Consider the following 57671-nt stretch of genomic DNA (forward strand, 5'->3'; position numbering starts at 1 on the left):
TTTAAGTACCGAAGGTCATGATTTCACACTGCCAAGAAAAGCTTCTAGCCAGGCGAAGGTGCCCGTACCGCAAACCGACACAGGTGGGTGAGAAGAGAATTCTAAGGCGCGCGGAAGAACTCTCGTTAAGGAACTCGGCAAAATGACCCCGTAACTTCGGGAGAAGGGGTGCCTCGGTAGGGTGAATAGCCCGAGGGGGCCGCAGTGAAAAGGCCCAAGCGACTGTTTAGCAAAAACACAGGTCTGTGCGAAGCCGCAAGGCGAAGTATACGGGCTGACGCCTGCCCGGTGCTGGAAGGTTAAGAGGAGTGGTTAGGGGGTAACCCCGAAGCTATGAATTGAAGCCCCAGTAAACGGCGGCCGTAACTATAACGGTCCTAAGGTAGCGAAATTCCTTGTCAGGTAAATTCTGACCCGCACGAATGGCGTAACGACTTGGGCGCTGTCTCAACGAGAGATCCGGTGAAATTTTAATACCTGTGAAGATGCAGGTTACCCGCGACAAGACGGAAAGACCCCATGGAGCTTTACTGCAGCTTGATATTGGACTTTGGTACGATCTGTACAGGATAGGTGGGAGCCTTTGAAGCCTGAGCGCCAGCTTGGGTGGAGGCGCCGTTGGGATACCACCCTGATCGTATCGGAGTTCTAACCTGGTACCGTGATCCGGTATGGGGACAGTGTCAGGTGGGCAGTTTGACTGGGGCGGTCGCCTCCTAAAATGTAACGGAGGCGTTTAAAGGTTCCCTCAGAATGGTTGGAAATCATTCGCAGAGTGCAAAGGCATAAGGGAGCTTGACTGCGAGACCTACAAGTCGAGCAGGGACGAAAGTCGGACTTAGTGATCCGGTGGTACCGAATGGAAGGGCCATCGCTCAACGGATAAAAGCTACCCTGGGGATAACAGGCTTATCTCCCCCAAGAGTCCACATCGACGGGGAGGTTTGGCACCTCGATGTCGGCTCATCGCATCCTGGGGCTGAAGTAGGTCCCAAGGGTTGGGCTGTTCGCCCATTAAAGCGGTACGCGAGCTGGGTTCAGAACGTCGTGAGACAGTTCGGTCCCTATCTGTCGCGGGCGTAGGAAATTTGAGAGGAGCTGTCCTTAGTACGAGAGGACCGGGATGGACGTACCGCTGGTGTACCAGTTGTCTCGCCAGAGGCACCGCTGGGTAGCTATGTACGGAGGGGATAAGCGCTGAAAGCATCTAAGCGCGAAGCCCCCCTCAAGATGAGATTTCCCAGTATGTAAGACCCCTTGTAGACGACGAGGTTGATAGGTTCGAGGTGGAAGTGCGGCAACGTATGCAGCTGACGAATACTAATCGGTCGAGGGCTTAACCAATAAACCTAAGAATCAAACCTTTACGCAAGTTTCGTATCTAGTTTTCAAGGCGCAAACACGCTTTGACTGTTTGGTGATGATGGCGGAGGGGATCCACGCGTTCCCATCTCGAACACGACCGTTAAGCCCTCCAGCGTCGATGGTACTTGAACCGCAGGGTTCTGGGAGAGTAGAACGTTGCCAAGCAGTATTCCCTGATAGCTCAGTTGGTAGAGCACTCGACTGTTAATCGAGTTGTCACAGGTTCGAGTCCTGTTCGGGGAGCCATTGCTTCCATAGCTCAGTCGGTAGAGTGCATCCATGGTAAGGATGAGGTCACCGGTTCGATTCCGGTTGGAAGCTCCAGTAGTTTTTTGTAAGGCCCGTTGGTCAAGTGGTTAAGACACCTCCCTTTCACGGAGGTAACAGGGGTTCGAGTCCCCTACGGGTCACCATTACGTATTTCCCATGGAGGCTTAGCTCAGCTGGGAGAGCATCTGCCTTACAAGCAGAGGGTCGGCGGTTCGATCCCGTCAGCCTCCACCATTAACTGTATATGCCGTTGTAGCTCAACTGGTAGAGCAACTGACTTGTAATCAGTAGGTTGGGGGTTCAAGTCCTCTCGACGGCATGTTATTATTGGGGATTAGCCAAGCGGTAAGGCAACGGACTTTGACTCCGTCATGCCAAGGTTCAAATCCTTGATCCCCAGTTTCTTTTATGAGTCATTAGCTCAGTTGGTAGAGCACCTGACTTTTAATCAGGGTGTCGTAGGTTCGAATCCTACATGACTCACCATTTGCCTTATTTAGAACATGCGCGTATGGCGGAATTGGCAGACGCACTAGACTTAGGATCTAGCGGGCGACCGTGGGGGTTCAAGTCCCTCTACGCGCATTAAATCCTCAGCAGTATTTATACTCCTGAGGTACCCTGCGGAAGTGGCTCAGCGGTAGAGCATCGCCTTGCCAAGGCGAGGGTCGCGGGTTCGATCCCCGTCTTCCGCTCCATATTTTAAGCGCCCTTAGCTCAGCTGGATAGAGTATTTGACTACGAATCAAAAGGTCGGGAGTTCGAATCTCTCAGGGCGCGCCATTTTTTATTAGTTATACCGTATCGGGATGTAGCTCAGCTTGGTAGAGCACCTGCTTTGGGAGCAGGGGGTCGCATGTTCAAATCGTGTCATCCCGATATACGCGCGGGTGTAGTTCAATGGTAGAACTTCAGCCTTCCAAGCTGGTAGCGTGGGTTCGATTCCCATCACCCGCTTCACAAAAAGAGAAAGCCACCTTCGGGTGGCTTTTTTTTTTGCGCCTGGTAAGGAGAAGTATGATTGATGAGGATTTAATGCAGTTAGGAGAGGAGAAAGGGAACTGGAGTCCGCTATTTCAAGCAAATCAGCGTAATTCCCAATTAGGGGGAACTATAGGGCTTTATTTGCCCCAAGAGCAAGTATATTAACTGAAATTGACGAAATAGCGTTCCATAGTTCCCTACGAGGGACGGATGTAAGGTTCTCTAGCTAAATAGAGGCCTGTAGTTCCGTTAACAAATGCATAGCTTAGGTTCTTCTGAGAAAGCATGTTTATAGAGAGCGAGAGATATAAGAAAGGGTCGCCTAGGGCGGCTTCTTTTTATTTCCAAGAAGGGAAAAGACATGTAAAGTACTTCGCACATACATTAATTACCACAGCCTAATTAGGTCTTTTTTTATTTTACTACTATGTGCAAAGAGCGGATTGTGGTAAAATATTCTGAAATGAGTTTTTATAACGTTTAGCTTTTATAGAGAGAAGCATTAATGCAACATAGTGAATAGATGAGGTGGAGAGTTATGTTAGAGAATGTAATCGGCCTACAAAAGCAAGGAACGAATAATCTGCTTCGCAGGGACGTACGCTTCTTGGGGCACATACTAGGTGAAGTTCTGGTACATCAGGGCGGCAATGATCTCCTCGATGTTGTCGAGAAAATTCGTGAGATGAGTAAGTCTTTAAGAGCACACTATGTCATTGAAATCTATGATGAGTTCAAAGAAACGATTTCTTCGCTTGATCCGGAAATTCGCCATCAAGTGATCCGAGCATTTGCTATTTACTTCCAACTAGTTAACATTGCTGAGCAGAATCATCGGATTCGCCGTAAAAGAGACTACGAGCGTTCCTCGGGTGAGTCCGTGCAGCCTGGTTCCATAGAGAGCATTGTTCAGGAACTAAGAAACAATCATATCCCTTTTGAAGAAGTACAAGAAATTCTTAAATCTATCTCTTTAGAACTTGTCATGACTGCTCATCCTACGGAAGCAATGCGTAGAGCCGTACTTGATATTAATCTGCGTATTTCGGAAGATATGATGAAGCTGGATAATCCGATGCTAACTTCCCGTGAGCGTGAACAACTGCGTGAGAAGCTGCTTGGAGAAGTTCTGAATCTATGGCAAACGGACGAGCTGCGTGATCGTAAACCGACGGTCATCGATGAGGTTCGCAATGGGTTGTACTATTTTGACGAAACTTTGTTCGATGTGCTGCCGGAGGTTTATCATGAGCTTGAACGCTGCTTAAATAAATATTACCCGCAGGATACATGGCACGTGCCATCTTTCTTGAAATTCGGTTCATGGATTGGTGGCGACCGTGATGGTAATCCATCTGTGAGAGCGAATGTAACATGGGAAACGCTAGGATTGCACCGTCAACTGGCTTTGCAAAAGTATGAAGAGGTTCTTAAGGAAACTCTAGAGCACATGAGCTTCAGCAAAAATATTGTGACGGTTAGCGATGCCTTATTGGAGTCCATTCAATGCGACCGCGTAGCACTTGGTAATGTGCAGGATGTATGGCGCAATGAGAAAGAGCCTTACCGTATCAAAACAACATATATGATCGAAAAGGTGCATAACACGGGCAACTCTAATGTGCCGACAAGCCAGAAATATAACAGCCCTGACGAATTTATTAGTGATCTGCAAATTATTGATGCTAGCTTGAGATCGCATTTTGCGGATTACGTAGCTGACAAATATATTAAAAAGCTGATCCGCCAAGTTGAACTGTTCGGCTTCCACTTAGCTGCTCTAGATATCAGACAGCACAGTAAAGAGCATGAATCGGCGATGACAGAGATTTTAGCGAAAATGGGCATTACGAGTGACTACAGTAAGCTCTCTGAAGAAGAGAAAATCTCGCTTCTGACAGATGTATTGAATGATCCAAGACCAATCACTTCAACTTACCTGGATTACTCCGAAGGTACGAAGGAGTGTTTAGATGTTTACCGTACGGTAGGCGAAGCGCAGAAGGAGTTTGGACGCAATTGTATCAATAGCTACCTAATTAGTATGACACAGGGTGCTAGTGATCTTTTGGAAGTTGTAGTGTTTGCGAAAGAAGCAGGCCTATATCGCAAAGAGAACGATGGCAGAGTAACAAGTACGCTTCAATCGGTACCTTTATTTGAGACGATTGACGACTTGCATGCGGCACCAGGCATTATGAGCACACTGTTAGCAATTCCTGCTTACCGAGACAGCCTTGATCCGGATACTCAGCTTCACGAAATCATGCTTGGGTACTCCGACAGCAATAAAGACGGCGGAGTAATTACAGCAAACTGGGAGCTTCGTATGGCGCTTCAGGATATCACTGAAGCAGCGAAAAAATTTGGCGTGAAGCTGAAGTTCTTCCATGGCCGTGGGGGCGCACTGGGGCGCGGCGGAATGCCGCTTAACCGCAGTATTCTTGCACAGCCGGTAGAAACGCTTGGCGGCGGTATCAAGATCACAGAGCAAGGGGAAGTATTATCTTCTCGCTATTCCTTGCAAGGGATTGCTTATCGCAGCTTAGAGCAGGCGACTTTTGCTTTAATTACAGCGTCCAAACTATCGCTTTCCCCACAAAGACTTCCACAAGAAGACAAGTGGGAGACGATTATGCGAGGTATTTCGGAGCAAGCACAGACGAAATATCAGGATCTCATTTTCCGGGACGAAGACTTCTTAACGTTCTTCAAAGAATCCACACCGCTGCCTGAGATTGGCGAGCTGAATATCGGTTCACGTCCATCCAAGCGTAAAAATAGCGACAGATTCGAAGATTTGCGTGCGATTCCGTGGGTATTCTCATGGACGCAAACTCGTTATTTGCTTCCTGCATGGTATGCGGCAGGCACAGGTCTGCAAAGCTTTTATCAAGGAAATGCAGCGAATCTAGAGACTTTAAAAGAAATGTATGAAGATTGGTCTTTCTTCCGTACAATGATTGATAATCTGCAAATGGCGCTTGCCAAAGCGGATCTGCAAATTGCGAAAGAATACGGGAATTTAGTGAAGGAATCGGCGATTGCAGAGCGTATTTTCAACCTCATTAGGGAAGAATATGAATTAACTTCTTCGATCATTTTGCAGATTACAGGGCAGCAAGAAATTTTGGATAATGTACCTGTTATTCAAGAGTCAATTCGCCTTCGTAACCCTTACGTTGATCCACTGAGCTATATGCAGGTTGAACTGCTTACAGAGCTTCGTGCCCTGCGTGAAAATAATGAAGACGATGCAATTCTGCTGCGTGAAGTGCTGCTTACAATTAACGGCATTGCAGCTGGGCTGAGAAACACTGGCTGATACTATAGAGTGCATAAGTGTATAAACAGGATGATAAAGTCGGGGGCCTCGTATATCGAGCGCAGCTCGACTTTTCTTGTTCTATACAAGATCTGTTTTCCGCGAATCGGCAGCACACATGTGGGGATGTTAGGTTCGGTTGAGCTTCCTGTGGCGATTATCGCTGCGTTTTTCATTATTGTGGAGCCGGCAAATGGGTTATAATGGATAGGGATGGGTTTAATTTTGGTTGGAATCTTAATTTCTGAAAACAAGACGTAATTTTTGCGTATGTATTAGAAAAGAGTCGAATTGCCTAAGAAGCCGGAGGAAAACGAATTGAATTTTGTTGAAGCACGTCTGGCTAAACTGGCCAGAAATGGGGATCGAAATGCTTTTGCGGAGCTTGTAGAGCTCTATAAGGATAAGATCTTTCACTTGGCTTACCGTATGCTGAATAACAAACAAGAGGCCGAGGATGCGGTGCAGGAAACGTTCTTGCGCGTATATACGAATTTGCACCGATATGATGAGAATCAGAAGTTTTCAACTTGGATTTTTCGAATTGGGACGAATCTGTGTATCGATAAACTGCGTAGAAGAAAGAATACGTATTCATTAGACGCGGAAATGCCGGACGGAGAAGGCAATGATTATTATACGATGCTGCCAAGTCTTGAAGACACGCCTGAGAAACAAATAATCGTGTCCGAGACGCAGGAGCAGATTCGTAGAGCGATTGATACCTTACCGGAAAAATATAAATCAATCGTCATTTTGCGCTATTTGCAGGATATGTCTCTTCAGGAGATCTCTGAGGTACTTGATATGCCCGTAACAACGATCAAAACACGAGTACACCGTGGCCGAGAGTATTTACGCAAACGGTTAGAACAGGAGGAACAAGATGCCAATACAAATCCTGTTCCAAGGTGAAACATATTTAAATTCGAAACGTATGGTATATCACAACATGCAAAAGTCTAAGAAAGGGGTGGCTGCCCGGTGAACTGCAAAGAAGCCCTCCCGCTCATACATGAATATCTAGACGGTGATTTGCAAGGATCGGATTCTCGGCTATTAAAAGAACATCTGATTGCTTGTCAGGCCTGTCATGCGTTATTCAAACAATTAGAGAAAACAGATGCGCTAGTTAGAATGCTGCCACCACTAAGAGCTTCTGATACGCTGACAGATCAGATTATGAGCGGACTGCCTCCAATGAAGCAAAGAAACGGCTGGATGGACTTCATTCGCAGGCATCCTGCTGGATCTGTGGCTGTCGTTTTCGGCGCCGTTATGTTCGGTAGCTTCATGTCCATGTGGAATGATGATACGAATTTGATGGTCAAAGGAAGCAACCTGCAGGATGTAGTTATCCAAGGGGATACGGTCATTGTACCGCAGGGTCATACTGTGCAAGGAGATCTCGTTGTGCAGCGGGGAACCTTGAAGGTGGAAGGCGATGTAACAGGTAATTTAACTGTTATCGATGGCACACTGAATTTGGCGTCAACCGCGCATATATCGGGTCAGGTTACACAGGTGAATGAAGCAATTGGTTGGGTTTGGTATAAATTAGGCGAGTTCGTAGGGATGCTCTCGAATTAGCTTGAAACGTCTGCCGTTGGCTTTGAGCCGAAGGGGGCGTTTTTTTTTTAGGTACATTGAACCAAATCAACTGGGAAACACTCAGATAAAGAGAGAAAAATAGAAGTATACTTAGGATTATGTTATGATTCTAGGTATAGAGAGATCACTGTGTTCAGTCGCCTGGGGGAGAATAATAAATGGACTTACTCACGAGCATCTCGGCTAAGGATATCGTTGATATTCTGATCGTTAGCTATGTGATTTATAAATTAATCCTGTTAGTTCGTGGGACAAGGGCCATTCAGCTCATGAAGGGTATTCTTGTTGTCGTCATTACATGGGTATTTAGTATTTGGTTTAAACTCAGTACGCTGCAGTGGATGATGAATCAAACCTTTACGTTTGGGGTATTGGGCGTTATTATTATTTTTCAACCCGAGCTTAGACGAGCCTTGGAACAATTAGGCCGCGGGAAGCTGTTTAGTCGCTCCTCAAGCGAAGAGGATCAGGACGTAAACAAACGGATTAGTGAAGTCATACGGGCTGCGAATTATTTGGCCAAAAGAAAGATAGGGGCCTTGATTGTGTTCGAGAAAGAAACCGGTTTGACGGATTACGTGGAGTCCGGTATTGCCATAGAGAGTAAAATCAGCGCAGAGCTGTTGATCAATATTTTTATTCCGAATACGCCGTTACATGACGGAGCGGTTATTATACGTCAAGGGCAATTAATGGCCGCGGGCTGCTACTTGCCGTTGTCTGAAAATCCATTCATCTCCAAGGAGCTTGGCACGCGTCATCGGGCCGCTATTGGGATGAGTGAGGTCTCAGATGCGATGTGTATCATTGTATCGGAGGAGACCGGCCAGATCTCATTGACGATGAACGGTCACATTGTACGGGATATTAAAGAGGAATCCCTGATCGCGAAACTGTTCGAAGAGCTTAAGCCGAAGGCAAAAACAAATGAGAAGAACCCTTTCTTGAAATGGAGGGGGCGTTCGAATGGATAAATGGTTGCGTAATACGAATGTGGTGCGCATCGTTGCGCTTGTAATTAGTATTTTGCTATGGGTTGTCGTGCATATGGAGGAGACGAATATATCGGGAAGTTCACCTCTCCGGCAACGGGAAGAAACGATTAATAATGTGGCCATCACAACGAAATATGATGAAACTCATTATCATATCTCGTCGATGTCGCCGGCGAATGTGCAGATCATCCTTAGCGGGAAAGAGTCTGCCGTGAAGAAAGTAACAGCTAGCAATACGTATCAAATTGAGCTTGATCTAACTCAAGTAGGCAAAGGGGATCATCAGCTTGCGCTGAAGCCAGTAGGGTTTCCAACGGATGTCGAAGTGCAAATCATTCCTAGAACGGTCCACGTGATCATTGAAGAGCTGCAAATGAAAGAAGTGCCTGTTGTGATTAACGTCAAGGGCACACCATCAGCAGGGCTGAAAGCCGGCCAACCGATTGTGAAGCCTAACAAAGTGTACATTACTGCGCAAACAAGCAAGCTTGAGCAGATCGAGAATGTGCGCGGCGAGGTTTCCGTGGATAAGGCGCAGTCTGCCGTAACAAAGCAAGTGAAGCTGCAGGCTTTTGATAAGGAAGGCAAAGAAGTCACTGTGAATATGAATCCGCCTGTCGTGGATGTTGAGGTGCCGATAACAAGTCCGTTCCAGACGATACCTCTGCAATTGAAGATAAGCGGAGAGCCGCCGAAAGGATTTGCTATTTCGATGGTGACGCAAAGTCCAGACAAAGTTACGGTATATGGCACTCAGGATGTTGTGGATCGGATGGAATTTTATCAGGGTCCGCAGCTGAATATTCAAGATCAGAAGGAAACAAAAGAATATTCACTGGACATTCCTTTGAGGAATAAAGTAACACAACTGGATCCCGCCAAAGTTACTGTGAAAGTAGAGATTGTTCCTTCTATTACCAGAGCTTTGGAGAATGTCCCGATTACTATCATCGGTGCAAATGAAAACTATGTAACGAAGGTGACGACGCCGGAATCGGCGCAGCTGAACATAACGGTTGAAGGAGCTCCTACCATCATTGATCAATTAAAGGTGCAGGACGTTCAAGCTATTCTGGATGTAAGTAATTTGCCGCCTGGGAAGCACGAACTGAAGGTTACTCTGAACCTTCCAACGTATGTCAAGCTTGGATCACCGCAAGATGTGAAAGCAACTGTAGAAATCAGCGAGAAAGCAGCAGCAAATACAACAGCAAATGGAGCACCTAGTGCATCACCAAGTGCTTCACCAAAAGCAGCAAATCCATAATGGGATGAGACAAGAGGAGAAAAGAGACATGGGGAAATATTTTGGTACAGATGGTGTGCGTGGCGTCGCCAATGGCGAGTTGACACCAGAATTAGCTTATAAGGTAGGCCGCTGTGGCGGGTATGTATTAACAAGACAGGCCAAGCATCCGAAAGTCGTGATCGGGAGAGATACACGGATTTCGGGTCCGATGTTGGAAGCATCCCTCGTAGCAGGGTTGCTATCTATTGGTGTTGAGGTTATTCGCATTGGTGTTGTAAGCACACCAGCGGTGGCTTATTTAACGAAAAAGCTCGGAGCGGATGCAGGCGTTATGATCTCCGCTTCCCATAATCCGGTTGAGGATAATGGGATCAAGTTTTTTGGGGGCGACGGCTTCAAACTTCTGGACGAGACGGAGCTTGAGATTGAACAGCTGCTTGACGCAGCTGTAGACGAGTTACCTCGCCCGGTTGGCGGCGAGATCGGGACGGTTTCAGACGACCCGGATGCGAAGCTAGCCTATCTGGCGTTCTTGAAAGAGACGGTATCCGAGTCTTTCACCGGATACAAAGTTGTTCTTGACTGCGCGAACGGCTCAGCCTTCGAGCTGGCTCCTGCGATCTTCCGCGAGCTCGGAGCGGAAGTCATCACCATCGGCGCTGAGCCGAACGGCCGCAATATCAACGATCATTGCGGCTCCACGCATCCTGAGAAGCTTCGCGAAGAAGTGGTGAAACATGGCGCAGCCATTGGTCTTGCTTTTGACGGGGACGCGGATCGCTTGATCGCGATTGATGAGAAAGGCGAGGAAGTCGACGGAGACTTCATCTTAAGCATTCTAGGAGATGCGCTGAACCGCGCAGGCAAGCTCAACCACGGCACAATTGTGACGACGGTGATGGCGAATATCGGCTTTTTTAAAGGGATTGAAAAAGCGGGTCTTAAAGCATTGCAAACGGCGGTAGGCGACCGCTACGTGATGGAAGAGATGCGTAAAGGCGGCTATAACTTAGGCGGAGAGCAGTCCGGACATGTTATTTTCCTTGATTACATCTCGACGGGAGATGGCATTTTAACAGCCTTACAGTTGGTGAACACGATCGTTGCGTCAGGGCATAAACTGAGTGAGCTAAAAGGAATTATGCGTAAATTCCCGCAGCTGCTCGTTAATGTTCGTGTAGCGGATAAGAGCAAGCTCAAGAATAATACGGTCGTCGAAGAAGCTATTCGCAAGGTGGAGGCAGAGCTTGGGGATAACGGACGGGTTCTTGTACGCCCTTCGGGAACAGAGTCTTTAATCCGTGTTATGGCGGAAGGACCGGATAAAGAGCAAGTTGAGGCTTATGTACATGATATTGCGAAGGTTATCCAAGAGCAATTGGTATAACGATTCGGTAAGATGAAGTTTATTGAGGTTCCCCTTTCGCGCTTTTTAGCATTTATGTGTGCTTTTCTGGGCGAATAGGGGGATTTTGATAGAAAAAATAAGTTGCACGATGACTGAAAAATGAATATGATGTATTTACTCAAGAAGGAAAGGCAGGGTAGAGGTTAATCATTTACAAATAGCGCCAGAACTCGCAGGCGGAACGGGAATGTAGTCTAAACTACTACTACGCAGGTGAGTTGACGAGGTGAAGGTGTTCGAAACATTCGGCGGGGACCTTCCGGCATTAGGAATGCCGTTAAGTTGGAGAGCAAAAACGCTTGGGCGACCGGGCTGACAAGTATCCAACGTCCGTTTCTTTTTCATGCGAACTTATAGGTAATCGTTAAATATATGGATTTGGATCTTTGAAAAATAGCCTTGTTGAATAGGCTCATAAAACTATGGAGGTACTATACTATGTGCGGAATCGTTGGTTATATTGGAAAGCGTAATTCTCAGGAAATTTTGCTGGAAGGGCTGAAAAAGCTTGAATATCGGGGCTATGACTCTGCAGGTGTAGCCGTGTATACAGCAAATGGTCTGGAAATTAAGAAGGCAAAAGGCCGCATCGCGAATCTTGAATCCAAGCTTGAGGAAACCCCTCTGAACGGAAGCGTTGGGATCGGACATACGCGTTGGGCGACGCACGGTAAGCCGTCAGATGTGAATTCACATCCTCATACGGATAATTCGATGAAGTTCTCCGTCGTGCATAACGGGATCATCGAAAATTACATTGCTCTGAAAGAGGAGCTAACCGCGAAAGGCCACCAGTTCGTCTCCGAAACAGACACAGAAGTGATCTCACACCTCATTGCTGATCTATACGAAGGAGATATCCTTAAAGCTGTTCAAAAAGCCGTAAAACAAATGACAGGCGCATTTGCATTGGGCGTCTTAACAGAGTATGAACCGGATCGTCTAGTTGCCGTACGTCAAGCAAGTCCTTTGATTATCGGTATCGGTGAAGGAGAGAACTTCATTGGCTCCGATATCCCGGCTATCCTCGAATATACGCGTAATGTGTTTATTCTAAATGATGGCGAAATGGCGCTGTTGACGCGAGATGGTGTCGAATTAATGACCTTGGAAGGGAATTTTATTTCCAGGGAAATGTTTCATGTCGATTGGGATATTGTTACGGCGGAAAAAGCCGGATTCGATCACTTTATGTTGAAAGAAATCTACGATCAGCCTAAAGCTTATCGCGACACAATGGGAAGCCGTATTGCAACGGATGGGCGTACAGTAACGTTAAATGAGCTGTCGATCACAGCGGAAGCAATACGCAACATCAGTAGAGTGCATATTGTGGCCTGTGGAACGGCGTATCATGCAGGGATGGTTGGGAAATATGTAATTGAGAAAATGGCACGAATTCCGGTTGAAACGGATGTTGCGTCCGAATACCGTTATCGTTCCCCAATTATCACGAAGGATACGCTTGTGATTGTTGTTAGCCAATCCGGTGAAACAGCGGATACGCTCGCAGCACTTCGTGAAGCAAAGCGTTGTGGTGCGCACGTAATGGCGATTACCAACGTAGTCGGCAGTTCGGTTGCTCGTGAAGCGGATGATATTATCACAACTTGGGCGGGACCAGAGATTGCCGTAGCATCGACAAAAGCTTACACATCCCAGTTGATTGCTTTCTATCTGCTTGGTATTCATTTGGCACAAACAATTGGTACACAAACGGAGTCGGAAATTGCTGAGATGATATCAGCTTTGAAACAGTTGCCGGAACAAGTTGAAGAAATTCTTGCACAAGCGGAAGATCTGAAAGCTGTAGCAGAAGAGATGGCGAAACATGATAACCTCTTCTTCATTGGTAGAGGTTTGGATTATGCAGTAGCGTTAGAAGGTTCTCTGAAGCTGAAAGAGATCTCTTATATTCACTCTGAAGCTTATGCGGCAGGTGAATTGAAACACGGTACGCTAGCGCTGATTGAGGATGGCGTTCCTGTCATCGCGCTAGGTACTCAGCTTGAACTGCTGGAGAAAACGGTTAGCAATATTAAAGAAGTAAAAGCGCGCGGTGCGAATGTGCTTGGGATCGCTGTTGAAGGCGAGCATGAGCTGCTGAAGTCAGTAGACAGCACGTTTGTGATTCCGAAAACGCTGGATGTTCTTTCTCCGGCATTGTCGGTTATTCCGCTGCAATTACTTTCGTACTATGCGTCCTTGGCGCGTGGGAATGATGTTGATAAGCCGCGGAATTTGGCGAAGAGTGTGACAGTGGAGTAAATCTTCTATGTTTATATCAAAAAAAAGAAACCATTACCTATGAAAAGGTGATGGTTTCTTTTTGTTTTCAGGTATAATCGATAGCTTAATTGACAAATTAAAATAGAGTCCAACAACGCCCCTTTCTCAGAGTCTATCGAACAACACAGAATGAATAGTTCCTCAGTCATGATTATCAATCATCTAGAGCTCGATGAGCAGAAAGCAGGGATCCATGTCAGCTCCTACGCAAGAAAAACCAACGACGGCCGGAGGGAACGACTTCTCGCTAAAAGCCATTCTGCCGCCGCTCATGGCGATTATTGTCGGTATGATCATGGTTATTCTAGACAGTACAGTGGTCAATAATGCAATTCCAAAACTTGTTGAATACTTTAACACCGATCTGAAGACGATTCAGTGGACCGTCACCGGCTATACGCTGGCCTTATCTGCTGTTATCCCTCTTGCAGGCTGGATGACCGATAAATTCGGCTCCAAGCAAATTTTTATGGTTACTATTGCCTTGTTCACGATCGGATCTGTGCTGTGCGGCATCGCGCAAACGCCGGAACAACTAATCATATACCGTGTCATTCAAGGCTTAGGAGGCGGCATGGTATCCCCAATCGGGATGGCGATGGTGTTCAAGCTGGCGCCTCCAGAGCGCCGCGGATCCATCATGGGTGTGCTCGGTATTCCCATGCTGATGGCTCCGGCTTTTGGCCCGGTGTTATCCGGTTGGTTGGTCGATTCCGTCAGTTGGCATTGGATATTTATCATCAATCTGCCGATCGGTATTATCGCCTTCATTCTCGGATATAAATATTTGCCGAAGTCCGTCCGTCATAAGGCGCCACATCTCGACGTTCTTGGTATGTGCCTCGCTCCGATTGCCTTCTCCATGTTGGCATACGGCGTAAGCGAAGGAGGCACTAGCTGGACCTCAGCTTCAACGATTACGGGCTTGGCGGTCGGAGGTATAGCGCTGATTATCTTTATCTTCGTAGAACTGTCACAGAAGGAGCCGCTGCTAGAGTTGAAAGTATTCAGGTCGTCCGACTTTACACGGAGTATTATCTTGACATGGATCGTACAGCTCGCGTTGTTTGGCGCAATGTTGATTGTGCCTCTTTATTTGCAAAGCGTCATGCACTACACGGCTCTTGAGACGGGTTGGATTCTGATGCCTCAGGCGATATTCGCAGGAATCGGAATGCCAATCAGCGGCCGGCTGTTCGATAAAATCGGTGCGCGTCCCCTGGCCTTCGGCGGTCTTGCTGCCGTATCTGTTGCTCTATTCATATTGTCGGGCATCTCAGTGAATACCTCACTGTGGGTTATCATCCTCTGCATCTGCATCATGGGTCTGGGCATGGGTTTCTCCATGATGCCGTTAAATACTCATGTCCTGAACTCTGCGCCTCGAAACCTAGTGAGCCGTGTCACACCGCTGACAACAGCCGCTCAGCAGGTCGTGGTCTCGTTTGCGGTCGCAGGCTTGACCGGTTACCTGACATCGCAGATCACATCGTACGCGGCAAGTGCTGGAGCGGGAGCGAACCCGCTGAACGCGGTTGTGCAGGGTTACGGCGACACGTTCTTCTTGTCTGCGTGCATTGCGACTGCGGGTGTGGTGCTGACGCTCATTTTACGAAAACCGAAAAAACTCAAAGAAGAAGGAACCGCTGGCGGAGAAAATCCCGATCCCGCGATGATGATGGGGCACTAACCGTGAGTCAACTTTTTCGATTCACTTCTATGGAAATAGCCTTGGCCGGTAGTTGGCTAAGGCTTTTTTAAAGATCGGAAGAGGATTAAACTGCGGAGAGATTTGAGTAGGTAAACATGATCATTCAGACGACTGTACATAATACCCATTGACATGGTACAGATCTGTCTGTATTATTTGTTATTGAATATGGTACAGACCTGTCTCTATCATATATGAGATTTTGGAGATGTGGGTGGATAATAATACGATATTCAACTATTACTAGTCATGGAGAGGAGAAAGACGAAATATGAAAAAAATGCTCTGGATCATTCTTATGATGTCATGCGGAGCTACCTTTATATCATCCTTGTTCCCTGTATATGGGAAGTATTATCACTTGAGCAGTCTGGAAATCACCATTTTGTTCGCGGTATATGCCGTTATTTTGCTGCCTACCTTGCTTATTGTGGGAGCCAAAGCGAACTCATGGGGATTGAAAAGGGTACTTCGCATAAGTATATGGATATCTATTATATCGACGCTGCTCTTTATAGTAAGCCAGAACGTCTGGATGCTCTATACGGCAAGGATTCTCGAAGGGATCGCGTATGGGGCTTTTACAGGTACCGCCACTGCTTTTCTATTAAAACAGACCTCTTCCAAGAAAATAAGTACAGCAATCAAGTTCTCGGGCGTAATTGTTAATCTGGGCTTTGGTATGGGGCCGGCTATTTCAGGTTTAGTTGTGCAATATATACACATTCAGCCGCTGCGTATGCCATTTTGGTTTTTACTTGTCATGTTAGTAATTTCTTTAGTACTCCTAGAACTGTTACCGAAAGCTGAAGATTCCGAGAAGCCGGCAAAAACGAAGATTTCACTGGGTATTCCCAACAATATTCGTTCGCACTTCTATTCAATAATCGGACTTCCTGCCTTTATTTTTTTCATGTTAGGTGGAATTGTACTATCTCTCATTCCTTCTTTCGTCAAAAGCGTAATCCATACTTCTAACCTTTCTATAGCGGGATTGTTAATGCTCATGCTTCTTGGTGTGGGCGGCTTGATGCAATTCTTCCCATGGTTGCAAAATCCGGTTACACGGATGCGTATTGGTATCGTCTTCCTAGCCGTCGGACCTTGGATAACTGTTTTTTCCGGGCAGAAAGAAAATTTATTTTTACTAGGGACTGGCATGCTCATTCAAGGGATTGGCGCTGGATGGTCGTTTCAAGCCGCTTTAAGGTTTGCCGGCCAACTGCCTAAGCCAGAAGAACGGCCACGAGTCATTTCAGCCTTTTATTTGTGCGCCTATGCGGGGTTCATCATTCCTCCTATAGGAGTTGGTGTGCTGACTCAATTTTTCAGTTTGAACTTCTCATTGGTTGTTCTAAATTCGGTCGCCGCTCTACTCGTTGTGTATGTATTGATTTACTCCGTCAAATTTAAACGGTATTATTCAACAATTACATCCCATTAAACATTAATGGTGAAAACTATTTCTGTCTCAACTCATATTTATACGCATTTGATAGCACACTACGGTTAAGAGATTTATTCTATGAGGAGGTAATCACGTTGGAAAAATTATTATTAAGGATGCTGTTTCTGTCTTGTGTGGCAGCTGTACCCTTTGTTTTGAAGCGTAAAAACTTGCTTATGCTCTTAATCGTGTTCTTTGCCAAAGGTGTGCTCGCGGTTACATTAGATTCCTACTTTATTAAAAAGAAGAGCATTGCTTATCCAGCACGTCCGTTCCCCAAAATTTTTGATACAAATATTCTTTACGACTTTTTATTCTACCCGCTATTAAGCGTAATTTGGGTAAGAGTGACTTATAACAGCAAACCGGCGGAGCTAATGCTCAGAAGCCTGTTCTTTAGTGTCCCTATGTCTCTGTTGCAGTGGGCTTTAGAAAAGAAAACGAAATTATTCAAATGGAATTCATGGACAGTCTTGCATACTTTTGCATCGCTCAATTTCACTTTATTTACGATACGAGGATTTGTAGGGTTAGTTAGAAGATTACTGCCGAGGGATGGATTATTACAAGTAGAAGAAAGCAAATATGACAGTGCGGAACTAACCGCTAAGGCAGCAGGTTGACCCATAAAACATCCTGATGAAGAAGCCATTCGTCGGGATGTTTTTTTCATTGACAATATTGAAACCTGTAGTGTAAGATACAGATTATATTTTGAGAATGGACATTCTCAATAATCAGAAGGGGTGAAAGAGATGTTGAAGGAAAATAAACTCTCCAAGTTTTATTATGGCTGGGTTGTTATAGGTATTGTGTTTCTATCATTGCTCGTCTCGGCAGGCATAAGTTCCTTTCCGAGTGTATTAATTCAGTCGCTTGAAACAGAATTTGGCTGGACGCGAGCATCTATATCAGGCGTTATCTCCATTCGTATTTTATTATATGGGCTAATTGGTCCGTTCTCGGCCGCTATGCTGGCTAAATTCGGAGTTCGTCGAACCATGGTTTTCGCCATTATATTGATGCTGATTTCATTAGGGCTTACACCATTCATCACGGCAGTTTGGCAGCTTATCCTGTTGTGGGGGGTACTCGGCGGTATTAGTACGGGAGCTTTGGCTAATGTCTTGGGAATAACAGTTGCAAATCGTTGGTTTGTGAAGCACAAAGGGTTGGTAATCGGCATGCTTACAGCGAGTGCCGCAACCGGTCAATTGCTTTTCCTTCCTTTGTTAGCCAAGATTACGAGTGACAGTGGTTGGCGTAATGCTGTTTATGTCATAATGGCGGCTCTTCTTATCCTGCTGCCAGTCGTTGCGATCTGGATGAGAAACCATCCTTATGATAAAGGCTTAGCTCCATTTGGTACTACGGAAATAGTGAAGCCAGCGCCTTTCCAAGGGAACTTGCTGCTTACCCCGATCCGCACACTATTCTCCGTGATGAAGAATCTGACATTCTGGATGCTGGCGGGGACCTTCTTCTTTTGCGGATTCTCAACAAATGGACTGATTGGTACACACCTAATCGCAGCCTGCGGAGACAGTAATATTCCCATTGTCACAGCTGCAAGCTTACTCGCGTTGATGGGAATATTTGATCTTGTAGGTACTACGTTTTCCGGTTGGTTATCTGACCGTTTCGATAGCAGATGGCTGCTATTCTGGTATTATGGACTGCGCGGCTTATCACTAATCTTCCTGCCTTATGCACTTGGTACAGGTTATACGCAGCTTACGGTATTCGCAGTGTTCTACGGACTGGACTGGATCGCAACGGTTCCACCGACAGTGAAATTGACCTCTGATGCATTTGGTAAAGAGAAGGCAGGCATGGTTTTTGGCTGGATTCTGGTTGCTCACCAAGCGGGCGCTTCTACGGCAGCTTATGGCGCAGGTTTCCTGCGTGAACTTCTCGGCAGCTACACGGTGCCGTTTGTTGCCGCTGGTTTCGTCTGTCTGCTTGCAGCGATTGTAGCGCTGAGAATTCGCAGCAGAAAAGCGGCGGCTGTAGCAGCAGCTTAACAAATAATTAAGCTAAACGAAGGAAAAGGTAACAGTGACGATCGTGATGAAACACGACAGATGGAGGGATCCCATGAGTATTGGCCAAAAGCAATCCATTCAACCGTTATTTCAACCTTTCACACTTAACCAACTTACCTTAACTAATCGTATTGTTATGGCTCCTATGACAAGAAGCTTTTCTCCGAATGGCGTACCAGGGGCCGATGTGGCTGCTTATTACCGTAGACGCGCAGAGAACGGAGTCGGTCTAATAGTGACAGAGGGAGCTGTCATCGACCATCCTGCTGCGACAGGCGACCCGAACATCCCGCACATGCATGGGGAAGATGCGCTAAACGGCTGGACTCATGTTGTGAAAGAAGTGCATGCAGCAGGCGGGAAAATTATTTCCCAACTTTGGCATGTGGGGATTACCAGGAGGACTCGCTCAGAGCCGAATCTGGAGGCTGCTTCCATCTCCCCCTCAGGCATTGACTTAATGGGGGAAAAAGCAGGTGAGCCCATGACGGAATCAGAGATTGCCGACGTCATTAAGGCTTATGCGAATGGCGCTGCCAATGCCAAGCGGATTGGTTTTGATGGTATTGAGCTGCACGGGGGCCACGGCTATTTGATTGATCAGTTTTTCTGGGAAAAAACGAATCAAAGAACGGATCGCTATGGCGGCAGTCTCGTGGCACGGACGCGTTTTGCAGTTGAGATTATCGAAGCATGCCGACAGGCGGTCGGACCTGACTTTCTCATCATTCTGCGGATCTCGCAGTGGAAAATAGGTTCATATGGCGCCAAACTGGCAAAATCACCGGAGGAGTTGGCTCAGTTTCTGGCACCGCTCGTGGAAGCGGGTGTGGACGTATTCGACTGCTCGAGCCGGCATTTCTGGGAGCCGGAGTTCCCTGGCTCAGATCTGAATTTTGCAGGCTGGACCAAGAAATTGACCGGCAAGCCGACCATCACCGTCGGTTCGGTGGGGCTTGAATCCGAGCCGTTTGACCACAAAGATGAGCACGAAATGATCGACGAGTTGGTGGAGCGGCTTGACCGTAAGGAATTTGATCTGGCTGCAATCGGCCGCGCCATGTTGGCAGACCCGGCCTGGGCGGCAAAGATTCGCGAAGGTCGCGACAATGAGCTGATTCCGTACACAGCGGATCGTCTGAAAGACCTGATGTAGGTGTCAGCCGGATCAAAATGCTATACTAATCTCTGTATGAAGGAGGTAGCGTATGGCTAGGAGCAGAGAGTTTGAAGTGAATACCGTACTGGGCAAAGCGATGGGCGTTTTCTGGGAAAAAGGATATGAAAAAACATCCATGCAGGATCTGGTTACGGAAATGGGCGTCCATCGTAGAAGCATCTATGATACCTTTGGAGACAAGCATGATCTCTTTATGAAAGTGATTGACCGTTACGAAGAAGTGGTCGGTACTCGTATCTACCATGCTGATGGGCATACATCACCGAAAAAGGCGATTAGAGAAATTTTTGAACGAGTGATTGGTAAAAAAGAAGATAACCCCCGCGGATGTTTAATGGTCAACACCGCTGTGGAGCTCGCTATACATGATGAGGAAGCTGCGGCTAAGGTCAATGAGAGCTTTTCCAAGACGGAGGCACGCTTGCAAGAACTTGTTGAACTCGGTATACAATCGGGAGAAATAGCCGCGGGGCAGGATGCTCGAAAGCTTGCGCAGTTTTTAAATAATACGTTGCTTGGGCTGCGGGTTCTGGTCAAAACGACGGAAGATGCAGAGAAACTGCAAGGCATTGTAGATACAACGTTATCTATGCTTGATTGACGGATTCATTGAGACAAATGACAGAAAACCATAGTTGATACTTTAAGTTTGTTTATTCCTTGTGCTATGATGAGAATCATACTTAGGGAGAAGACCGATATGGCGAATGATCAACCCTTAACAAAGGAAGCAATTCTAGAAGCCGCGGAACAGGTTCTGCGACGCTATGGCCCAGAGAAAACATCTGTCGTAGATGTTGCCAAAGCACTGCAAGTCAGTCACGGGACCTTGTATCGACACTTCCCGAGCAAAGCTGCTTTGCGCGAAGCCGTGACTGAGCGTTGGCTGCACAGGATTGCGGAACCTCTGCAGGAGATTGCGGATCGATTGGATGGCAGTGCTGCAGAGCGGCTGCGGACATGGCTTCAGGCGCTGATCCAAAGTAAACGGAAGCATGTTGTCGAGGATCCGGAGATGTTCGGCATGTACTCGGCGGTGACTTTGGATGCCGTTGAAATGATTGCGGAGCATGTCCAACATCTAATCGGTCAGATGACGGCTATTATCGCAGATGGAGTGAATGCGAAGGAGTTTCGTTCTGGCGAACCTGAGGCTATGGCAAGAGCTATTTTTTTCGCAACAACGAGATTTCATCATCCCGCTCATGCCTATGAGTGGTCCACTTCAACGATTGAGCAAGAGTTTGATCTGGTGTGGGAATTAATCCTTTCGGGGATTCGCAAGTGATAGAAAGACCTGGCGGAGTAATTATCCGCTGGGTCTTTTTTTCATACAGCGGCGGATAAGCCGTCGAAAGTATAATGACAGATATATAATTTTGTCAGTTGTAATTTGTTATCGTTATACATATAATAGACTCATAAGCCAAACAATGAAGGTAACGAGGAGGAATCATCGCATGTCTAACTTATCCGGGAAAGTAGCCATCATAACAGGAGCATCCAGAGGGATCGGAAGAGAGATAGCCGAGCTTCTCGCCAAGCATGGCGCGAAGGTCGTCATTAATTTCGCCAGCAATCCTACTAAAGCCGAAGAAGTGGTTGCGAGCATTAAGCAAAACGGCGGAGAAGCTTTGCCTGTCCAGGCGGATATTAGCCGAGTATCCGATATCGAGCAGCTTTTTCAGACAACATTAGCCGCGTACGGTCAAATCGATATTCTTGTCAATAACGCAGGCATTATGATCACAAAGCCGCTGGCTGTCATGACGGAAGAAGACTTCGACAAGCAGTATGCCATCAATGTAAAAGGCACTTATTTTGCGATCCAGCAGGCGCTTAAGTATATGAATAAAGGCGGCCGCATTATTAATTTCTCAACATCCGTTGCCGGGATGATGTTTCCTACCTATAGCGCTTATGCAGGCACGAAGGGAGCCGTTGAGCAGATTACGCGCCAGCTCACCAAAGAGTTAGGACCGGCGGGGATCACGATTAACGCGGTAGCACCAGGCCCTGTAAATACCGAACTATTCACCATCGGTAAGTCAGAGCAGCAGATTCAAGGGATCGCGAATTTAAACGCCTTTGGCCGTTTGGGAGAACCGGAAGATATCGCAGGCGCCGTGCTTTTCTTGGCCGGCGAAGAGTCGCGTTGGATCACCGGCCAAACCATCCGAATTAACGGCGGCATGGTGTAAAAGCGGCAAGTTAGAGTTGCAATCTACAACTTTGTGGTATATACTAGGTCCGATTAGTGATTGACCAATCACTAATCGGACTTTTTAATAGATGAGGAGGTCGCGGCCAATGGTGAAAGGTGTAACGTCTACCGATCGACGCAATGATATTATTCATTCCGCTGTCGAAGTATTTGCCGAATTCGGTTATTATCGTGCGACTACTGCGCAAGTTGCAGAACGCGCTGCTATTTCGCAGCCTTATGTGTATCGATTCTTTACCAAGGAGTCGCTCCTGGAAGCTGCACTGGAACTCTCATGGCAACGCATCCTTCAAGCTTTCCAGCGCGTGAAGGAAACTACATCGCCAGAGCAGCTGGAACTTGGCTTCATCCGCGCTTACGAAGAGATTACGGAATCGCACAGAAATGAGATTTTGCTGCAGATGCAGGCACAGACGATCCAGGAAGCACCCATCCGTGCTGTCATGAAGAGGGGGATGAATGAGGTGAAGCAGTTCGTGATGCAGGCTTTTGAGGAGGCAGGACTCCAAGAAGCTGAAGAGCGGACGACGATGTTTTTGGCGCGGGGGATGCTTTGCAACGTTTCCCTGGCACTGGATATGCCCGATTTGATGATAAAGAGATAAAATAAATTTTTTTCACTATTAGTAATTGATTGAACAATCACAACATAGGAGGGCCAGCGCATTCAGCGGCCTTCTTCTTTGTCGTTTATCGGAAAAGTCCAACATGTTTTCTCCTTTAGGCAAATATCAGGGCAAATGGATTTGTTACAATGCATATGAAAGCTTGTAAAGCTTGTAATGGCGCTTACTTCTCTATTATGGAAAGTGAAAGGACAGGTTGCGGAATGATCATTACCAATGTGGAGACATTCATCGTCGGGAACTCATGGAAAAATTGGCTTTTCGTCAAACTGCATACGAAGGAAGGCATTTATGGCATCGGTGAGGGAACCCTCAATGGGTTCGCCAAAACGGTGGAAGCGGCTATTCATGAGCTGAAGCATCTGTATATCGGGATGGACGTTCATGATGTAGAAACCATCGCACTCAAAATGACACGCGACGTTTATTCGGATGGCGGTCAAATCCAGGGCTCGGCCTTGGCTGCAATTGAAACCGCTTGCTGGGATATTATCGGCAAAGAGGCTGGACTCCCGCTGTATAAGCTATTGGGCGGCAAATGCCACGAAAAGCTGCGCTGCTACGCGAACGGGTGGTACCGGGGACCGCGTGATCCGCAAAGCTTTCATGAGAAGGCAAAGGACGTTGTCGCAAGAGGCTATACGGCGCTAAAATTTGATCCTTTTGGTAACGCTTGGCGTACCGTGGATAGGAAGGATTTTCGCATTGGACTAGACATTATCGCGGCGGTTCGTGAGGCGGTAGGTCCAGATGTTGACCTTCTCATTGAAGGCCATAACCGCTTCAGTGTACATACAGCGCTTCAATTTGCAGAAGCAATGCTGCCGTATGAGCCTACCTGGTTCGAAGCGCCGGTGCCTCCGCAGCGGATCTCCTCCATGGTCGAGGTAGCGAAGCGCAGTCCCGTGCCGATTGCCTGCGGCGAGGACTATTACAATCGCGAACAGTTCGCCGAGCTGCTGCAGCATGATGCGGTCCATATCGTGCAACTGGAGCCGCAATATCTCGGCATCTCCGCTTCCAAGCAAATATGCGGCATGGTTCATGCGCATGGCGGTGTTACAGCTCCGCATAGCGCTCAGGGGCCGATCTGCTCGGTAGTTTGCGCGCATTTGAATATGGCGACGCCGAATTTCTTCATCCATGAAATTTTTGACGAATTTAATGAGCCGTGGGAAGAACACCTGCTTACACCTCCGCTGAAGGTTGACCGCGGCTATCTGCTGCCACCTGAGGGTCCTGGTCTAGGCATTGACCTTAACCTGGAAGAGATTGCGAAACATCCGTATGATCCCGGTCACTGGCTCCCCCTGTTCAAGCAAGGGTGGGAAAAACGCGAGAAGCATTGACTAAGCGAGGCGAAGCATGTTGCCAAAAAGGAGGATAGTGCATGAAAGCTTTGGTGTATGAAGGGCCTAGTACCATGAACATAAGGGAAGTGGCAAAGCCGATCCCTGGGCCGAATGAGGTGCTGATTCGCGTGGAGCGGGTGGGCATTTGCGGCTCGGAATTGAGCGGCTTCTTGGGTCATAATTCGCTGCGCAAGCCGCCGCTCGTTATGGGTCACGAGTTCTCCGGTATCGTGGAACAGGTTGGAAGTGGTGAAGGGGAGGCTAGATTCCGCCAAGGGGATCGCGTGACGGCCAACCCGCTCGTATCCTGCGGTCGCTGCCGTGCCTGCACGACAGGGGCAGCCCAGCTGTGCCCGGAGCGCCAATTAATTGGCGCGCACCGCCCTGGAGCATTCGCTGAATATGTCGCGATTGCGGAGAAGAACGTGTACCGGCTGGACGACCACGTTTCTTTTGATGAAGGCGCTTTCGCGGAGCCGTTTGCCTGTGCCGTGCATATTTGCAAGCTGCTCAGACCGCTGCCAACCGACCGCCTTTTGATTATGGGAGCGGGGCCAATCGGTCTTCTGGCGCTACAGGCAGCCAAGGTGTATGGCTTGCAGCAGGTCGTAGTCGTTGATATCAATGAACAGCGACTCGAAATTGCCAAGGAACTTGGAGCCGTAACCGTAACTCGCGTAAGCAGCCTTGTGGAGGGGCATACCTTCGATGCGGCCATTGATGCCGTCGGTATGGAGCTGACCCGCCAAACTTGCGTGGAGTCGGTGCGCCCGGGGGGCCGGGTCATTTTCACCGGTCTGCACGAGGACACAAGCCGCCTGCCGATTAATCAAATAATCCGCAGCGAGATTCAGATGACGGGGGCTTTCGCGTACCATTCGGACGATTTCGAGACAGCGCTTCAGTGGATTAGCGAGGGGCGTGTCAGCTTGTCGCCGTGGACAAAACTGGCTCCGCTTGAAAGTGGAAGTGCTTGTTTTGACATGCTCATCAAGAATCCGGGGAAGATCGCGAAGATACTTTTGACACTGGATGAGAAAGGGGAATCTGTCCAATGAGTTTGGAACTCTTCAAATTAGATGGCCGTGTTGCTTTAATTACAGGCGGGACGCGGGGGCTTGGCTATGTCATGGCTCAGGCTTTGGCAGAAGCTGGGGCTGATGTGATCGTGACAAGCCGCGAGAAGGAGAAGGCGGAAGCGGCTGCACGCGAGATTGCCGAGTCAACCGACAGACGGGCGCTTGGGTTAGCGGTGGATGTTACGATAGCCGAGCAGGTTGAGGCGATGGTTGCGGATTCCGTCCAGGCGTTCGGACGGATTGATATTTTGATCAACAATGCAGGGATTAATGTGCGGAAGCCGATCGAAGATTTTGATGAAGCGAGCTGGGATCTCGTTCAGAATACGAACTTAAAAGCGCCGTATCTATGTGCCCGCGCAGTCGCCAAAACGATGAAAAGCCAGCGTTACGGCAGAGTTATCAACCTGTCCTCTATGCTGGGGAGCATCGCACTGCCGGAAAGAGGAGCCTATTGTTCCAGTAAAGGCGGCCTTATTCAGCTAACGAAGGTGCTGGCCTTGGAATGGGCGCCTTATAACATTACGGTGAATGCGCTTTGCCCGGGGCCGATTGCGACGGAGCTGAATACGGTTGTGATGAATAATCCGGAAGCCAATCGCTTTTTTATCGAAAATATTGCTTTGGGACGTTGGGGCAGGCCTGAGGAGATCATAGGGGCTATTATTTATATGGCATCGGAAGCGTCCAGCTTTATGACAGGGGCTTCCATGGTTGTTGATGGCGGTTGGACGGCGAGATAGAAGGGAAAGGTGAATTCGGATGAAACTCGGACTTGCTGTATATGGCACTACCTTTATGATGGGCATCCATCCTCGCTCGACGCGTCCGCGTATCACGGCGTCTCAATTGCTTGAGCAGGCGACCGGGTATGGGCTCCAAGGCATTGAGCTTCCGTTGTCGCTGCTTGAGGGCGAAGACGCAGCCGCGTTAACTCGTCAAGCTAAAGCTAGAGGGCAGTATCTCGTAGTAGCCTCAGGTGGCTACGATCCGAAACCGCTTAAGGAAGCTATAGAAGCGGCTGCGAGACTAGGCGCGCCAACCGTCCGCACGGTCGTGGGCGGTGCGGATTTTGGCGGTGACCGGCGTAGAATGGCCGGGCGGTGGCCGTCATTTTTACAGGAAGTGTTATCCGGGTTGGGAGAGGCGGCAAGAGCGGCGGAGCAGGCAGGTGTCGTACTGGCGGTGGAGAATCATCAAGATCTGGCTTCCGAGGAACTGTTATGGCTCTGTCAGGAGATCGGTTCACCTTACTTCGGTATTACGCTGGATACCGGCAATCCGCTGGCGACGGCAGAGGAGCCGGTCGATTTTGCAAGGAGGCTCGGGCCGCACCTTAAGCATGTGCACATGAAGGATTATTGGATCTACATGAGCGATGACGGCTATCGCCTCGTACGTTCTCCGTTAGGCCAAGGCGTCGTGGATTTCGCTGCGCTGCTTCAGGTGTTTGATGAATATTGTCCGAAGGTCAATATGTCGATGGAGCTGGGAGCGCTTGAAGCGCGTCATACAAGAGTGCTTTGTGAGGATTACTGGCAGGACTACCCGCAGCGGTCAGCAGCGCAGCTTGCCAACCTGTTGCGTTTCGCACAGGCCAATGCCAGACCGACTGGAGATTGGCGAACCCCTTTTGAGAAGAGTGCACCGGAAGAAGACATTATCGCCTATGAACAAAGGCAGTTCCTAACGAGCTTATCTTATTTGCAAAATTTGATGCAAACGCACAACACCGCTTCGCAGACGATGTAAAGGGAAGGGGAGGACGCAGGATGCATATTGACCTATCTGGAAAAGTGGCAATCGTTACCGGCGCCGGCCGGGGGATCGGGAAAGTGATTGCTCTAGCGCTTGCCAAGGAAGGCGTGACGACCGTTGTCACCGATATTAATGAGTCGAATTTGGGGGACATTCAGAAAGAATTAGACCAAAGTGGTTGCAAAGGCAGTACGTTCTTGTGTGATGTGCGCAACTATACGCAGATTCAAGAAGTCGTTCAACATGTCGTGGATCAGTATGGTGGTATTGATATTTTAGTGAATAATGCCGGGGTCGCCGGAGGAGCACCTGTGGATATCCTTTCCGAAAAGGTTTGGGACTTGAACCTTGATATTAATTTGAAAGGGACTTTTCTCATGTGTAAGGCTGTTGCGCCGGTAATGAAAAAGCAAAGATCGGGCCGGATCATGAACGCCGCCTCGTTCGCCGCCATCGTGCCGAGCTATGGCAGTGCAGCCTATGCGTCCTCCAAAGCCGGTGTGGAGCAATTCACCCGTGTGCTGGCCGGGGAGCTGGGTCCGTGGAACATTACGGTGAACTGTTACGCCCCCGGGATGATTCCGACGGACATGAACCATTTCGCGGAGCTTCAGGAGCCTCAGCAGCAGCGCTTGCTTGACACCTTGACGCTGCGCCGCTGGGGAGAGAAGACAGATGTTGCTAACCTGATTTGCTTCCTCGCTTCTGACTATGCCGGCTATATCACCGGCACGATGATTGATATCAGCGGCGGGAAGCTGGCCACACAAATCCCGCGGATGGCTTATGAGAAAGCGGCAGCCGAGGGTACTTACGAATTTTAGAGCGTGTTCAGGTTCTAGCGACGAAGGAGGAGTACGATGAAAGATACAGCTGGCTTTCAATATGATGGCAAAACCGTGCTCGTCACCGGAGCAGCCAAAGGGATCGGCGCTGCCATTGCCGAGCAGTTCCTGCTGTCCGGAGCGAACGTTGTGATCGCTGACGTAGATGAGCATGGGGAAGACGTCGCTGCTGCATGGCGGAAGGAAGGCCGCTCAGCGCAATTTTTCCGGTGCGATGTATCCAAGGGCGCAGAGGTGGAGCGGATGGTGTCCTTCGCAGAGACATCGTTCGGGGGCTTGGACATCGTGGTGAACAATGCCGGCATCTTCCCCAGAGCTGACTTATTTCAGACGGATGAAGCGTTCTGGGATCTTGTCATGGGGGTTAACCTCAAGGGAGCCTATTTGACCTGCCAAGCGGCTGTGCCTGGCATGATCCGCAGAGGGGGAGGCAATATCGTCAATATTGGCTCCCTTCACGCAAGGAAGGGATCGCCGGATACATTGGCCTATTCGATTTCAAAAGGCGGTATCGTCACGCTGACGCTGAATTTGGCAGGCTCTTTAGCCAAACATCGTATTCGTGTGAACTGCATACATCCTGGCTGGGTCGCTTCCGAAGGGGAGATGGCTCGGCTTGCTTCGACGGGGGAAGACGAGAAGTCTTTGGAGAAAGCAACCCAACGCATGCCTATGGGCCGGATGCAAAATGGCCAAGATATTGCATCCGCTGTTCTTTTTATCACATCTGATCAGGCAGGACAAATTACGGGCCAGCAGCTTACGGTTGATGGTGGACTTGGTTTGTAAGTCAGATAAATGAGCGAGGAGTGATCGTGAGGATGACGAAGATTGCTTTTATCGGCGCAGGCAGTTTGGTGTTTACGAAAAATTTGGTTCGAGATTTACTAACGTTTCCCGCCTTTGAGGCTTGCACCATCGCTTTGATGGATATTTCGGAGGAGCGGCTGGCTTACGCCAAGACAGCGGTTGATAACATCATCGCCGCAGGAGGATACAGGGCGAAGGTAGAGGCAACGACGGACCGGGCGCAGGCGCTAACCGGGGCGGATGGCGTGGTCTGTACCATTCTGGTCGGCGATTTGGAGATCTGGCGTACAGATATCGAGATTCCCAAAGCTTACGGCGTCGATATCAATATAGGCGATACCCGAGGTCCATCGGGTATTTTCCGTTTTTTGCGCACGATTCCCGTGATGCTGGAGATATGCAGGGATATTGAGCGTTACTGTCCCGAAGCGATCTTCCTGAACTATTCGAATCCGATGGCGATGCTGATCAGAGCGATGCAAGGCCAAAGCAACGTGCAAGTCACAGGTTTGTGCCATAGCGTGCAAGGGACGGCAGCGATGCTGGCCGGTTGGATTGGGGCGCCGATGGAGGAGATTACTTACCGGTGTGCGGGGATCAATCATCAAGCCTTCTATTTGGATTACAAATGGAAAGGCAAGGACGCTTACCCGCTCATTCGCGAAGCTGTGATGAAGCGGCCTGAAATCTACAATGAGGAACAGGTCCGCAACGAAATGTTTCTCCATCTGGATTACTATGTGACGGAATCGAGTGGTCATAATTCGGAGTATAATGCTTGGTTCCGCAAACGTCCGGATTTGATCGAGAAATACTGCACCCATGGTACAGGCTGGAATCCCGGGCATTATGCAGAGATCATCAACTATGCGGAGAAGCTGCGCGGAGGTTGGCATAAGCAGATGGAAGAGTGGCGGGACAGTCCTATCGATTTGAAGCGCGGCGAGGAATATGCGTCCTATATCTTCAACGCGACAATCGGTGACGGCACTCTCTTTGAATTTAACGGCAATGTACGGAACCTGGGATACATCGATAATTTGCCGCAAGGCTGCTGCGTGGAGGTCCCTGTTCTGGCGTTCAAAGGACGGCTAAGCCCGATTCACGTCGGGGCACTGCCGGATCATTTGGCTATCCTGGTCAATACAAGCGCTCGCTGCGAGGAATTGGCGGTGCAAGGGGCGCTCACGGGGGACCCGCGAATGATTTATCACGCCATTTGCTTCGATCCCTTAACGTCCGCCGTTCTCAGCCTGGCCGAGATTCAGGAAATGGTTGATCGCATGTTCGCAGCGAATAAAGAGTGGCTGCCTCAATTTAAACATCTCTCTTAAAGCAAGCTAATCCAATCCGAATTCCTCCCATGGAAAATAGCGCTTCCACTGTAGATTTAGCACACTTGTAAGCGCAACCAAAATTGGTATGATTAAGGTGTGAAACATTTCCGTATTCACAGAGGGCAAGTCATCACTTCAATCATGCAAAGGGAGGATTCGTAAAAATGAAAAAAACATTTTTAAGCGTTGCTGCCATGATGCTAACGATTTCCGTAGTTTTCATGGGCTGTTCCAGCCGACCAAGCTCGGGAACATCTACGACGGAAAGTCCGGCGGCGGCGGCGACTACGAAACCGACAACGACGACGGCGGCAAGTACCCCGGATGCCAAACCGAGTGGGGATAAGATCAAGCTTACGGTGTACAGTACGATCTCCGAACTGCCGAATCAAGAAATGATGAAGGGCATTGCGGCTGATTTTACCAAGGAAAATCCGAACGTGGCCGTTGAATTCCAATTCCCCGGCGCAGAATACGAGAACATTCTGAAGGTTAAAATGGCGGCAAACGATTTGCCGGACGTCTTCGATACGCATGGTTGGGCGATTATCCGTTATGGCAAGTATCTAGCGGATCTACGCAATGAGCCATGGGCAAAAGATATGACGGACACAATCAAACCTGTCGTCACGGATAAAGACGGCAAAGTAGAAGCGCTTGTCATGAGCGAAGCCAAAGACGGGATTTCCTATAACGCTGAAATTCTTGAAAAATACAGCATCACCCCGCCAAAAACGTTTGATGAGCTGATGGCGGCAGCTGAGAAAATCAAATCATCCAGCAACGGAGCGGTGACACCGTTCTTCATGTCCGGTGTGGATAACGGGATGATCGGCGGTTTCTCCGATCTGTACGCCACATCGATGTTTATCTCTCCGGCGACGAACGATGCCAAGACGCTGCTCGATGGGACATTTGACTGGAACAAATGGACACCGCTTGCGCAAAAGCTGCAGGACATGAGCAAGAAGGGGTACATCAACAAAGATGTGCTGACGGCCAAATACAGTGACATGCCGCAACTGTTTGCACAGGGCAAAGTAGCTTTCGTATTCGGTGCACCTTCTTTCGCGGACGAAGTGTACAAATACAATAAAGCTGCCAAAATCGGTATTGCCCCGCTGACCTCGATGGTCGAGGGAGACAGCCAATCCTTCTCGGGCGGTGAGCGGTATACGATGGGTGCCTGGAAAGATGGTAAGCACTTGGCAGAGTCCAAGAAGCTGATCGCCTTCTTTGCCAAACCAGAGAATATGTCCAAAATCGCCAATGCGACCAAGCTGCCTGCAGGTCTGAAAAACATTGCGTCCAAGCATGAATTCTCCGAATACTACAAGCAATTTGAAAACATTCGTGTTTTCCCTTACTTCGACCGTGTGTATCTGCCAAACGGCATGTGGGACGTGATGTGTAAAACAGGCGTTGCCTTGCTTGCGGGAACGGTATCTCCTCAACAATTCTCTGACAAAATGAAATCCGAATATTTACGTCTGCGCAATCAGTAGTCGTGGAATGGGGAGGGTGACAGCCACCCTCCTTTTTTCTCTATGATCATGAAGGAGGAAGGTGAATTTATGGCTGAATCAAGGACAGTGCTTGCGCAGACCCGTTCCGGTAAAAAAACGGAAACAACCTTTGGCCGCCTCGTGCGCAGCGGGGCTTTGCTAAATTTGCTCTATATTCCGGCGCTTCTTTTATTTTTCATTTTTATTTTTTATCCGTTTTTTAAAGGGATCAAAATTTCATTTACGAATTGGGACGGCTACAATCAAGACTACAAATGGATCGGTTTCAGCAATTATAGCCGGATGTTCACGGATCCTGAGATCCTTAAGGTTATCCGCAATACGGCCATTTATGGTATCGGCAGCGCTGTTTTTCAAAATGTGATCGGCTTGTTATACGCTTTATTCTTAAATCTGAATATCCGAACCCGAGGACTTGTCCGTACGGTCATTTATTTGCCGGTCATTATCTCCTCCTTGATTATGGGGTACATCTGGTATTTCTTCTTCCAGTATCAAGGCGGTGCCATCAATGACATTATTTTATTGTTCCATGATCAGCCTTCGAATTTGCTGGGAGATCCGAATCTGAACGTGTGGATTATTACCTTCGTCAACACGTATCAGTACTTGGGGATCGCGATGGTGCTCTATTTGGCCGGATTGCAATCCATTCCAAGGGATTACTACGAGGCGGCGACAATTGATGGAGCGGGTCCCATGCAGCGTTTCGCTCATGTGACATGGCCGCTTATTGCACCGGCCTTTACGGTCAGCATGGTGCTCAATCTGATTGGCGGTCTGAAATTGTTCGACGTCATCGTCGCATTGACCAACAGCGGTCCAGGTTATGCCTCCGCGTCGTTGTCTTCGATTATGTACTTGCTCTATTTTGGACGGGAAGATGCCGGATATGCCGCTACGATCGGTATTCTGATGTTCATCATGATCTCCATCGTGAGTATTACAGCCTTGCTGTTTCTTAGAAAGAGGGAGGTTAACGCATGAAGAACAAACGAAAAAGTCTGTTAACGCTGCTCTCTCTTGTCATTTGCCTGGCTCATATTTTGCCCTTCTATATTTTGATTACGACTTCACTCAAAGCCTTCGACGATCTAAGCTCCAAATGGATGTTTCCAGGGTATCTGTTCTTCGATAACTTCCGTGATGCTTGGAAGGAAGCGCATCTGGCGGATGCATTCCGGAGCAACTTCATCGTGACGGTCATTTCGGTCGTCCTGATTGTCGTGATCGGCTCCCTTGCCGCTTATCCGCTTGCCCGGCGCCAAACGAGCTGGAATAAGTTCATTTATGCGCTTTTCGTATCCGCTTTGATCGTTCCCCCATTGACTATTCTGGTTCCGTTGTATAAATTTATGGTAGATATTGGTGGGATGAATCAGTATTGGGGTATCATTTTATTGTTCATTACCTTCAATCTGCCAATGACGATTTTCTTGTACACCGGCTTTATCTCCACGATTCCCAAGGATTTGGATGAAGCGGCGATGATTGATGGCGCAGGTCGGTTCCAGCTGTTTTTCACGGTGATCTTGCCGCTTCTGAAGCCTGTGACGGCGACTGTCATTATTTTGTCTGGTGTTGCTGTATGGAACGACTATCAATTCTCGATCTTTTTCTTGCAAAAACCAGAGATGCGGACCATCACGGTAGCGCTTTCATCATTCTTTGGCCAGTACACGAGCAATGTAGGTTGGGTGGCTGCCGGGTCCTTCATGGGCGCGATTCCGATGACGATTGTATACTTATTTTTGCAGCGCTACTTTGTCTCGGGACTTGCTTCCGGCGCGATCAAAGGTTAATCGCCAGGAGGTTGATACAATCAGACAATCGATTCGATTCCGGTTATCTCTGCTATTTTTCATTACTATTGTCATCCCGATTGTCGGTATTGTTGTGAAGTTACCTTCCTATTATCTCGATTTAATAAAAGAACAGGAGTCCTCTCTGCTAGAGGGGACTTTAACTGCGCTCACGTTCGATATTCAAACGTATTTGGACGATTTGGAACGAATGACGGTCACCCCTTATTTGAATAATGAAGTGATGCTTGCTTTGAAATTGAAATCGACTTCGCAGTGGAAGCTCCTTACTCCGTATGAGCAATACGAGGCTGAAGAAGTCCTGAATAAGACCCTCCCCAGCTATTTGAAAAATATGCGAAAGGACATACTCGGAACCATTCTGCTGCCGATGGATGGTTCTGTTTACATTACACCGCCCCTCAGTTTCTCGGATCAAGCGGTGAAAGGTTTCCCTTTTAAAGAGCAGGATTGGTATATCAAGGCGGTGAAGGCGGACGGGAACGTAGCGTTCACTGGTGTTCATAAGCAGGATTATCTGAATAATGTCGATAGTGAGGTTTTTTCCGTTACACGTCTGATCAAGGACCCGGACTCCAGCAGGCCGCTGGGCATTATTATGGCGGATGCCGACACGGTGCTTTTGGATCAAATGATGAAAGGCATTCGGCTGAGCAAGGGGGCTAAGGTGGTCATCCTTGACGATAATCAGCAATTGATCTATGCGAATCAGCCCATTTCGGGCGACATGCAGCGCCAAATTGCCTCAGGAAGCCGAACGGTCATGGACGTGAAGGATTCCTATACGGTCGTTCGTGAAACGATCTCCCGCTCGAATTGGGTGATTGCGATCCTGTCGCCGGAGGCTTTTATTCAAGCCCATTTGAAGCGGGTATATTGGATTGGCACAGCTTTTGCGGCTAGCGGCTTGCTGATCGCGTTGATTTTGTATTTCACAGTATCCCACTGGATTGTCACGCCTTTCAAACAAATGATTCAAGTGATGAAGCGCGTCCAGCGCGGGGATATGAATACGTTGTATCGTGTGAAGGGCAACGATGAAATTTCCCAGTTAGGCAGCAATTTGAATACGATGATCTACAAGCTTGATGAGCTGATCGACCGGGAATACAAGGCTGTGCTGGGGAAGCGGAACGCGGAGTACCGGGCTTTGCAATCGCAAATCCAGCCGCATTTTCTGTACAACACATTAAATGGCTTCATTGGCCTTAATCGAACGGGCCAGAGCATGCAGCTGGAGCGGGCTATTTTATCGTTAAGCGGGATGCTGCGCTACACCCTGGAACATAACGATTGGGCGCAGCTGCAGGAGGAAATCGATTTTATCAACAAGTATTGCGGGCTCCAACTGGTTCGTTTCGCCGAGAAAATTCAGGTGCACATTAGCTGCGATCCGGATGCTCTGTCGCTCTTAATTCCGAAGCTGCTGCTGCAGCCGATCATTGAGAATGCTATCATTCATGGCATTGAGCCCTGCGATCATAGCTGTGAGCTGAGGATGGACATCCATATGCAGTCGATCCCTGGCGAGAAGGAAGAAGTATTAGCGATACATATTAGCGATAACGGGGTGGGATTTGAGTCCAGCAAGGTGCAGGAGGGTTTAGGCATTCGGAATGTTAGGGAACGGTTGCAGCTGTCTTTCGAAGGAGCATCGATGAGTATTCATAGTGCTAAGGATCAAGGAACCAGTGTTCAAATCCTAATACCTTTAAAGGATGTGAGGCGAGGATGAAGTTGATCATTGCTGATGACGAGAATCTGATTCGGGCGAGCATTCGCAGTATGGTTCAGGATGTAGAATCCTCCTGGCACATTGTTGGCGAGGGAGCCAATGGCGAGGAACTCCTTGAGCTGGTCAGCGAACATAAGCCGAATGTTGCGATTATTGATATCCGGATGCCCCGAATGAATGGGCTGGAGGCGATGCGTCTGGGCAAAGCGATCTCGCCGCGCACCAAGTGGATCATTTTGAGCGGATTTTCAGATTTTGCTTATGTGCAGGAGGCACTGCAGCTCGGGGCGTCTGATTATTTGCTGAAGCCGGTGAATCCGCTGGATTTGGAGAGGGCGCTGACGAATACTGCCAAGCACAACAAAGAATTCATCCAAATGCTTAACCAGCAGTTCGAAAATAGTTTATTTGCCCTTTGCAATGGGCTCACGACGTTGAAGTTTGAGGAGTTGGACAGTGTCTATGTGCAAGGCTGGTTCATCGGAGCCGTTTGTATCTTTGACACGACCAAAACCGGGAAAGACTTATCAGACATGACCTGCGCTTTCTATGATGACTTGCGTGAGCGTATGACAAGTTTGCTCGTATATGGCATGAATTTCGCCATGGTGTCGCTGCCTGATGGGGAGTGTGCAGTGATCGGTTCCTGGGATCCGGCGAAAGGGTTCGACTGCAGGGAGCAGGTGCAGCAATTTTTTGACGAACTGGCAGGTGTTGCTGAACCGTATCGCCAAGATGGCTTGGCTATAACGATTCTGCAGACCGGAGAATGCCGCGGCTTCGATCAATTGAATGCCCAACTCGCTCAGCTTGGGGAATGGAGCCATCTGCGTGTGGTTCGCGGCATCGGCCAGCGCATCAGGTACATGGAGCTGGAGGCGGAAGCTCGGGTGCCTGAAAGCTCTAAAACCAGTCAACTCTTTTGCGCTATTAAGCAGCATATGTATTTCAGGGCGTATTTGAATTACCAAACGGCGGTGGGTGAGCTGGAGGGATTGCTTTTAGCAGGCAAACGAAGTTCGAACGAGCAAACACGGCGGGCTATTCAGCTGTACATGGTGCAGGCATTGGGTGTTGGAGAGACAGATGATGCCGTGCGCTCAGAGGCTGAAGTGATCAGGGAGCTTAGGAAGATCGGGGAAAGCAAACTGCGGGAGATCAAACCCCGGGAGCCGGTCACGGCGGATCTGGTCGAACAGGTCGTTCAATATCTCGAGCAGCATTACATGGACGATATCGGCATAGGTTCAATTGCCCAGCAGCTCAATGTGTCTGCCAATTATTTAAGCATGCTGTTTAATAAAAAAACCGGAACACCGTTCGTTAAATACTTAACGAATATTCGCATGCTGAAGGCCAAAGAGCTGCTGCTGAATACCAATTTGCAAGTGAAGCAAATCGCGGAGAAGGTCGGCTACTACAGCACGCGGCACTTTACCAAACTGTTCGTCGAGAACTGTTCCAGCTATCCGTCGGATTACCGCAAGAGTCACGCGTAGTCAAATGAACTGAGAGAACTTGCGGTACTGCTGTGCCGACATGCCTTCCCACTTTTTAAATATACGGCTGAAATAATGAAAGTCATCATAGCCGACTTCGAGCGAGATTCGCTCGATTTTATCATCTGTTTCGCGCAATAGCCGCTTAGCCTGCTGATGCCGCACGGATTGCAGGTATTTATTAGGGCTCATGCCTAACATATCTTTAAAAAGCTTACTCATATAGTCTTCATGAACGTTGATGAAAGCGGCCATTTCGACATTGGTCCACTTTTTTCGGTAACTCGTTTTGAGTTCATGAGCTAAATGCAGTAAGCTTTCTTGATATTTCGGGTGAAGGGTGCGGTCAGTCTCCGCTTGATGACGGATCAGCAGCGTGAGCATTTGGAGCATCAGCCCCTTGGAGACCATTTCGAAGCCTTGTTTCTGCTCGGTCATTTCATGAATGGTCGCTTCCATCAGCGAAACGACAGCTGGCGGTAGCGAGATGGAGTAACCGTACGGAAACAGAGGTGCCCCGTCGATATAAGGCATCGCGCAAAAACAATCCATGAGAGGATGGCTTTCATCCACGACAATATCCCCTTGCTTCACGCGCAGGTCGCTAAAGAAATCAAAGTGAATCCCCAATAGATGAACATGCGGCGCTGTTAATACTTCAATGGTGTGATACACATTGGCAGGTATAAGCAGCAGCCTCCCCGCAGGAATCAACATCGACTTTCCTGATAAAGTGGCCTGCAGCTCGCCTTGTATGACATAGAGAAACTGAAAGTCGTAAATGCGCCGCGCCCATTTGAATTGAGGCGTTCTTTGGTGCAATTGAGCCCAATGGACGCTGGGCGCCAAATCACGATAGGTGGTATGCCGAATCGGGGAGATGCCTGTCAATGTCATCACCATCCAATGGATAGACTGGGTAGTCACTCGGTACCATTTTATCACATCGCTTGTTCGACTTTTGTAGAAACTTGGCAGTATGATTTGTGGTTCTTATTCTAACTTAGGGGGTAATTTAAGGGAGGATGAACTCAAAACATTTGGCGGTGGTATGATGTTTTCTGCATTGAAAAGGTTACTCATTGGTCAGCCTTTGAAATCAGCCGAGTTAGGGGAGCAAAAGCTGAACAAAACAAAGGCGCTAGCGATCCTGTCGTCTGACGCGCTATCATCAGTCGCATACGGACCTGAACAGATACTGATTGTGCTTATCACCATAAGCACCGCGGCTCTTTGGTACTCGATACCGATCGGCGTGGGTGTGCTCATTCTATTATTGGCTCTCATTTTGTCTTATCGGCAAATTATTTTCGCCTATCCCCATGGGGGCGGGGCCTATGTCGTTTCGAAGGAAAATTTGGGTGTAAACGCCGGCCTTCTCGCAGGAGGCTCCTTGCTGGTGGATTACATCCTAACCGTAGCGGTCAGCATCTCAGCGGGGACAGACGCAATTACTTCTGCCTTCCCGTCGCTCCACCCCTACAATGTGAATATTGCTATTCTGCTCGTTGTCGCCATCACGATTCTGAATCTCAGAGGGATCACTGAATCTGCCTCCATCTTGGCCTATCCCGTCTACTTATTTATTTTGGCGCTGATTATATTAATCTGTGTAGGCTTGTATAAAGGGGTGACTGGCACAGTTACACCTGAGATGCATGCTCCTATAGGAACGCCGGTTGCCGGGATTACTTTGTTCTTGTTATTGAAAGCTTTCGCATCGGGCAGCTCGGCCTTAACAGGTGTGGAAGCAATCTCCAATGCCATTCCGAACTTCAAAGACCCGGGACCGAAGAATGCCTCCAAAACCTTAGCGGCCATGGGATTGCTGCTTGCCATTCTGTTCTCCGGCATCGTGTATTTGGCTTATGCCTATGGCATTGCGCCTAAAGCGGAGGAAACCGTCGTCTCGCAGATCGCCTCTCAAACCTTTGGGAGAAATTACATGTACTACTTCATTCAAGGCACGACAGCGCTGATCCTTGTGCTTGCCGCGAATACCGGGTATTCGGCCTTTCCTTTGCTCGCCGTTAATTTGGCCAGGGACAAATATATCGCTAGAATGTTCACGATCCGAGGGGATCGATTAGGGTATTCGAACGGGATTATATTTCTGGCGATTATGTCGATCATTCTGATTATTGCGTTTAAAGGCAGAACGGAGCATCTTATTCCGCTGTATGCTGTGGGTGTGTTTATTCCCTTTACACTTGCGCAAACAGGGATGCTCGTCAAATGGGTGCGCGAAAAGCCCAAAGGCTGGATCGTTAAACTAACGATCAATTTGATTGGCGCTTTGATTAGCTTTACCGTCATGCTGATCTTTTTTATCACGAAGCTGGGGCAGGTATGGCCGGTGTTTATCTTCCTCCCCTTGATTGTTTATACGTTCCATAAAATCAAAAAGCACTACGAGGCCGTGAGTGAGCAGCTGCGGATCACGACGTGTGAGCCTTCTATCCCGATCAAGGGGAATGTGATGATCGTGCCTGTCGCAGGAATTACCCATGTCGTGGAAAATTCCATGAATTACGCGAAATCGTTAGCGCCAGATCAGATTATTGCGGTGTATGTGGCCTTTGATCGGGAGGCAGAGAAGCAGTTCCAAGAAAAATGGGAGTGTTGGCAGCCGGATGTGCGGTTAGTCACCCTGCACTCCCACTATCGGAGCATTATTCAACCGTTGACGAAGTTCATCGATACTGTGGAGCATAAGGCGAACGAGTCGAATTTCCGGGTAACCGTCTTAATTCCGCAGTTTATTCCCAAACGAAACTGGCAGCACATTCTCCATAATCAGTCCAGCTTACTGATCCGCGCGTTTCTGCTGTACAGGCGGGATCTCATCGTGACGACGGTGCCGTATCATTTGAAAAAGTAGCTGACCATAAACGTACAGAAATCGGCAGTAAAACGCCATTTCTGTACGTTTTTTGTATGTCAGGCTTTCCTACATCGTAGGACTCCCCGTTTTGATTCTTTTCCCAAGGTGGTGCTCTCTTTGCACCCTTCGAATGAACGCTTGAAGTTCCTGCTCGGTTTCACACACGGCCGCGTGCTCTAACCAAAGGAAAAACCTTTTTTTCGATATGGCTGAAGCATGCAGAGGAAAGGTATTTCTTGATTTGACAACATACAAGCCAGAGGGAACATTCTTCCAAGGTGCTGTGAAATTCATGCGAATTGACAGCCTTGATCGCTTCTCCCAGTCTTGCTCCTTTTGTTTATTTCGTATGGATCTGTACATGTTCATGATCACGTAATGCTCCGAGATTTCGGTCAAATTGGCATATCCGGCTCGTTGCGCTTTTTGAATAATGTCTGATTTCTCCTTAGAGAACCAGTACCCGACAATAACAGGGAAACGGTTAGCCTCTTCTAACCATAAGACGCCGAACCACTCGTAAGTTAAGGGGATCGGATTTAACATTTCGGGGATTAACCCTAAATAATAACGGGGAGCGGAAGCCATCGTTATTTCTCCTTTGCACGTAAGACCTGACAGCAATAATGTGTGTGTTCTGCTCCTCAATTGTAAGGCTGAGAGGAATAAAAATGGGGTAAAGAAAAGCGGGGTAACCCATAAAAAAACGATAAAAATGGCGTAAATGGAAGAAAAACGAAGCTTGAATAACGAGAATTCATGCTTTAATTGTTTGAAAGCGCATCCACTCGTCTATATGGCAAAAAGAAGGTCGCGGTACGTTTTACAAGGCGGATCTCCGAGGCGTAAGATTCAGAGCATCAACTTCACAACAAGTTGATAACGCTGAGTCCCCACAAGGGGAACGGGGGAACCAATAGAGGACGGATACAGATCAACGTCTTCGCGGGGTGAATCCAAGGCAAGCTCCGGCTTGCCAAGGTAGGGCGCTTCCAAGCCCGAATCCGACAGCTAACCTCGTAAGCGAATTGGGAGAGAGCCAACGTTCTATGTGCTAATTACAGCTTGCTTGTTATACCAAGCTGCCAAGAAGCCCGAGAGCAGGGAGTCTCTGCTCGCAGGCTTCTTTTTGTTGTCCAAAAAATGAGGAGAGTGAATCTACACATGGTTCCCGAATGCAAGATTACCCGAATTGAATGCTATCGCTTTGATGATGAATTATCCGATAAACTGCTGCCCGGACATGGCCGCGACTGCCATTGCGGCATCCTTTCCATCTCAACAAGCTTGGGAACAAGCGGTTTAGGAGATTATGAAATTCCTTGCGGCAATCTAAAGGGAGATTTCGTTCAATGGGCTGTTGTCTTTCAGAAACTCAAAGGGCTTTCCCTTGAGGACGGTTTGCAGTATGTCCGTCAGAAGAAAGAGGCATGGGGAGAAGTAAGGACTCATGTGATCGAGTCGGCATTAACTGACTTGTCAGATAAGCTTCAACATAAATCTATAGGCAACAAAGAGTTGGATGTTCTATCGAATCGTTCATATATCTTTGACCATTCAGAGGCCTATGTCTCTTTCTAAGCATGCGCATTTTTATGTTTTTTTTATATGCACGCTAAGGATTCTTTACCTCATTTTTATACAGTTCGGCGTTACAATGAGTCAGGAAAGGAAGCGATGAAAGTCATGCAAAGCGATTTGCTGCTAATAGCTGCGCCAACCAAGGCAGGCGAGGACTTTATGAAACAAATCAGGTTGGCTGGGTTTCCTTATGTTGCATTAACGAACAACAAGATGGAAAAACTCAAGCTAGAAGGGCAGGGAGTAAAAAAGATCATCCAGGTGGATACATCATTACCGGGTTCACCCCATATCCCCGATTATCCGATCGGGAGCATTATTCTGTTCGAAGAAAGCTTGACGTTATGCTGCCGCTATATTCAGATATGCCGCAGTTGGACTTCAGGGCCGATGTATGTGATTACCCAAAGTGTAAATCCCCGATTGATTTATAAAGGGTTAGGCGCTGACTACGTTATTTATTCTAAAAATGGTGATGTGAAGTTTCTTCTATCATCTCTATTACAAACAAATAAATTAGGTTCTGTCTGATCTGGAGGAGGTGCGCGATGTACAACGATGTAACAATGGTCTTATTAATGGCATTAACCTTTCTGGGATTTTGGGGATTTATGAAATTTTGCGAAAAAGCGTAAGCTGATGCTTTCGATGCGAGTTTTTGAATGAAAACTTATAGGAGGCAACCAAATGATTGTGATTGGACTAATTGCGCTAGCGATCATGGTGTATCTCGGTTTTGTTTTAGTGAAGCCGGAGAAATTTTAATGGATAAATTAGAACTTATGTAAAGCAGGGGGAGAACCTACTATGGGTATGGGATTGTTGCAAGTAGTCATCACACTGGTGATTATCATGCTTTTGGTGAAGCCGGTGGGCAGCTACTTGGTGAAAGTTTTCGGTTATGAAAAGAGTGGTCTGGATCGTGTGTTCGGCCCCTTCGAGCGTATGTCCTATCGCCTAATGGGTGTTAAAGAAGACGAAGCGATGGGATGGAAGAAGTACTTAGGAGCTGTATTAATCGTCAACTTTGTCATGATGATCCTCATGTACGCCGTATTTCGGCTTCAAAGTTTTCTGCCGTTTAATCCCGATGGGATTGGCAACGTATCTCCAACAATCGCTTTTAATACTACGATTTCCTTTATTACAAATACGAACTGGCAAGCTTACAGTGGTGAAAACACGCTTTCCTATTTCTCTCAGATGGTAGCCATTACGTTCCCGATGTTTACATCGGCGGCAACCGGATTCGCCGTAGCGGTAGCTTTTATCCGCGGATTAGTGGGTCGTCAAGATAACCTCGGAAACTTCTACGTGGATATGACTAGGGCGATTACTCGCGTCTTTCTGCCGCTTAGCTTCATTGTCGCTTTAATTTTAGTTTTTCAAGGCGTCCCGCAAACCTTGCTGGGAGCTGTTCAAGCGACAACGATTGAAGGGGCTGAACAAACGATTACTCGCGGTTTAGTGGCTTCCTTGGAATCGATTAAGCATATCGGTACCAACGGTGGCGGATGGTTCGGAACGAATGCTGCGCATCCTTTTGAAAATCCAACGCCGTTTACCAACATGATCCATATTATTTGTATGATGCTTCTGCCGACTTCGCTCGTATACGCATTCGGATTAATGATTAAGAACAAGAAACAAGGTTGGACCGTCTTCGCGGCCATGGGAATCATCTTCCTGGTCATGCTGGCGACGGTGTTCTACGCAGAGTATAAAGGCATATCTGCTGTGGATGCGATGGGCGTTCATGGGAATATGGAAGGCAAGGAAGTTCGATTCGGATTATCTGAAACAGCGCTTTTCACAACTGTTACGACAGCAGCTACAACAGGCTCTGTTAATGCGATGCATGAATCGCTTACACCGCTAGGAAGCATTGTTCCTTTTGCGGAGATGATGTTAAATAACGTATTTGGAGGCAAAGGGGTCGGCTTATTAAACGGACTGCTTTATCTCATCTTGTCTGTATTCATTTGTGGACTGATGGTTGGACGTACGCCAGAATTTATGGGCAAAAAGATTGAAGGCAAAGAAGTGAAACTGGCTGCGATCGCGATTCTGACGCATCCTCTCATCATTTTAGCACCGACGGCTTGGGCGTTGATTCGTCCTGAATCGGTCACGTCCATAGCGAATCAAGGGATGCATGGCCTTTCTGAAGTTCTGTATGCTTTCACCTCCGGTGCAGCCAATAACGGATCTGCCTTTGGCGGTTTGAGCGCTGGAACGAACTTTTATGCGATGAGCATTGGTCTTGTCATGCTGGTTGGACGATATATTTCCATTATCGCCATGTTAGCAATAGCAGGCTCACTTGCTACTAAGCGTGTTGTGCCCGTTACAACAGGTACACTTCGGACGAATACGCCTTTATTTATGGGGATTTTGATCATGATTATTTTAGTTATCGGTGCTCTAACGTTCTTCCCGGCGCTTGCATTGGGACCGATTGCTGAACATTTGGCAGCGCGTTAAGGATAGACGTAATAGAGAGGGAGGATTTACATGGCAGTGGAACGTAAAAAAACATTAACAAAAGAAATTGTCAATCAAGCTATTGTGGATTCATTTAAGAAATTAAATCCATGGGTAATGATTAAAAATCCGGTCATGTTCGTCGTAGAAGTAGGTACCGTCATTACCTTTCTATTATCACTTGCACCTGACCTATTTGGCTCGACGGAAGTAGGCAGGGCTTATAATATCGCGGTCTTTCTGATTCTGCTCTTTACTCTGCTTTTCGCGAACTTTGCGGAAGCACTGGCAGAAGGGCGCGGCAAGGCGCAGGCTGACTCTCTACGGAAAACGAAGTCCGATACGAAAGCTCGTCTGGTTCAAAAGGATGGCTCCTACAAGGAAGTGTCTTCTACTACACTCCGTAAAGGCGATATCGTTCGTATTGAAATCGGTGAGATCATCCCATCCGATGGCGAAATCATTGAGGGCTTGGCTTCCATTGATGAATCCGCCATTACAGGTGAATCTGCTCCTGTTATTAAAGAAGCGGGAGGCGACTTCTCTTCCGTAACCGGCGGTACACGGGTAGCGTCCGACTATATCGTTGTCAAAGTGACGACCGATCCGGGTGAATCTTTCTTAGACCGTATGATTGCTCTTGTGGAAGGCGCGAAACGGCAAAAAACGCCGAATGAAATTGCTTTAACAACACTGCTTGCCGTATTGACGCTGATCTTCTTGATCGTCATTATGACCATGGTGCCAATGGCCCAGTATTTGAATGTGAAACTGGAGATTTCCACGCTGATCGCGCTGCTGGTCTGTCTGATTCCGACAACCATCGGCGGTCTCTTATCTGCGATCGGTATCGCCGGTATGGACCGTGTAACGCAGTTTAATGTGCTTGCGATGTCCGGTAAAGCGGTTGAAGCCGCAGGCGACATCGATACGATGATTTTAGATAAAACGGGAACCATCACCTTCGGGAATCGCATGGCGTCCGAATTCGTTCCTGTAAGTGGCGTGACAGCCAAAGACATTACGTTTGCTTCTCTTCAAGCTTCTGTTAAAGATGAAACACCGGAAGGGCGCTCCATTGTTGAGCTTGCCAATAAACTTGGCGAATCCTGGCAAACAAATGCTTACGAAGGTGCGGAAGTTGTCGAGTTCACGGCTGAGACGCGTATGTCGGGGCTTAATCTCGCAGGAGGCTCCAAAGTACGTAAGGGCGCTGTTGACGCGATCAAAAAATATGTAACAGCTTTAGGCGGTAAAATTCCTAATGATCTGGAGACGATTACGAACCGGATTGCTAAGGCCGGAGGCACTCCTCTTGCTGTAGCAATTAATGATCGAATCTACGGTGTAATTTACCTCAAAGATACTGTAAAACCGGGCTTGAAGGAGCGTTTTGCCGAGCTGCGCTCGATGGGGATCAAAACTGTCATGTGTACAGGGGATAACCCGCTGACAGCTGCAACAATTGCTCTTGAAGCAGGCGTAGATGAGTTTATTGCAGAGGCGAAACCGGAAGATAAAATCGCTGCGATTAAAAAGGAACAGCAAGAAGGCAAGCTTGTAGCGATGACAGGCGACGGAACGAATGATGCTCCTGCTCTGGCGCAAGCGGACGTAGGTTTGGCGATGAATTCAGGCACCATGGCGGCGAAGGAAGCCGCTAACATGATCGATCTGGACTCCGATCCAACCAAACTGCTTTCCGTTATTTCCATTGGGAAGCAGCTGCTGATCACGCGCGGAGCTTTAACAACCTTCTCCATCGCCAATGATATCGCCAAGTATTTCGCGATCATTCCTGCGATGTTTATCCTGGCGATGCCGCAGCTGCAGGCCTTGAATATTATGAATCTGGCATCGCCGGAATCGGCTATTCTATCCGCTTTAATTTTCAATGCCATCATCATTCCGCTGCTGATTCCAATTGCGATGAAGGGCGTTAAGTATCGCGCAATGTCAGCGGATCGATTGTTGTCCCGTAATGTTCTGCTATATGGGATTGGCGGGGTCATCGTACCGTTCATCGGGATTAAAATTATCGATATGATACTTCACGGATTAAATATCGTTTAAAGAGAAAGAGAAACGAGGAGATAGCGTCATGAAATCGGTTTTTATAGCAGTTCGTGTATCTATATTGTTCATGATCGTTTGCGGGCTTATTTATCCGCTGGTTACGACGGGCGTGGCTCAAGTCTTATTTCCGAAGCAAGCGGATGGAAGTCTGATTGAATCCGGCGGAACGGTCATCGGCTCGGAATTGCTGGCTCAGAGCTTCGAGTCCCCTAAGTTGTTTCACCCAAGGGAATCTACGGCGAAGTATGATCCCAAAGCTTCTTCCGGCTCCAATATGGCGGTAGCTTCAAGCGATTATGCAGCGTCTTTGGCAGAAAAGATTGATGCCTTGAAGAAGGAAAATCCTAGCCTGACCGATATTCCAGCTGATTTAGTCACGATGTCCGGCTCCGGCTTTGATCCGGATTTGTCACCGGAAGGGGCCAAAGCCCAGGTGCCTAGGATCAGTAAAGAAACAGGAATCGCAGAGAACGTGCTTAACGGTCTCGTTGATCAGTTTACAAAAACCAGACAGCTCGGTTTTCTCGGTGAGCCAAGGGTGAATGTAACAGAACTGAATATAGAGCTGCTGAAACAAGTGAAGTTGTAAGCAGCTGACAACCACTCTCGATAGGTCGAGAGTGGTTTCTGCGTCATTATGAGGAGAAAGGAGAGGACGCTGGATTGGATGGTTTCAAAAGGAAAACACCGGAAGAAATTCTATTATCTATCTCCAAATTGCATCGCGGGAGTCTGAAAATCTATATAGGTGCGGTCAGCGGCTCAGGAAAGACGTACCATATGCTGCGGGAAGGGCATAATCTCAGGCAGCAGGGGATTGATGTGGTCATCTGCGCGGTATCTACGCTGCAAAGGCCGGAGACCGTGGAACAATTAGGAGATTTGGAAAGAGTACCGAGCATTCATTGGATGAAAGACGGCACGGAGCAAAAGGATTTAAATCTGGATGCATTAATGCAGAGAAATCCGGAAGTTGTCCTGGTTGACGGGCTGGCCCATCTTAATAGACCAGATGCCCGTTTTCCCACGCGCTTAGATGATATCAAGTTTCTACTGGCTAACAATATTAGTGTGATTACGACTGTTAACGTGTATGAGCTGGCAGAGGCGATGGAAGTTGCACATAAGTTGACGGGGATCGAAGTGGGGCATTGTGTGCCTTCAGATACGCTGGAGTTGGCCGATGAGGTTCGCTTAATTGATGCAACGCCGGAAATGATTCTGAATCGACTGGAAGAGGGGCATCTCAAGGGCAATAAAGACTCCGCTCTATTCAAGCGCGGCAACTTAGGCGTACTAAGAGAATTGGCGTTGCGTCTTGTTGCAGAGGACGTTAACGATTCGCTGGAAGCGCATCGTGAGCAGATGGGGATTCTGGGGCCTTCAGGCGCCACAGAACGCATACTGGTAACCGCCCAATATCATTGGAACGGTTCAATTTATGTGCGGAGAGGCCAACAGATCGCGAAGCGGTTGAACGGTGATCTTCATGTGGTGACGCTGCGTAAATTCAATAAACCGCTTTCGAAGGAAGCCTCTGCTTTTCGCAGATCGATTATGAAGCTTGTCGAAAAAGTGGGCGGCAAGTTCGATGAGCTTCCGCTACGATTCCGCCGTTGTATTCCCAAAGCTTTAGTTAATTATGCGATCCATCATAAAGTAACCCGAATTGTCTTGGGGCATTCCAAACAAACCAAGTGGCAAACCTTATGGCAAGGATCTGTGATCAATGGCATTTTAAAAAGAGTCAAAAATATCGATGTGTTCCTGGTCGCTGATCGTGCCGCTCGGGATGGGGAACGCATACTTCCTGCTCACATGCAGGTGTCGAAGGAGCCGTATAAATATAAGCGTCTGAGCAAGCAAGAGGTTCAAGCGAAAATTGAGAAAATCAAACGAGGCAGGTTCAAAGTCTATATTGGAGCCGCCCCGGGCGTAGGGAAAACATACACCATGCTGCGGGAAGGCAACGATTTGCTTAAGAAAGGCATCGATGTGAAGATCGGGCTGCTCGAAACGCATGGAAGAAAAGGAACCATCGAACAGATTGGCGAGCTGGCCGTTATACCGCGGGCAGAAATAACCTATCAAGGCGTCAGGCTTGAGGAGATGGATACGGAAGCCATTATTAAGGCGCGGCCTGAAGTCATTTTAGTGGATGAACTAGCCCATTCGAATGTACCCGGCAGCAAATACAAAAAAAGATACGAAGATGTGCTGGAAATCCTGGAAGCAGGCATATCCGTCATTGCAACCGTCAACGTTCAGCATTTGGAAAGCTTAAACGATGCCGTCGAGCAAATTACCGGAATCCGGGTTCGCGAAACGGTTCCTGACAGCATTCTTCGGGCGGCGGATGAAGTGCAATTAATTGACGTGGCTCCTGAAGCTTTACAGCTTCGCATGAGGGAAGGCAAGATTTATGCGATGATCAAAGTGGATCAAGCGTTGAACAACTTTTTTAAAACCGGTAATCTGATTGCTCTACGGGAACTAGCTTTACGTGAAATTGCTGATGATGTAGATGAACGTCTGGAATCTATGGAGCGCAAGAACTCCCTGCGAGGCCCCTGGCGGAGAAAAGAGGTTATTTACGTCTGCATCACGGAGATATCACAAGCGGACCGCCTCATTCGCCGGGGATTTCGAATCGCACACCGGCTGAAAGCGGCTTGGTACGTAAGCTTTATCGCAGTGGGGAGTGGCGAGCAATGGAAGCCTAAGCTGGAAACGCTGGAGAAGCTGACGGTTAGGCTCGGTGGCGAGTTTGTATATCAAGAAGTGATGAGCCGTAAAGCTGTCCCAGCTGTGTTTGCCTCTCAAGCAAGTATGGCAGGGGCCACGCAAATGATCGTATGGAAAGACGCTACAGTTAAAAAACTGCTGCCGCTTGCTTCCCAAATGGATGTGCTCATTGTCGCCGATTACGATCTATGGCAATCCGCAGGAAATAAGGTAAAATGAGAGCATGATGAATAAAACAAATGGTTGGAACCGATGGAAGTCTTATGTGATTACAGCTCTTTTTATTGCTGTGGTGACCTTATTTTTAAAAGCTTTTGGCGATTTTTTAGGCCTGGTGAATGTCTCTCTTTTCTATCTGCTTCCTGTTCTTTTTAGTGCGGTGCGCTGGGGGAGGGGGCCTTCCTTTTTTGCAGCGGCAATGGGCGTATTATCCCTAGATTTCTTATTTGTCCCTCCTGTATTTAGTCTCACAGTTGCGGATTTGCGTTATTTGATCTCATTTTTTGTCTTTTTATCCGTTGCCGCTCTCACGGCAAGCTTGGCTTCGAAGCTTCGCAATCAGATCCATCAAGCACAGCAGAGTGAAGCCAGTACGGCTGCCCTGTATGCGTTAAGCCGTAAAATTACGGCTATTTCCGATTTAGAAGGACTTCTTAATCAGATTGTACAGCATGTTTCTGAAGCATTAAGCGCAAAAGCTGCAATTCTACTACCAAACCCATTGGGTGAACAGCAAGTAGGAGCCTATTCCAAGGACGGGATCGAGTGGGCGGAAGATGAATCCCACTTGTCTATCGCGGCATGGGTTTACAATCATCATGCGAGCGCGGGGCGCGGCACACATTCGCTGAGAGAGTCCTCAACGCTTTACGTCCCGCTTGAGACAGATCGTCAAGTACACGGCGTATTAGCTGTGTATGTCGGTGAGCGGCCGTTAACGGAGATGCCGGAGCTGATTCGCTTCATCGAAGCACTCTCGGATCTGGTGGCTGTTGCGATTTCCCGCGTTAAGCTGGCTAATGAAGCCAAAGTGGCTCAATTGACCGCCGAGTCTGAGAAGCTGCGAACGGCGCTGCTGGACTCGCTCTCTCATGAGCTGCGAACACCGCTAGCTACCATCATAGGCTCTGTGACGGGGCTGTTAGAAAGTGAAGCTGTATTTAGTCCTGAAGACCGACGTGAGCTGCTGCTAACGATTCGTGAAGGGTCAACAAGGATGAATAGGCTAGTAGGGAATTTGCTCGGCATGGTTCGAATTGAAAGCGGCATGCTGCGGTTGAATAAACAGTGGTGCGGGATCGAGGACATTGTCGGAGTCGCGCTCGCCCAACTGAAGGATGCTTTGCAGCATAGGAAGGTGAGCATTCGGCTTGCTCCGGAGCTACCTTCCGTCCCGCTGGATGACGTGCTGATCGAACAGGTGCTGATTAATGTGATCAGCAATGCCATCAAGTATTCGCTGGAGGGCAGCGAAATTGTGATCGAAGCGGCGCAGCGCCGGGAAATGCTTGAACTGACCATCAGGGATGAGGGAGCGGGCATTGCGGCAGAGGACTTGGATCGGATTTTTGAAAAGTTTTATAGGGGACAATTAACCAAACATATCCCCGGTACCGGACTCGGGCTTGCGATCTGTAAAAGCATCGTGGAAGCCCATGGCGGGCAGATCGTTGCCCAAAGAAATGAGCCCAAAGGAACGGCTATTCATATCAGTTTGCCGTTACAATTCGCTGAGAAACAGGGGGATGGAGCATGACAGCAACTGGGGCGAAAATTTTAATAATTGATGATGAGGCGCAAATTCGCAAGCTGTTGCGAGTAACATTGAATGCGCATGGCTTCGATGTGACAGAAGCTGCAACGGGCCAAGAGGGCTTATTGCAAGCCACAATGGTTCGGCCGGATCTCATCGTGTTGGACCTCGGATTACCGGATATGACAGGGATGGATGTGCTGCAGCATATTCGTGAATGGTCGCAGGTACCGATCATTATTCTTACTGCCCAAGACCAGGAGCAGGATAAAGTGGCTGCCTTAGACCGGGGGGCTGATGATTATGTGACAAAGCCCTTTGGCATGGGAGAGTTTATGGCACGCATGCGGGTGGCGTTACGCCATATCGCTAAGACGCAAGATGAACCTGTGTTGAAATTAGGGGATCTGGTGATTGATTTATCCCAACGGGTCGTGGAACTCCACGGAGAGAAGCTCAAATTGACACCTACGGAGTACGATTTGCTAAAAGTGTTAGCCCTTAACAACGGTCGCGTAATGACACATCGCCAATTGCTCAAACAAGTATGGGGCGGCTCGCAGTATGAATCCGACAGCCAATATCTTCGGGTATACGTCGGCCATTTGAGGAAGAAAATCGAAGAAGATTCGACAAGACCCCGTTATATTCTGACGGAGCCGGGAATTGGTTACCGCTTTGCTTGGCAAGAATAGCTCCTTTTTGTATAGCCTTACATCACTTGTGGGAAATTAACGCAAATGAAAGCGACACAGGGGGTAAGTAAGGTGACCAAGCTTGATCAGCAATTATCGGTCTTCTCCTTAGGCGGTATTAATGAAATCGGTAAAAATATGTACGTCGTCCAATATGCCAATGACATTATCGTGATCGACTGCGGCTCTAAATTCCCGGATGAAACTTTACTGGGCGTTGATCTCATTGTTCCTGATATTACTTATTTGCTTGAAAATAGCGATAAAGTCCGTGCTCTGGTTATTACGCATGGGCATGAGGATCACATAGGGGGCATTCCCTACATCCGCAAACAAATCAATGTGCCGATCTATGCAACACGCTTAACGATTGGGCTCATTGAAGTGAAGCTGAGAGAGGCCGGCTTGCTAGCAGGTACCAAGCTGATTGAAATCACCTCCGATTCCACGGTTGACCTTGGCAGCATCACGTCCACTTTCTTCAAAACCAATCACAGCATCCCCGATTGTCTTGGGGTTGTTTTTCATACGCCCGAGGGAGCGGTTGTCCATACGGGAGATTTCAAATTTGACCTTACACCGGTCAATAATCAATATCCGGATATTCATAAAATGGCGGACATTGGCTCGAAAGGGGTCATGCTGCTTTTATCCGAGAGTACGAATGCGGAGCGTCCGGGTTATACGCCCTCGGAAAGCCATGTCGGGAAGCATATCGAGGAGGCTTTCCATAAAGCGAAGCAAAAAGTGTTCATCGCCACCTTTGCTTCCAATGTCCACAGGCTCCAGCAAGTGATCGATGCCGCGCAAGCGACGAACCGCCATTTAGCCTTGCTGGGCCGGAGTATGGTCAACGTCGTGAAAATTGCTTCCGAGATGGGCTATTTGAGGGTTCCTGACGGGATGCTGGTGGAGGCGGGAGAGATCGGCAGCCTGGCTTCCGAGCGGATTGCCATTCTCTGCACGGGCAGTCAGGGAGAGCCGATGGCCGCGTTATCCCGGCTGTCTCGCTCGAACTACAGGAATGTAGAAATCCATCGGGGGGACACCGTCATCCTGTCCTCATCGCCGATTCCTGGAAATGAGCGCAATGTTTCCAAGACGGTAGACAATTTGTTTAGCCTTGGCGCGGAGGTCATCTACGGCTCAAGCTCAGTGACGGGCATGCATGTTTCCGGCCATGGCAGCCAGGAAGAGCTCAAGTTAATGCTGACGCTCATGAAACCTAAGTATTTTATTCCGATTCACGGCGAATATCGAATGCTTCATCAGCACCGCATTTTGGCGGAGTCAGTTGGTGTCGAGCCTGCTAACATTTTCATCTTGAACAATGGGGATGTTGTAGATATCAAGGATGAAGTGGCGACGCAAAGCCGCAAGGTCACGGCGGGCAACACCTTGGTCGATGGTTTGGGCGATGTGGGGAATATTGTTTTACGTGACCGGAAACAGCTTTCAGAGGATGGGATCCTTATCGTGGTTCTTCTTCTCAGCAAAACGGATGGCAAAATTTTATCCGGACCCGATATTATTTCGCGAGGGTTCGTCTATGTGCGCGAGTCTGAGGATCTCATAGATCGAGCGAGCATTCTGGCCGCAGATACAGTGAACAGACTGCAAACAGGGCAGGAGCCGTTGAACCAATGGAATGTGCTGAAAATTAATGTGAAAGAAGTGCTCGGACGTTTCTTTTATGAGAAAACCGGCCGTAGACCTGTGATTCTCACGATCATTACGGAGTTCTAGCCGGAGGGGCGTAACTGGTGGCGGCCGCTAACCCCCTGCCGCGAATGGGAACAAAAGGGCGCTATTTCTACGAAATGCGCCCTTTTTGTTCGTGGAGAAATAACACCCTGTAGTTCCCCTACAGGCCACCACCTCCCGCTATTCGCAGAAATAGCGGATTGTAGTTCCTCTAATTTGGCTTGGCAGCCAAATTAGCTCATAGGCTACGCGAATAGCCGTGCGGCACCTCACTCAACGAAAAAGACTGTCCATCAAGTAGATCACTCTACTCTAAGGACAGTCTTTCTTTCTATACAGGCCGCAGCAGCACTTTGCCTGAGGTCATGTTAGCCGCATACTGTTGAATGGCATCTACCGTCTGGCAGAGCGAGAACGTCTGGCTAATCTCGGTCTGGATCTGCGATCCGACCGACTTCTTCATAGAGCCCTGCAGGGAGAGCAGCTCAAAGATCGATTGGGTCTTCACCCAGTCAGACGCCCAGAAGCCTGTGATCCGCTTGCGGCGGAATACCAGATCATCTGCGTTGATTGTTGTTGTGCTTCCTCCCAGGAGGCCGTATTGAAACAACGTGGATCCGTCCGGCAGCGCCGAGAGCACGGTGCCTGTCAGGTCTCCGCCTATGGCATCGAAGCATACGGCAGCTCCAAGGTCATGAGACTTCCGTTTGAGTTCGTCTTCGAAGGTTGGGGAGCTGCTGTTCACGATATGCTGTCCGCCTATCTCTCTAAGGAGCTGCGCATGCTCATCTTTGCGGACAACACTGATGACGGCAAGGCCGTTCTCTCTGCCGAGCTTCACTAGGATTCTGCCGAGTGCGCTGGCTCCGGCCGTTTGCACGATAGCTTTGGACTTGTGCTGCTTGGCAATCTTCACCATAGCCATGGCGCTTGCCGGATTGACGAAGAAGACAGCGCCCTGCTCGTCCGATACGTGGTCGGGTAGAACCATGCAGGTCATGGCGCTTGCCTTTGTATACTCCGACCAGGAGCCGTAGACTTCGGATACGAAGGCTACGCGTTTTCCTTTCAGCATGCGGGCTACGAGGCTATTGCCCGTTGCGATGACCGTGCCGCACCCTTCCATTCCGCCAACCGACGGCAATGCGCGTTTAATGCCATAATTGCCGGAAAGAAATAATAAGTCAGCGGGGTTAATAGATGCCGCATGCACCTTGATGAGTACTTCGTTACTGTCTATTTGGGGAATTAACGTTTCGCCGAATTCAATGCCTGAAACCCCGCTGTATGTCTTAATCAGCGCTGCTTTCATCGTTTGTGCCATATGGAAGTACCCGCCTATCAGTAGATGTAATTATAACTAATGAATGTACACTGTATTATATAATACGCAGTGAACGGGTAGGTTTTAATAACATTAAATTTACACAAAGATTTGGTCAAAAAGGGGCCTCAGTCACCTTTGTCTAATGTGCAGCGCGATTATAATTGATTCATGAAGCCATGGGCGATATTCAGGTCGGAGGGCATGAATTTGCTGGCGCCGGATTTAATGAGCCCGGCAAGGACGACACAATTCGAGGCGATGGCGCCGCGCATCCATTTCGGATCGAAAGGGGAGTTGTTTTCTAAAGCTGAAAGCTCGAGAAGAGCCAGATGTCTGGTAAGTTGAGTAAAGTCGCTCCTTGAGCAGTAGAGATCCTGTTCAAGCTCGATCTGGAAATGGCGCAGATACGTTTTCTCGCCGCCGGTGTATGCGAACGGCCCCAGTGATGCGGGTAAGCGAGAGGAGAGCCATTTGATGCAGGTCGTTATCTGCCTTTGATGGGGCGCCCCAAGCAACTGGAATTCTTGATTAAGATCCGAAATGCCGAAAGGAATGAGATAGGGCGCTTCGCACTCCTTGGTAATAATCTGGATGCTGCCGCCTCCGACATTGATGACGTCAAGATGGCTGGGGATATCTGATTCGCTTATCGCTTTGCGCAACAGTTCCGCTTCTTCTTTCTGACTGATCGTCCGATAGGCAATGCGCAGATTTCTGCAGATCTCCTCCATATGCTCAGAGAGGTGCGGCGACCTTCGCATGGCTTCCGTCCCGAAGGCCTCAATGTTTCCGGGGGAGGCACCTTCTAAGAAGGGGCCTTGTGTGGACAACAAGGACTTAAGCTTATCTTCAATGGATGGAAGGCAGACCTCGCTCTCCAAAAGCTCCCAAGTGAGGACATCCACTTGTTCGATACCAATATCTGATTTCTTGAAAACTTTCGCGCTATGACTGCCCAAATCCAAAATTAATTTATCACTATTCATAAGAGTTCACCTGTTACTCCCTTTAGTAATGGTTATCGCACTGTGAATCCCTGTTTAGTTAGTTGCCATTCGGTGTATATCTGACTATTCCTAGCAAATAAAGGCCTCAGAAGTCCAATAATAAATGATTAATGTTTTCTATGTCAACCAATTTATGTTAAAAATATGGAAAAAGTTTCATTGCAATCATATTTCAACAGATTGCATGGTTATCCGACAAATTGGGCTCTCCGGGAATATGGAGAAAATCAAATAAGAGGCTATCTCCCGGGTCATTTACGGACCTTGGAGACAGCCTCTTCCCTTATAAAACAAATTTGTAGCCAACCCCCCAGACTGTTTTTATGTATTTGGGTTCTTTGGGGTTGACTTCAATTTTCCTGCGTAAATTTGTAATATGTACGTCGATAGCACGATCGTTGACATAGGAATCGAAGCCACGCAAAGCGTTAATCAGATCCTCCCGGCGATACACGCGTTCGGGGTGCTCATACAGCAGCCGAATGAGTTCGAATTCGGAGAATGTCATGTCGATGGGTTCGCCTCGCACATAAAGCGTTCTTTTTTCCAAGTTAATGTCCATATCAACAGACGGTACGGGAACAACTTGCTGGACAGGCTGCTCTTCGGGTGGATGAGCCTGTTTGAACCGACGCAGAAGGGCTTGTATACGGGCCTTCATCTCATGCATGCTGAAGGGCTTGCATAAGTAATCATCAGCTCCTACTGTAAACGCTTCAACTTTCTCGCTGACTTTGGAATTGGAAGAGATGATGATGATGGGAACGGGCGTTAAGCTTCGCAAGGAGTTGCATAAGTCCGTGCCTTCAAAGTCAGGAAGCATGAGGTCCAAAAGAATAAGATCTGGTTCGAATTCGCGAAGAGCGGCAAGGCCTTCCTGACCATTATGGGCTCTTAGCACTAAGAAGTTCTCTTCTGTCAGATACATACAGACCATTTCACCTATAATATCGTCGTCCTCAATTAAAAGCACTCTGTCCAAGCATAAACTCCCCCAAACTAAGTTTATTTTCTAATTTCTTTCCTGAATGAACAGAGGGATCAAAAGTCCTAACAATTTACTTGCTCAACCTATTATAAGGTGTCGAAAATTAAGTGTAAATCGCTCTTATACACTTTTTATCGGGAAATTGTTAGTAAATTGTTAGCGAAAAGGGGCGAGAAAACATACCATTTAGGTAAGTTACCTAATAAGTGGAAAGTACAATAGGAGATAATACGGTTTATTGTGGAAATTGCTTGTAGGAGGTGTAAATGAAGTGGGTCTTTTAAATAGGTATGGAGTCCTGATTGTAAGTGATTCTAATGATTTGAGAGAGAGGTTGCTGCCCATCTTTCAGCAAGATGAACAGTTCATCTTGACAGGTACGGCAAAACACGGAAATGCCGCATTGGATTGTATGCTTGCTGGAAGACCTGATTTGGTGGTCATTGATTTAGCGATGGCGAACATGGCAGGCATTCATGCGCTTCAACTCATTATGAATCATCGTCCAATTCCTATTGTAGTGCTTAGTACACATACATCCGAAGGTGCCATGCAGACCATTCAGGCTATGCGGATAGGCGCTGCGGATTATTTTCATATAGAAATGCTTACTGGGTCAATGTCCCATGAAACGATGATCATTTATTTCCTGGAACGCTGTAAAATGGCTATACGAAACGGCATTCAAAGCGTGCATGAGTCTCCGGTCAAATCCTTAGGAATCTTGGAAGCTGCGCTCTCCGGCTCGCTGCAGGCGAAGCACGACCAGTTTCAAAGACGAATGGATATCGAATTTCATTTGCGTAAAGCGATTGAGAATGAGGAATTTCATCTCGTATATCAACCCGTTGTTGATGTATACACGAACCGGATCGTCGGTTTAGAGAGCTTAATTCGCTGGCACAGTGCGTCTTTGGGGCAAGTGCCGCCTTGCGATTTCATCCCAGTAGCGGAAGAAAGCGGCCTGATTCATGAGATCGGAGAATGGGTGCTGAGAGAGGCTTGCACACAGAGCGTGAAATGGCAGCAAGCAGGTCTTCCCCGTTTGTTCATGGCCGTCAACCTATCCAGACGACAGTTCAATGATGGCGGACTCAGCGCGATGATTCAGAAGATTTTGGAGGAGACAGGCTTACAACCGAAGTACTTGGAACTCGAGATTACGGAGAGCATGAGCATGGATGTCAATCTGGCGGCAGATGCACTTAGTCAGCTGAAAAGGCTGGGTGTGCGCGTAGCGATGGATGATTTTGGCACCGGATATAGTTCGCTTGGCTATTTAAAGGATTTCCCGATCGATAAGTTGAAGATAGATCAGTCGTTTATTAAGGGATTGAAACATCGGGAAGTGAATGCGGCTATCGTGAATACCGTCATTACAATGGCCAAAAACTTAAACTTGCTCGTAGTGGCCGAAGGACTGGAGACCGAAGAGGAGCTTCAAGTGCTGAGGGACTGCGGCTGTCGTTTCGTGCAGGGCTACTATTTCAGCAAGCCGGTTCTAGCGGAAAGCATTGAGCACATGCTGAACACCGATGCGCGAAACAAACCAAATAGGATTGTTATTTAACTATAGGCTGGTGATTGTTCTGCTGCGCGATTTGATTACCAATTTTGCGATTATTACCGTGTTTGTCTTATTCGTCGAACAGTTTTTCATTATAACGAAATTGGATCAGAAGCCGACGTGGTACTACAAAGTTTATGTGGGTCTTACCCATGGCATCCTTGTTGTGATTCTGGTTAGTTTTGGTATTACATTCGATGCTCAAATAGGCCTTAATTTTCGTGGCGTAGGCTTTCTGCTTGCCGCCTATTTGGGAGGGTACCCCTCTATCCTCATTACCTTCGCTGTCTTAAGTATATGGCGAATCATAATGGACGGTTCTATCCAAATTCCGCTGCTGTTAATTGGATTTGCTGCGATTATAGGG

At 48.1% G+C, this 57671-nt stretch carries 47 protein-coding genes, 12 tRNA genes, 2 rRNA genes and 1 riboswitch (1 of these 62 running past the window's edge); of the genes, 56 read left to right on the forward strand and 5 right to left on the reverse strand.

What is annotated here, in order from left to right:
* The 43 genes from RQP52_RS15955 to RQP52_RS16165 form a co-directional block, all read left to right on the forward strand.
* Positions 1-1344, forward strand: a 23S ribosomal RNA gene (locus tag RQP52_RS15955); the annotation flags it as partial.
* Between the two features lie 69 nt (positions 1345-1413).
* A 5S ribosomal RNA gene (gene rrf / locus RQP52_RS15960) occupies positions 1414-1530 on the forward strand.
* Between the two features lie 5 nt (positions 1531-1535).
* Positions 1536-1611 (forward strand) — tRNA-Asn (locus tag RQP52_RS15965).
* Positions 1612-1613: 2 nt separating this feature from the next.
* Positions 1614-1689 (forward strand) — tRNA-Thr (locus RQP52_RS15970).
* A gap of 14 nt (positions 1690-1703) precedes the next feature.
* Positions 1704-1778, forward strand: a tRNA-Glu gene (locus RQP52_RS15975).
* Between the two features lie 15 nt (positions 1779-1793).
* Positions 1794-1869 (forward strand) — tRNA-Val (locus RQP52_RS15980).
* 12 nt (positions 1870-1881) lie between these two features.
* Positions 1882-1954, forward strand: a tRNA-Thr gene (locus RQP52_RS15985).
* Positions 1955-1963: 9 nt separating this feature from the next.
* Positions 1964-2035 (forward strand) — tRNA-Gln (locus RQP52_RS15990).
* A gap of 10 nt (positions 2036-2045) precedes the next feature.
* Positions 2046-2121, forward strand: a tRNA-Lys gene (locus RQP52_RS15995).
* 19 nt (positions 2122-2140) lie between these two features.
* Positions 2141-2220, forward strand: a tRNA-Leu gene (locus tag RQP52_RS16000).
* Between the two features lie 38 nt (positions 2221-2258).
* A tRNA-Gly gene (locus RQP52_RS16005) sits at positions 2259-2333 on the forward strand.
* An 8-nt stretch (positions 2334-2341) separates the two neighbouring features.
* Positions 2342-2418 (forward strand) — tRNA-Arg (locus RQP52_RS16010).
* A 22-nt stretch (positions 2419-2440) separates the two neighbouring features.
* Positions 2441-2514, forward strand: a tRNA-Pro gene (locus RQP52_RS16015).
* Between the two features lie 7 nt (positions 2515-2521).
* A tRNA-Gly gene (locus RQP52_RS16020) sits at positions 2522-2592 on the forward strand.
* A 565-nt stretch (positions 2593-3157) separates the two neighbouring features.
* Complete coding sequence (gene ppc / locus RQP52_RS16025; RefSeq protein ID WP_315952787.1) at positions 3158-5944, forward strand: phosphoenolpyruvate carboxylase; 2787 nt, start codon at positions 3158-3160, stop codon at positions 5942-5944.
* 30 nt (positions 5945-5974) lie between these two features.
* The gene (locus RQP52_RS16030) at positions 5975-6148 is read left to right on the forward strand and encodes a hypothetical protein (RefSeq protein ID WP_315952788.1); all 174 of its coding nucleotides are present in this window, start codon (positions 5975-5977) and stop codon (positions 6146-6148) included.
* 114 nt (positions 6149-6262) lie between these two features.
* Entirely contained in the window at positions 6263-6859 is a 597-nt protein-coding gene (gene sigW / locus RQP52_RS16035) for an RNA polymerase sigma factor SigW (RefSeq protein ID WP_315952789.1), read from the forward strand.
* Between the two features lie 69 nt (positions 6860-6928).
* Complete coding sequence (locus RQP52_RS16040) at positions 6929-7534, forward strand: zf-HC2 domain-containing protein (RefSeq protein WP_315952790.1); 606 nt, start codon at positions 6929-6931, stop codon at positions 7532-7534.
* A 179-nt stretch (positions 7535-7713) separates the two neighbouring features.
* Positions 7714-8529 (forward strand): diadenylate cyclase CdaA, encoded by an 816-nt coding sequence (cdaA, locus tag RQP52_RS16045; RefSeq protein WP_127456697.1) that lies wholly within the window; start codon positions 7714-7716, stop codon positions 8527-8529.
* Positions 8522-9817: a CdaR family protein gene (locus RQP52_RS16050; RefSeq protein WP_315952793.1), complete on the forward strand. Its 1296-nt coding sequence runs from the start codon at positions 8522-8524 to the stop codon at positions 9815-9817. Before cdaA ends, RQP52_RS16050 begins: the two co-directional genes overlap by 8 nt.
* A gap of 28 nt (positions 9818-9845) precedes the next feature.
* A complete protein-coding gene (glmM, locus tag RQP52_RS16055; RefSeq protein WP_315953112.1) occupies positions 9846-11186 on the forward strand; it encodes a phosphoglucosamine mutase in 1341 nt (446 codons plus the stop codon).
* A 459-nt stretch (positions 11187-11645) separates the two neighbouring features.
* Positions 11646-13475 carry a glutamine--fructose-6-phosphate transaminase (isomerizing) gene (gene glmS, locus RQP52_RS16060; RefSeq protein ID WP_315952795.1) on the forward strand — a complete coding sequence of 610 codons (1830 nt, stop codon included), beginning with the start codon at positions 11646-11648 and terminating at the stop codon, positions 13473-13475.
* Positions 13476-13689: 214 nt separating this feature from the next.
* Complete coding sequence (locus tag RQP52_RS16065) at positions 13690-15186, forward strand: MDR family MFS transporter (protein ID WP_315953113.1); 1497 nt, start codon at positions 13690-13692, stop codon at positions 15184-15186.
* A 292-nt stretch (positions 15187-15478) separates the two neighbouring features.
* The gene (locus RQP52_RS16070) at positions 15479-16651 is read left to right on the forward strand and encodes an MFS transporter (RefSeq protein WP_315952797.1); all 1173 of its coding nucleotides are present in this window, start codon (positions 15479-15481) and stop codon (positions 16649-16651) included.
* A 98-nt stretch (positions 16652-16749) separates the two neighbouring features.
* Positions 16750-17277: a CBO0543 family protein gene (locus RQP52_RS16075; protein WP_315952798.1), complete on the forward strand. Its 528-nt coding sequence runs from the start codon at positions 16750-16752 to the stop codon at positions 17275-17277.
* A 132-nt stretch (positions 17278-17409) separates the two neighbouring features.
* Positions 17410-18678 carry an MFS transporter gene (locus tag RQP52_RS16080; protein WP_315952801.1) on the forward strand — a complete coding sequence of 423 codons (1269 nt, stop codon included), beginning with the start codon at positions 17410-17412 and terminating at the stop codon, positions 18676-18678.
* Positions 18679-18751: 73 nt separating this feature from the next.
* Positions 18752-19855 carry an NADH:flavin oxidoreductase gene (locus RQP52_RS16085; RefSeq protein ID WP_315952802.1) on the forward strand — a complete coding sequence of 368 codons (1104 nt, stop codon included), beginning with the start codon at positions 18752-18754 and terminating at the stop codon, positions 19853-19855.
* A 52-nt stretch (positions 19856-19907) separates the two neighbouring features.
* Entirely contained in the window at positions 19908-20480 is a 573-nt protein-coding gene (locus tag RQP52_RS16090) for a TetR/AcrR family transcriptional regulator (protein ID WP_315952803.1), read from the forward strand.
* Between the two features lie 99 nt (positions 20481-20579).
* Positions 20580-21167, forward strand: a complete 588-nt coding sequence (locus RQP52_RS16095) for a TetR family transcriptional regulator (RefSeq protein ID WP_315952805.1) — start codon at positions 20580-20582, stop codon at positions 21165-21167.
* Between the two features lie 172 nt (positions 21168-21339).
* The gene (locus tag RQP52_RS16100; protein ID WP_315952806.1) at positions 21340-22080 is read left to right on the forward strand and encodes an SDR family oxidoreductase; all 741 of its coding nucleotides are present in this window, start codon (positions 21340-21342) and stop codon (positions 22078-22080) included.
* A gap of 109 nt (positions 22081-22189) precedes the next feature.
* The gene (locus RQP52_RS16105; RefSeq protein ID WP_315952807.1) at positions 22190-22708 is read left to right on the forward strand and encodes a TetR/AcrR family transcriptional regulator; all 519 of its coding nucleotides are present in this window, start codon (positions 22190-22192) and stop codon (positions 22706-22708) included.
* 155 nt (positions 22709-22863) lie between these two features.
* Complete coding sequence (locus RQP52_RS16110; protein WP_315952809.1) at positions 22864-24078, forward strand: mandelate racemase/muconate lactonizing enzyme family protein; 1215 nt, start codon at positions 22864-22866, stop codon at positions 24076-24078.
* A gap of 41 nt (positions 24079-24119) precedes the next feature.
* Positions 24120-25139, forward strand: a complete 1020-nt coding sequence (locus tag RQP52_RS16115; protein ID WP_315952810.1) for a zinc-dependent alcohol dehydrogenase — start codon at positions 24120-24122, stop codon at positions 25137-25139.
* Positions 25136-25903 carry an SDR family NAD(P)-dependent oxidoreductase gene (locus RQP52_RS16120; RefSeq protein ID WP_315952811.1) on the forward strand — a complete coding sequence of 256 codons (768 nt, stop codon included), beginning with the start codon at positions 25136-25138 and terminating at the stop codon, positions 25901-25903. The genes RQP52_RS16115 and RQP52_RS16120 overlap by 4 nt, the downstream gene beginning before the upstream one ends.
* 19 nt (positions 25904-25922) lie before the next feature.
* Positions 25923-26912: a sugar phosphate isomerase/epimerase family protein gene (locus RQP52_RS16125; RefSeq protein ID WP_315952813.1), complete on the forward strand. Its 990-nt coding sequence runs from the start codon at positions 25923-25925 to the stop codon at positions 26910-26912.
* A gap of 20 nt (positions 26913-26932) precedes the next feature.
* Positions 26933-27742 (forward strand): SDR family NAD(P)-dependent oxidoreductase, encoded by an 810-nt coding sequence (locus RQP52_RS16130; protein WP_315952814.1) that lies wholly within the window; start codon positions 26933-26935, stop codon positions 27740-27742.
* A gap of 36 nt (positions 27743-27778) precedes the next feature.
* A complete protein-coding gene (locus RQP52_RS16135; RefSeq protein ID WP_315952815.1) occupies positions 27779-28552 on the forward strand; it encodes an SDR family NAD(P)-dependent oxidoreductase in 774 nt (257 codons plus the stop codon).
* 32 nt (positions 28553-28584) lie between these two features.
* The gene (gene melA / locus RQP52_RS16140) at positions 28585-29907 is read left to right on the forward strand and encodes an alpha-galactosidase (protein ID WP_315952816.1); all 1323 of its coding nucleotides are present in this window, start codon (positions 28585-28587) and stop codon (positions 29905-29907) included.
* Positions 29908-30074: 167 nt separating this feature from the next.
* Positions 30075-31415 (forward strand): extracellular solute-binding protein, encoded by a 1341-nt coding sequence (locus tag RQP52_RS16145; protein WP_315952817.1) that lies wholly within the window; start codon positions 30075-30077, stop codon positions 31413-31415.
* Between the two features lie 69 nt (positions 31416-31484).
* Positions 31485-32423 carry a carbohydrate ABC transporter permease gene (locus tag RQP52_RS16150; protein ID WP_315952818.1) on the forward strand — a complete coding sequence of 313 codons (939 nt, stop codon included), beginning with the start codon at positions 31485-31487 and terminating at the stop codon, positions 32421-32423.
* Positions 32420-33238 carry a carbohydrate ABC transporter permease gene (locus RQP52_RS16155; RefSeq protein ID WP_315952819.1) on the forward strand — a complete coding sequence of 273 codons (819 nt, stop codon included), beginning with the start codon at positions 32420-32422 and terminating at the stop codon, positions 33236-33238. Before RQP52_RS16150 ends, RQP52_RS16155 begins: the two co-directional genes overlap by 4 nt.
* Entirely contained in the window at positions 33174-34994 is a 1821-nt protein-coding gene (locus tag RQP52_RS16160; RefSeq protein ID WP_315952820.1) for a cache domain-containing sensor histidine kinase, read from the forward strand. The genes RQP52_RS16155 and RQP52_RS16160 overlap by 65 nt, the downstream gene beginning before the upstream one ends.
* A complete protein-coding gene (locus RQP52_RS16165) occupies positions 34991-36493 on the forward strand; it encodes a response regulator transcription factor (RefSeq protein WP_315952821.1) in 1503 nt (500 codons plus the stop codon). Before RQP52_RS16160 ends, RQP52_RS16165 begins: the two co-directional genes overlap by 4 nt.
* Here the strand turns inward: RQP52_RS16165 and RQP52_RS16170 are convergent, their stop codons facing one another.
* Entirely contained in the window at positions 36494-37438 is a 945-nt protein-coding gene (locus RQP52_RS16170; RefSeq protein ID WP_315952822.1) for a helix-turn-helix transcriptional regulator, read from the reverse strand. It abuts the gene before it with no gap.
* A 109-nt stretch (positions 37439-37547) separates the two neighbouring features.
* On the opposite strand from RQP52_RS16170, the gene RQP52_RS16175 reads away from it, so the two are divergent.
* A complete protein-coding gene (locus RQP52_RS16175; RefSeq protein WP_315953114.1) occupies positions 37548-39374 on the forward strand; it encodes an APC family permease in 1827 nt (608 codons plus the stop codon).
* A 69-nt stretch (positions 39375-39443) separates the two neighbouring features.
* Here the strand turns inward: RQP52_RS16175 and RQP52_RS16180 are convergent, their stop codons facing one another.
* Positions 39444-39965: a hypothetical protein gene (locus tag RQP52_RS16180; protein ID WP_315952823.1), complete on the reverse strand. Its 522-nt coding sequence runs from the start codon at positions 39963-39965 to the stop codon at positions 39444-39446.
* 285 nt (positions 39966-40250) lie between these two features.
* Positions 40251-40419, forward strand: a riboswitch (cyclic di-AMP (ydaO/yuaA leader).
* Between the two features lie 122 nt (positions 40420-40541).
* On the opposite strand from RQP52_RS16180, the gene RQP52_RS16185 reads away from it, so the two are divergent.
* The 10 genes from RQP52_RS16185 (at position 40542) to RQP52_RS16225 (ending at position 52457) form a co-directional block, all read left to right on the forward strand.
* Positions 40542-40958, forward strand: a complete 417-nt coding sequence (locus tag RQP52_RS16185) for a hypothetical protein (RefSeq protein ID WP_315952824.1) — start codon at positions 40542-40544, stop codon at positions 40956-40958.
* Positions 40959-41054: 96 nt separating this feature from the next.
* Entirely contained in the window at positions 41055-41489 is a 435-nt protein-coding gene (locus RQP52_RS16190; RefSeq protein ID WP_315952825.1) for a hypothetical protein, read from the forward strand.
* A 156-nt stretch (positions 41490-41645) separates the two neighbouring features.
* Positions 41646-41723 carry a potassium-transporting ATPase subunit F gene (locus RQP52_RS36490; protein WP_379171775.1) on the forward strand — a complete coding sequence of 26 codons (78 nt, stop codon included), beginning with the start codon at positions 41646-41648 and terminating at the stop codon, positions 41721-41723.
* 48 nt (positions 41724-41771) lie between these two features.
* Positions 41772-43442, forward strand: coding sequence for a potassium-transporting ATPase subunit KdpA (gene kdpA, locus RQP52_RS16195; RefSeq protein WP_315953115.1), 1671 nt, complete (start codon positions 41772-41774; stop codon positions 43440-43442).
* A gap of 30 nt (positions 43443-43472) precedes the next feature.
* Positions 43473-45515 (forward strand): potassium-transporting ATPase subunit KdpB, encoded by a 2043-nt coding sequence (gene kdpB, locus RQP52_RS16200; protein ID WP_315952826.1) that lies wholly within the window; start codon positions 43473-43475, stop codon positions 45513-45515.
* A gap of 28 nt (positions 45516-45543) precedes the next feature.
* A complete protein-coding gene (gene kdpC / locus RQP52_RS16205) occupies positions 45544-46107 on the forward strand; it encodes a potassium-transporting ATPase subunit KdpC (protein ID WP_315952827.1) in 564 nt (187 codons plus the stop codon).
* Positions 46108-46181: 74 nt separating this feature from the next.
* Positions 46182-48482: a histidine kinase gene (locus RQP52_RS16210; RefSeq protein ID WP_315952829.1), complete on the forward strand. Its 2301-nt coding sequence runs from the start codon at positions 46182-46184 to the stop codon at positions 48480-48482.
* Between the two features lie 4 nt (positions 48483-48486).
* On the forward strand, positions 48487-50019 hold the full coding sequence (locus tag RQP52_RS16215; RefSeq protein WP_315952830.1) for an ATP-binding protein: 1533 nt from the start codon (positions 48487-48489) through the stop codon (positions 50017-50019).
* Positions 50016-50711, forward strand: a complete 696-nt coding sequence (locus RQP52_RS16220; protein WP_157324221.1) for a response regulator — start codon at positions 50016-50018, stop codon at positions 50709-50711. The genes RQP52_RS16215 and RQP52_RS16220 overlap by 4 nt, the downstream gene beginning before the upstream one ends.
* 72 nt (positions 50712-50783) lie before the next feature.
* The gene (locus tag RQP52_RS16225) at positions 50784-52457 is read left to right on the forward strand and encodes a ribonuclease J (protein WP_315952831.1); all 1674 of its coding nucleotides are present in this window, start codon (positions 50784-50786) and stop codon (positions 52455-52457) included.
* Positions 52458-52746: 289 nt separating this feature from the next.
* Here RQP52_RS16225 and RQP52_RS16230 read toward each other — a convergent pair whose 3' ends face one another.
* The 3 genes from RQP52_RS16230 to RQP52_RS16240 all read right to left on the reverse strand — a co-directional run bounded on the left by RQP52_RS16230 (position 52747) and on the right by RQP52_RS16240 (position 55722).
* Positions 52747-53739 carry a zinc-binding dehydrogenase gene (locus RQP52_RS16230; RefSeq protein WP_315952833.1) on the reverse strand — a complete coding sequence of 331 codons (993 nt, stop codon included), beginning with the start codon at positions 53737-53739 and terminating at the stop codon, positions 52747-52749.
* Between the two features lie 158 nt (positions 53740-53897).
* Positions 53898-54728: a Ppx/GppA phosphatase family protein gene (locus RQP52_RS16235; protein ID WP_315952835.1), complete on the reverse strand. Its 831-nt coding sequence runs from the start codon at positions 54726-54728 to the stop codon at positions 53898-53900.
* A 304-nt stretch (positions 54729-55032) separates the two neighbouring features.
* On the reverse strand, positions 55033-55722 hold the full coding sequence (locus tag RQP52_RS16240; protein ID WP_315953116.1) for a response regulator transcription factor: 690 nt from the start codon (positions 55720-55722) through the stop codon (positions 55033-55035).
* 286 nt (positions 55723-56008) lie between these two features.
* On the opposite strand from RQP52_RS16240, the gene RQP52_RS16245 reads away from it, so the two are divergent.
* Both RQP52_RS16245 and RQP52_RS16250 read left to right on the forward strand, forming a co-directional pair.
* On the forward strand, positions 56009-57307 hold the full coding sequence (locus tag RQP52_RS16245; RefSeq protein ID WP_315952836.1) for an EAL domain-containing protein: 1299 nt from the start codon (positions 56009-56011) through the stop codon (positions 57305-57307).
* Positions 57273-57671, forward strand: the 5' portion of a protein-coding gene (locus RQP52_RS16250) for a response regulator (protein ID WP_315952838.1). It continues 2886 nt past the right edge of the window; the window shows 399 of its 3285 coding nt (coding positions 1-399); the start codon lies at positions 57273-57275; its stop codon lies off the right edge, out of view. The genes RQP52_RS16245 and RQP52_RS16250 overlap by 35 nt, the downstream gene beginning before the upstream one ends.

Origin of the sequence: Paenibacillus violae (assembly GCF_032461945.1) — a bacterium.
Classification (GTDB): Bacteria; Bacillota; Bacilli; order Paenibacillales; family NBRC-103111; genus Paenibacillus_E; species Paenibacillus_E violae.

What these genes read in the sequence shown, in the direction of transcription:
- melA (WP_315952816.1), top strand. Translation starts at nt 28,585, where the DNA reads ATGACGAAGATTGCTTTTATCGGCGCAGGCAGTTTGGTGTTTACGAAA.
- kdpA (WP_315953115.1), top strand. Translation starts at nt 41,772, where the DNA reads ATGGGATTGTTGCAAGTAGTCATCACACTGGTGATTATCATGCTTTTG.
- RQP52_RS16105 (WP_315952807.1), top strand. Translation starts at nt 22,190, where the DNA reads ATGGTGAAAGGTGTAACGTCTACCGATCGACGCAATGATATTATTCAT.
- kdpC (WP_315952827.1), top strand. Translation starts at nt 45,544, where the DNA reads ATGAAATCGGTTTTTATAGCAGTTCGTGTATCTATATTGTTCATGATC.
- RQP52_RS16065 (WP_315953113.1), top strand. Translation starts at nt 13,690, where the DNA reads ATGTCAGCTCCTACGCAAGAAAAACCAACGACGGCCGGAGGGAACGAC.
- glmM (WP_315953112.1), top strand. Translation starts at nt 9,846, where the DNA reads ATGGGGAAATATTTTGGTACAGATGGTGTGCGTGGCGTCGCCAATGGC.
- RQP52_RS16190 (WP_315952825.1), top strand. Translation starts at nt 41,055, where the DNA reads ATGAAAGTCATGCAAAGCGATTTGCTGCTAATAGCTGCGCCAACCAAG.
- RQP52_RS16135 (WP_315952815.1), top strand. Translation starts at nt 27,779, where the DNA reads ATGAAAGATACAGCTGGCTTTCAATATGATGGCAAAACCGTGCTCGTC.
- RQP52_RS16100 (WP_315952806.1), top strand. Translation starts at nt 21,340, where the DNA reads ATGTCTAACTTATCCGGGAAAGTAGCCATCATAACAGGAGCATCCAGA.
- glmS (WP_315952795.1), top strand. Translation starts at nt 11,646, where the DNA reads ATGTGCGGAATCGTTGGTTATATTGGAAAGCGTAATTCTCAGGAAATT.
- RQP52_RS16220 (WP_157324221.1), top strand. Translation starts at nt 50,016, where the DNA reads ATGACAGCAACTGGGGCGAAAATTTTAATAATTGATGATGAGGCGCAA.
- RQP52_RS16110 (WP_315952809.1), top strand. Translation starts at nt 22,864, where the DNA reads ATGAAAGCTTGTAAAGCTTGTAATGGCGCTTACTTCTCTATTATGGAA.
- RQP52_RS16150 (WP_315952818.1), top strand. Translation starts at nt 31,485, where the DNA reads ATGGCTGAATCAAGGACAGTGCTTGCGCAGACCCGTTCCGGTAAAAAA.
- RQP52_RS16125 (WP_315952813.1), top strand. Translation starts at nt 25,923, where the DNA reads ATGAAACTCGGACTTGCTGTATATGGCACTACCTTTATGATGGGCATC.
- RQP52_RS16235 (WP_315952835.1), bottom strand. Translation starts at nt 54,728, where the DNA reads ATGAATAGTGATAAATTAATTTTGGATTTGGGCAGTCATAGCGCGAAA.
- RQP52_RS16130 (WP_315952814.1), top strand. Translation starts at nt 26,933, where the DNA reads ATGCATATTGACCTATCTGGAAAAGTGGCAATCGTTACCGGCGCCGGC.
- RQP52_RS16145 (WP_315952817.1), top strand. Translation starts at nt 30,075, where the DNA reads ATGAAAAAAACATTTTTAAGCGTTGCTGCCATGATGCTAACGATTTCC.
- RQP52_RS16080 (WP_315952801.1), top strand. Translation starts at nt 17,410, where the DNA reads ATGTTGAAGGAAAATAAACTCTCCAAGTTTTATTATGGCTGGGTTGTT.
- RQP52_RS16155 (WP_315952819.1), top strand. Translation starts at nt 32,420, where the DNA reads ATGAAGAACAAACGAAAAAGTCTGTTAACGCTGCTCTCTCTTGTCATT.
- RQP52_RS16090 (WP_315952803.1), top strand. Translation starts at nt 19,908, where the DNA reads ATGGCTAGGAGCAGAGAGTTTGAAGTGAATACCGTACTGGGCAAAGCG.
- RQP52_RS16030 (WP_315952788.1), top strand. Translation starts at nt 5,975, where the DNA reads ATGATAAAGTCGGGGGCCTCGTATATCGAGCGCAGCTCGACTTTTCTT.
- RQP52_RS16215 (WP_315952830.1), top strand. Translation starts at nt 48,487, where the DNA reads ATGATGAATAAAACAAATGGTTGGAACCGATGGAAGTCTTATGTGATT.
- RQP52_RS16120 (WP_315952811.1), top strand. Translation starts at nt 25,136, where the DNA reads ATGAGTTTGGAACTCTTCAAATTAGATGGCCGTGTTGCTTTAATTACA.
- ppc (WP_315952787.1), top strand. Translation starts at nt 3,158, where the DNA reads ATGTTAGAGAATGTAATCGGCCTACAAAAGCAAGGAACGAATAATCTG.
- RQP52_RS16085 (WP_315952802.1), top strand. Translation starts at nt 18,752, where the DNA reads ATGAGTATTGGCCAAAAGCAATCCATTCAACCGTTATTTCAACCTTTC.
- RQP52_RS36490 (WP_379171775.1), top strand. Translation starts at nt 41,646, where the DNA reads ATGATTGTGATTGGACTAATTGCGCTAGCGATCATGGTGTATCTCGGT.
- RQP52_RS16115 (WP_315952810.1), top strand. Translation starts at nt 24,120, where the DNA reads ATGAAAGCTTTGGTGTATGAAGGGCCTAGTACCATGAACATAAGGGAA.
- RQP52_RS16070 (WP_315952797.1), top strand. Translation starts at nt 15,479, where the DNA reads ATGAAAAAAATGCTCTGGATCATTCTTATGATGTCATGCGGAGCTACC.
- RQP52_RS16095 (WP_315952805.1), top strand. Translation starts at nt 20,580, where the DNA reads ATGGCGAATGATCAACCCTTAACAAAGGAAGCAATTCTAGAAGCCGCG.
- RQP52_RS16230 (WP_315952833.1), bottom strand. Translation starts at nt 53,739, where the DNA reads ATGGCACAAACGATGAAAGCAGCGCTGATTAAGACATACAGCGGGGTT.
- cdaA (WP_127456697.1), top strand. Translation starts at nt 7,714, where the DNA reads ATGGACTTACTCACGAGCATCTCGGCTAAGGATATCGTTGATATTCTG.
- RQP52_RS16165 (WP_315952821.1), top strand. Translation starts at nt 34,991, where the DNA reads ATGAAGTTGATCATTGCTGATGACGAGAATCTGATTCGGGCGAGCATT.
- RQP52_RS16185 (WP_315952824.1), top strand. Translation starts at nt 40,542, where the DNA reads ATGGTTCCCGAATGCAAGATTACCCGAATTGAATGCTATCGCTTTGAT.
- RQP52_RS16050 (WP_315952793.1), top strand. Translation starts at nt 8,522, where the DNA reads ATGGATAAATGGTTGCGTAATACGAATGTGGTGCGCATCGTTGCGCTT.
- RQP52_RS16180 (WP_315952823.1), bottom strand. Translation starts at nt 39,965, where the DNA reads ATGGCTTCCGCTCCCCGTTATTATTTAGGGTTAATCCCCGAAATGTTA.
- RQP52_RS16175 (WP_315953114.1), top strand. Translation starts at nt 37,548, where the DNA reads ATGTTTTCTGCATTGAAAAGGTTACTCATTGGTCAGCCTTTGAAATCA.
- kdpB (WP_315952826.1), top strand. Translation starts at nt 43,473, where the DNA reads ATGGCAGTGGAACGTAAAAAAACATTAACAAAAGAAATTGTCAATCAA.